The organism is Paenibacillus lentus (assembly GCF_042714055.1).
Lineage (GTDB): Bacteria > Bacillota > Bacilli > Paenibacillales > Paenibacillaceae > Fontibacillus > Fontibacillus lentus_A.
Map to the genome: position 1 here is coordinate 1 of NZ_JBHGVC010000009.1, position 57,671 is coordinate 57,671.

General features: G+C 45.1%; 55 protein-coding genes (1 of these 55 running past the window's edge). 21 read left to right on the forward strand and 34 right to left on the reverse strand.

Going from position 1 to position 57,671, the window contains the following annotated elements:
- Positions 1-175: 175 nt before the first annotated feature.
- From lacZ to ACE3MQ_RS18925, 6 genes are all read right to left on the reverse strand, one after another.
- A complete protein-coding gene (gene lacZ / locus ACE3MQ_RS18900) occupies positions 176-3,550 on the reverse strand; it encodes a beta-galactosidase, LacZ type (protein WP_379395914.1) in 3,375 nt (1,124 codons plus the stop codon).
- A 330-nt stretch (positions 3,551-3,880) separates the two neighbouring features.
- Complete coding sequence (locus ACE3MQ_RS18905) at positions 3,881-4,705, reverse strand: carbohydrate ABC transporter permease (RefSeq protein ID WP_379395508.1); 825 nt, start codon at positions 4,703-4,705, stop codon at positions 3,881-3,883.
- A complete protein-coding gene (locus tag ACE3MQ_RS18910; RefSeq protein ID WP_379395510.1) occupies positions 4,702-5,595 on the reverse strand; it encodes a carbohydrate ABC transporter permease in 894 nt (297 codons plus the stop codon). Before ACE3MQ_RS18910 ends, ACE3MQ_RS18905 begins: the two co-directional genes overlap by 4 nt.
- A gap of 174 nt (positions 5,596-5,769) precedes the next feature.
- Positions 5,770-7,086 carry an ABC transporter substrate-binding protein gene (locus tag ACE3MQ_RS18915; RefSeq protein WP_379395512.1) on the reverse strand — a complete coding sequence of 439 codons (1,317 nt, stop codon included), beginning with the start codon at positions 7,084-7,086 and terminating at the stop codon, positions 5,770-5,772.
- 214 nt (positions 7,087-7,300) lie between these two features.
- Entirely contained in the window at positions 7,301-9,163 is a 1,863-nt protein-coding gene (locus tag ACE3MQ_RS18920) for a cache domain-containing sensor histidine kinase (protein ID WP_379395514.1), read from the reverse strand.
- Positions 9,160-10,719 carry a response regulator gene (locus ACE3MQ_RS18925; protein ID WP_379395516.1) on the reverse strand — a complete coding sequence of 520 codons (1,560 nt, stop codon included), beginning with the start codon at positions 10,717-10,719 and terminating at the stop codon, positions 9,160-9,162. Before ACE3MQ_RS18925 ends, ACE3MQ_RS18920 begins: the two co-directional genes overlap by 4 nt.
- 422 nt (positions 10,720-11,141) lie before the next feature.
- On the opposite strand from ACE3MQ_RS18925, the gene ACE3MQ_RS18930 reads away from it, so the two are divergent.
- Positions 11,142-11,783 carry an NAD(P)-dependent oxidoreductase gene (locus ACE3MQ_RS18930; protein ID WP_379395518.1) on the forward strand — a complete coding sequence of 214 codons (642 nt, stop codon included), beginning with the start codon at positions 11,142-11,144 and terminating at the stop codon, positions 11,781-11,783.
- Positions 11,784-11,847: 64 nt separating this feature from the next.
- On the opposite strand, the gene ACE3MQ_RS18935 is transcribed toward ACE3MQ_RS18930, so the two are convergent.
- Together ACE3MQ_RS18935 and ACE3MQ_RS18940 are read right to left on the reverse strand one after the other, a co-directional pair.
- Positions 11,848-12,417 carry a YdeI/OmpD-associated family protein gene (locus ACE3MQ_RS18935; protein ID WP_379395520.1) on the reverse strand — a complete coding sequence of 190 codons (570 nt, stop codon included), beginning with the start codon at positions 12,415-12,417 and terminating at the stop codon, positions 11,848-11,850.
- A 101-nt stretch (positions 12,418-12,518) separates the two neighbouring features.
- Positions 12,519-13,031: a DinB family protein gene (locus ACE3MQ_RS18940; RefSeq protein WP_379395522.1), complete on the reverse strand. Its 513-nt coding sequence runs from the start codon at positions 13,029-13,031 to the stop codon at positions 12,519-12,521.
- Positions 13,032-13,423: 392 nt separating this feature from the next.
- On the opposite strand from ACE3MQ_RS18940, the gene ACE3MQ_RS18945 reads away from it, so the two are divergent.
- The 14 genes from ACE3MQ_RS18945 (at position 13,424) to ACE3MQ_RS19015 (ending at position 26,407) form a co-directional block, all read left to right on the forward strand.
- Entirely contained in the window at positions 13,424-13,738 is a 315-nt protein-coding gene (locus ACE3MQ_RS18945) for a YdcP family protein (protein WP_379395524.1), read from the forward strand.
- A gap of 18 nt (positions 13,739-13,756) precedes the next feature.
- Positions 13,757-14,140 (forward strand): YdcP family protein, encoded by a 384-nt coding sequence (locus ACE3MQ_RS18950; protein WP_463140349.1) that lies wholly within the window; start codon positions 13,757-13,759, stop codon positions 14,138-14,140.
- 28 nt (positions 14,141-14,168) lie between these two features.
- On the forward strand, positions 14,169-15,554 hold the full coding sequence (locus ACE3MQ_RS18955; protein WP_379395528.1) for an FtsK/SpoIIIE domain-containing protein: 1,386 nt from the start codon (positions 14,169-14,171) through the stop codon (positions 15,552-15,554).
- A gap of 173 nt (positions 15,555-15,727) precedes the next feature.
- Positions 15,728-16,933 carry a MobT family relaxase gene (gene mobT / locus ACE3MQ_RS18965; RefSeq protein WP_379395916.1) on the forward strand — a complete coding sequence of 402 codons (1,206 nt, stop codon included), beginning with the start codon at positions 15,728-15,730 and terminating at the stop codon, positions 16,931-16,933.
- Positions 16,934-16,975: 42 nt separating this feature from the next.
- Complete coding sequence (locus ACE3MQ_RS18970) at positions 16,976-17,197, forward strand: hypothetical protein (protein ID WP_001009056.1); 222 nt, start codon at positions 16,976-16,978, stop codon at positions 17,195-17,197.
- 116 nt (positions 17,198-17,313) lie between these two features.
- Complete coding sequence (locus ACE3MQ_RS18975) at positions 17,314-17,811, forward strand: antirestriction protein ArdA (RefSeq protein WP_379395532.1); 498 nt, start codon at positions 17,314-17,316, stop codon at positions 17,809-17,811.
- An 87-nt stretch (positions 17,812-17,898) separates the two neighbouring features.
- Complete coding sequence (locus tag ACE3MQ_RS18980) at positions 17,899-18,291, forward strand: conjugal transfer protein (RefSeq protein ID WP_379395534.1); 393 nt, start codon at positions 17,899-17,901, stop codon at positions 18,289-18,291.
- On the forward strand, positions 18,275-20,722 hold the full coding sequence (gene tcpF / locus ACE3MQ_RS18985; RefSeq protein WP_379395536.1) for a conjugal transfer ATPase TcpF: 2,448 nt from the start codon (positions 18,275-18,277) through the stop codon (positions 20,720-20,722). The genes ACE3MQ_RS18980 and tcpF overlap by 17 nt, the downstream gene beginning before the upstream one ends.
- Before the next feature lie 2 nt (positions 20,723-20,724).
- Complete coding sequence (locus ACE3MQ_RS18990) at positions 20,725-22,896, forward strand: CD3337/EF1877 family mobilome membrane protein (protein ID WP_379395538.1); 2,172 nt, start codon at positions 20,725-20,727, stop codon at positions 22,894-22,896.
- The gene (locus ACE3MQ_RS18995; protein ID WP_379395540.1) at positions 22,893-23,894 is read left to right on the forward strand and encodes a bifunctional lytic transglycosylase/C40 family peptidase; all 1,002 of its coding nucleotides are present in this window, start codon (positions 22,893-22,895) and stop codon (positions 23,892-23,894) included. The genes ACE3MQ_RS18990 and ACE3MQ_RS18995 overlap by 4 nt, the downstream gene beginning before the upstream one ends.
- Positions 23,891-24,823: a conjugal transfer protein gene (locus ACE3MQ_RS19000; protein WP_379395542.1), complete on the forward strand. Its 933-nt coding sequence runs from the start codon at positions 23,891-23,893 to the stop codon at positions 24,821-24,823. Before ACE3MQ_RS18995 ends, ACE3MQ_RS19000 begins: the two co-directional genes overlap by 4 nt.
- Before the next feature lie 196 nt (positions 24,824-25,019).
- The gene (locus ACE3MQ_RS19005) at positions 25,020-25,616 is read left to right on the forward strand and encodes a TetR/AcrR family transcriptional regulator (RefSeq protein ID WP_379395544.1); all 597 of its coding nucleotides are present in this window, start codon (positions 25,020-25,022) and stop codon (positions 25,614-25,616) included.
- 11 nt (positions 25,617-25,627) lie between these two features.
- Complete coding sequence (locus ACE3MQ_RS19010; RefSeq protein WP_126108834.1) at positions 25,628-26,173, forward strand: GNAT family N-acetyltransferase; 546 nt, start codon at positions 25,628-25,630, stop codon at positions 26,171-26,173.
- Positions 26,174-26,215: 42 nt separating this feature from the next.
- Positions 26,216-26,407, forward strand: a complete 192-nt coding sequence (locus tag ACE3MQ_RS19015; protein ID WP_379395547.1) for a cysteine-rich KTR domain-containing protein — start codon at positions 26,216-26,218, stop codon at positions 26,405-26,407.
- A 56-nt stretch (positions 26,408-26,463) separates the two neighbouring features.
- On the opposite strand, the gene ACE3MQ_RS19020 is transcribed toward ACE3MQ_RS19015, so the two are convergent.
- The gene (locus tag ACE3MQ_RS19020) at positions 26,464-26,817 is read right to left on the reverse strand and encodes a helix-turn-helix domain-containing protein (RefSeq protein ID WP_379395549.1); all 354 of its coding nucleotides are present in this window, start codon (positions 26,815-26,817) and stop codon (positions 26,464-26,466) included.
- A gap of 504 nt (positions 26,818-27,321) precedes the next feature.
- On the opposite strand from ACE3MQ_RS19020, the gene ACE3MQ_RS19025 reads away from it, so the two are divergent.
- The 4 genes from ACE3MQ_RS19025 to ACE3MQ_RS19045 all read left to right on the forward strand — a co-directional run bounded on the left by ACE3MQ_RS19025 (position 27,322) and on the right by ACE3MQ_RS19045 (position 29,925).
- A complete protein-coding gene (locus ACE3MQ_RS19025; protein ID WP_379395551.1) occupies positions 27,322-27,744 on the forward strand; it encodes an RNA polymerase sigma factor in 423 nt (140 codons plus the stop codon).
- Positions 27,741-27,971, forward strand: a complete 231-nt coding sequence (locus ACE3MQ_RS19030) for a helix-turn-helix domain-containing protein (RefSeq protein ID WP_000857133.1) — start codon at positions 27,741-27,743, stop codon at positions 27,969-27,971. The genes ACE3MQ_RS19025 and ACE3MQ_RS19030 overlap by 4 nt, the downstream gene beginning before the upstream one ends.
- Before the next feature lie 451 nt (positions 27,972-28,422).
- A complete protein-coding gene (locus tag ACE3MQ_RS19040) occupies positions 28,423-28,626 on the forward strand; it encodes an excisionase (RefSeq protein ID WP_231310105.1) in 204 nt (67 codons plus the stop codon).
- Between the two features lie 81 nt (positions 28,627-28,707).
- The gene (locus tag ACE3MQ_RS19045; protein ID WP_379395554.1) at positions 28,708-29,925 is read left to right on the forward strand and encodes a tyrosine-type recombinase/integrase; all 1,218 of its coding nucleotides are present in this window, start codon (positions 28,708-28,710) and stop codon (positions 29,923-29,925) included.
- 206 nt (positions 29,926-30,131) lie between these two features.
- Here the strand turns inward: ACE3MQ_RS19045 and ACE3MQ_RS19050 are convergent, their stop codons facing one another.
- The 3 genes from ACE3MQ_RS19050 to ACE3MQ_RS19060 all read right to left on the reverse strand — a co-directional run bounded on the left by ACE3MQ_RS19050 (position 30,132) and on the right by ACE3MQ_RS19060 (position 32,960).
- The gene (locus ACE3MQ_RS19050) at positions 30,132-31,049 is read right to left on the reverse strand and encodes a helix-turn-helix transcriptional regulator (protein WP_379395556.1); all 918 of its coding nucleotides are present in this window, start codon (positions 31,047-31,049) and stop codon (positions 30,132-30,134) included.
- A 250-nt stretch (positions 31,050-31,299) separates the two neighbouring features.
- A complete protein-coding gene (locus ACE3MQ_RS19055) occupies positions 31,300-31,857 on the reverse strand; it encodes a glutathione peroxidase (protein ID WP_379395558.1) in 558 nt (185 codons plus the stop codon).
- Between the two features lie 302 nt (positions 31,858-32,159).
- Complete coding sequence (locus ACE3MQ_RS19060) at positions 32,160-32,960, reverse strand: helix-turn-helix domain-containing protein (RefSeq protein WP_379395560.1); 801 nt, start codon at positions 32,958-32,960, stop codon at positions 32,160-32,162.
- Positions 32,961-33,068: 108 nt separating this feature from the next.
- On the opposite strand from ACE3MQ_RS19060, the gene ACE3MQ_RS19065 reads away from it, so the two are divergent.
- Positions 33,069-33,524, forward strand: coding sequence for an SRPBCC domain-containing protein (locus ACE3MQ_RS19065; RefSeq protein ID WP_379395562.1), 456 nt, complete (start codon positions 33,069-33,071; stop codon positions 33,522-33,524).
- 206 nt (positions 33,525-33,730) lie between these two features.
- On the opposite strand, the gene ACE3MQ_RS19070 is transcribed toward ACE3MQ_RS19065, so the two are convergent.
- The 18 genes from ACE3MQ_RS19070 to ACE3MQ_RS19155 form a co-directional block, all read right to left on the reverse strand.
- Positions 33,731-34,822, reverse strand: a complete 1,092-nt coding sequence (locus ACE3MQ_RS19070; protein ID WP_379395564.1) for a carbohydrate ABC transporter permease — start codon at positions 34,820-34,822, stop codon at positions 33,731-33,733.
- Complete coding sequence (locus ACE3MQ_RS19075) at positions 34,822-35,913, reverse strand: carbohydrate ABC transporter permease (RefSeq protein ID WP_379395567.1); 1,092 nt, start codon at positions 35,911-35,913, stop codon at positions 34,822-34,824. The genes ACE3MQ_RS19070 and ACE3MQ_RS19075 overlap by 1 nt, the downstream gene beginning before the upstream one ends.
- Positions 35,914-36,185: 272 nt before the next feature.
- A complete protein-coding gene (locus tag ACE3MQ_RS19080) occupies positions 36,186-37,592 on the reverse strand; it encodes an ABC transporter substrate-binding protein (RefSeq protein WP_379395569.1) in 1,407 nt (468 codons plus the stop codon).
- 322 nt (positions 37,593-37,914) lie between these two features.
- Positions 37,915-39,282, reverse strand: coding sequence for a GH1 family beta-glucosidase (locus ACE3MQ_RS19085; RefSeq protein ID WP_379395571.1), 1,368 nt, complete (start codon positions 39,280-39,282; stop codon positions 37,915-37,917).
- 322 nt (positions 39,283-39,604) lie between these two features.
- Positions 39,605-40,168, reverse strand: a complete 564-nt coding sequence (gene hxlB / locus ACE3MQ_RS19090) for a 6-phospho-3-hexuloisomerase (protein WP_379395573.1) — start codon at positions 40,166-40,168, stop codon at positions 39,605-39,607.
- 15 nt (positions 40,169-40,183) lie between these two features.
- Complete coding sequence (gene hxlA / locus ACE3MQ_RS19095) at positions 40,184-40,819, reverse strand: 3-hexulose-6-phosphate synthase (RefSeq protein WP_379395575.1); 636 nt, start codon at positions 40,817-40,819, stop codon at positions 40,184-40,186.
- A gap of 29 nt (positions 40,820-40,848) precedes the next feature.
- Positions 40,849-41,841, reverse strand: coding sequence for a dihydroxyacetone kinase subunit DhaK (locus ACE3MQ_RS19100; RefSeq protein WP_379395577.1), 993 nt, complete (start codon positions 41,839-41,841; stop codon positions 40,849-40,851).
- 11 nt (positions 41,842-41,852) lie between these two features.
- A complete protein-coding gene (dhaL, locus tag ACE3MQ_RS19105) occupies positions 41,853-42,497 on the reverse strand; it encodes a dihydroxyacetone kinase subunit DhaL (RefSeq protein WP_379395579.1) in 645 nt (214 codons plus the stop codon).
- Positions 42,498-42,503: 6 nt separating this feature from the next.
- The gene (locus ACE3MQ_RS19110; protein WP_379395918.1) at positions 42,504-43,667 is read right to left on the reverse strand and encodes a mannitol dehydrogenase family protein; all 1,164 of its coding nucleotides are present in this window, start codon (positions 43,665-43,667) and stop codon (positions 42,504-42,506) included.
- 72 nt (positions 43,668-43,739) lie between these two features.
- On the reverse strand, positions 43,740-44,591 hold the full coding sequence (locus ACE3MQ_RS19115) for a PTS system mannose/fructose/sorbose family transporter subunit IID (RefSeq protein WP_379395581.1): 852 nt from the start codon (positions 44,589-44,591) through the stop codon (positions 43,740-43,742).
- A gap of 5 nt (positions 44,592-44,596) precedes the next feature.
- Positions 44,597-45,349, reverse strand: a complete 753-nt coding sequence (locus ACE3MQ_RS19120; protein WP_379395583.1) for a PTS mannose/fructose/sorbose/N-acetylgalactosamine transporter subunit IIC — start codon at positions 45,347-45,349, stop codon at positions 44,597-44,599.
- Positions 45,350-45,352: 3 nt separating this feature from the next.
- Complete coding sequence (locus ACE3MQ_RS19125) at positions 45,353-45,847, reverse strand: PTS sugar transporter subunit IIB (RefSeq protein ID WP_379395585.1); 495 nt, start codon at positions 45,845-45,847, stop codon at positions 45,353-45,355.
- Positions 45,841-46,260, reverse strand: a complete 420-nt coding sequence (locus ACE3MQ_RS19130) for a PTS sugar transporter subunit IIA (protein WP_379395587.1) — start codon at positions 46,258-46,260, stop codon at positions 45,841-45,843. Before ACE3MQ_RS19130 ends, ACE3MQ_RS19125 begins: the two co-directional genes overlap by 7 nt.
- A gap of 15 nt (positions 46,261-46,275) precedes the next feature.
- A complete protein-coding gene (locus ACE3MQ_RS19135; RefSeq protein ID WP_379395589.1) occupies positions 46,276-47,067 on the reverse strand; it encodes an SDR family oxidoreductase in 792 nt (263 codons plus the stop codon).
- Positions 47,068-47,273: 206 nt separating this feature from the next.
- Positions 47,274-48,026: a GntR family transcriptional regulator gene (locus ACE3MQ_RS19140; RefSeq protein ID WP_379395591.1), complete on the reverse strand. Its 753-nt coding sequence runs from the start codon at positions 48,024-48,026 to the stop codon at positions 47,274-47,276.
- A gap of 92 nt (positions 48,027-48,118) precedes the next feature.
- Positions 48,119-49,909, reverse strand: coding sequence for a cellulase family glycosylhydrolase (locus ACE3MQ_RS19145; protein WP_379395593.1), 1,791 nt, complete (start codon positions 49,907-49,909; stop codon positions 48,119-48,121).
- A 331-nt stretch (positions 49,910-50,240) separates the two neighbouring features.
- A complete protein-coding gene (locus ACE3MQ_RS19150) occupies positions 50,241-50,687 on the reverse strand; it encodes a hypothetical protein (protein WP_379395595.1) in 447 nt (148 codons plus the stop codon).
- A gap of 87 nt (positions 50,688-50,774) precedes the next feature.
- The gene (locus tag ACE3MQ_RS19155; RefSeq protein ID WP_379395597.1) at positions 50,775-50,972 is read right to left on the reverse strand and encodes a winged helix-turn-helix transcriptional regulator; all 198 of its coding nucleotides are present in this window, start codon (positions 50,970-50,972) and stop codon (positions 50,775-50,777) included.
- Between the two features lie 59 nt (positions 50,973-51,031).
- Between ACE3MQ_RS19155 and ACE3MQ_RS19160 the strand changes: the two genes are divergently transcribed.
- The gene (locus ACE3MQ_RS19160; RefSeq protein WP_379395599.1) at positions 51,032-51,709 is read left to right on the forward strand and encodes an NAD(P)H-dependent oxidoreductase; all 678 of its coding nucleotides are present in this window, start codon (positions 51,032-51,034) and stop codon (positions 51,707-51,709) included.
- 150 nt (positions 51,710-51,859) lie between these two features.
- Here ACE3MQ_RS19160 and ACE3MQ_RS19165 read toward each other — a convergent pair whose 3' ends face one another.
- The 4 genes from ACE3MQ_RS19165 to ACE3MQ_RS19180 form a co-directional block, all read right to left on the reverse strand.
- Positions 51,860-52,465: a hypothetical protein gene (locus tag ACE3MQ_RS19165; protein WP_379395601.1), complete on the reverse strand. Its 606-nt coding sequence runs from the start codon at positions 52,463-52,465 to the stop codon at positions 51,860-51,862.
- Positions 52,466-52,594: 129 nt separating this feature from the next.
- Entirely contained in the window at positions 52,595-54,145 is a 1,551-nt protein-coding gene (locus ACE3MQ_RS19170) for a hypothetical protein (RefSeq protein ID WP_379395603.1), read from the reverse strand.
- A complete protein-coding gene (locus tag ACE3MQ_RS19175; protein WP_379395605.1) occupies positions 54,142-56,490 on the reverse strand; it encodes a C40 family peptidase in 2,349 nt (782 codons plus the stop codon). Before ACE3MQ_RS19175 ends, ACE3MQ_RS19170 begins: the two co-directional genes overlap by 4 nt.
- Before the next feature lie 185 nt (positions 56,491-56,675).
- On the reverse strand, positions 56,676-57,671 hold the 3' portion of the coding sequence (locus ACE3MQ_RS19180; RefSeq protein WP_379395607.1) for a hypothetical protein. Its footprint extends 75 nt past the window's final position; only the last 996 of its 1,071 coding nucleotides appear in the window; its start codon lies off the right edge, out of view; it ends in the stop codon at positions 56,676-56,678.

Here is a 57,671-nt window from a genome sequence, read left to right on the forward strand (position 1 = left end):
TAAATACAGTTACACTGTTAGCCGCTACGACCCTACAGTAGTGGTCGACCGACCGACGTCATGCAGCGAACACCGAGCGCTGGGAGCTGCGCAAGTCACAGATACCGTGACCATGCCAAACGAAACCGTCTGGATTACCGGACGGTTTCGTTTGTTTTGCAACCACATCTATTTTCTATAGATCTACCCCTGAGATCCAGAACTCAAACTGCATATCCTGGTCTGCCGGGATGCGGTACTCTTCATGCACCGGCGCACCCCAGCTATCGTCACCGCCAACGCCCATCTGTTTGCCCGCCACGGTGATTACCGTATGGTGTACAGGCGGAAGCTCGTAGTGGTGCCGGGCATTCTCCAGCTCAAACGCCGTATACGGGGATATGCCGCATTCCACCGGCTCGCCCTGCGTTGCCGAAATTGCAATGCCTACCCCTTGCTCGTTCTGGACAAGCACCCGCCGCACACCGGTTCGGTTCCCGGATTCCTGCGGGATCGAGTACGGAGATACATTATCCTTCGCCGTGTTCTTAAAGATCCCGAGCCTTGCCCCGTGACAGCGGTCGATGTAGTTCTCTTCCGGCCCCATCGCCAACCATTCCAGCTTGTCGTATTCAGCAGGCACCTTGAAGCTGAGTGCATAGATCGGAAGCTCCGGCAGTCCGGCCGCTCCTTTATACAATGACCGTACACGGATTTTGCCATCCGGGTAAACCGTGTAGCGAACGGTGGCCTGTACATCTGCGCTGATGCTTAGTTGGTAAGTAAAGATAATACTTACACATGCTCCTTCTTCAGGGCATATCTCTCCAGCAGCAGATTCAGCTTGCGCCTGTCTGTGATCCTCCACCTCCACGGCAACGCATTTAGGAGCCAGGCTGGCGGCATACCAGCCCGCTGCATAAAAGCCCATATTCGTCCCGCGGTCATTATCCGTCAGCGCCCGCCAGAATAAAGGCTGCGGCGGATGGGAAATCATCTCGCGTCCGGAGTATTTCAAGGAAATAAGGCTGCCTGCCTGCTTTGAGAACAGGAAGGAGAAATCCTTGCCGTGAACGCCAATGTTCACGTCACCCTGAACGAGTTCAAGGCTTGGGAATGTTTCTGCATTCGTTCCGGAAGAAGCCCCAGACTTTACAGCATTCGCAGTATCTACAGCATTAGCAGTATCTACAGCATTAGCAGCATTTACAGCATTTACAGCATTTACAGCATTTACAGCATTTACAGCATTTACAGCATTCGCAGCATTCGCAGCATTCGCAGCATTCGCAGCTTTCACAGCGTCAACAGCACTGCCTGCCTCGGCCTCAACAATAAATACATGCTGGCCAAATGCGACTTCATGGCCTGCATCCGCCCATAGCATATTCTCCTTCAGCTTCAAGGAAGCATTAATGTAATATTCGCCTGGGAGCAAGCCCTTAAGCTCTAGCTCCAATGGAACGGTCTGCTCGTTGAGCGGAGCAACGTCCACCCGAACAAGGCGACGGCTAATTTCATGCCCCTCATTATTCAAGCTGATCTCCAGATCATACGCCGAAGTATTAGTGAATAAATTTTCGTTGATGATCGTAAGCTCTTGCTGATTCGGGATCAGCTTAACATTTTGATACAGAAATTTCACTTCCTGCACCTTAGGTGAAAGCCTGCGGTCAGCAAATATAATGCCATTGCAGCAGAAATTATAGTCTGTTGGCCGATCACCGAAGTCACCGCCATAGGCTAAATAATCATTGCCAAATCGATCCTTCACCATCAATCCTTGATCCATATAATCCCAAATGAAGCCACCCTGATACATCGGGTACTTCTGCTCCAGCTCGGTATACTTGTGCATGCCGCCGACCGAATTCCCCATGGCATGCATGTATTCGCAGGTGATGTACGGCTTCTCTGGATCGTTCCTCAAGTACTCTTCGACACCGGTCACCTTGGCGTACATCCGGCTCTCCATATCGCTCGTATCATTAAAGCGGCGGTCATGGAAAACCCCCTCGTAATGCACGAGTCGTCCCGGATCGGATTTGCGAAAATATTGCGACACCTCATAGATCACTTCGCCGCCATAGGCCTCATTCCCGCAGGACCAAATCAAGATGGAAGGGTGATTCTTGTCCCGTTCGAACATGGAAATGGCCCGATCCATCACGATATCCTTCCAGTCTGGACGGTCGCCCGGCACGACCCAAGACGGCTCCACCGCCCCCATTTTCTGCCAGGAGCCATGGCTCTCCAGGTTCATTTCATCGATGACATATACTCCGTATTCATCGCATAGCTCATACCACAGCGTCTGGTTCGGATAATGCGAAGTGCGGACGGCATTCATATTGTTCTGCTTGAGCATTCGAATATCGAACAGCATATCTTCTTTTGTAATTGCCCGCCCCGTGTAGCAATTAAATTCATGACGGTTGACGCCTTTGAACACGATCCGCTTGCCGTTCAAATGCATCACCTTGTCGATCATTTCAAATTTGCGGAAGCCGACCTTCTGGGGGACGACTTCAACAAGCTCGCCCTGAGCATCGTATATGGAAATAAAGAGTGTATACAACTGAGGATCTTCCGCACTCCACAAACGCGCCTTCGGCACATCGATCTGCAAGGATAGCTGCTTATCCTTGGTTCCGTCTATCCCAGCCCCGGCTGCAGCTTCAGCTTCCGTTCCGGCTCCGTCGAAAGAACCGAATCTTTTTCCTATATCATTCAGCTCCAGACGAGTTTGTCCCGCTACCTTCCCTTCTGGATCCAACAGCTCGGCCTCGAGGTATCCACCGCCGCGTTCTACCTCGCTATGAATCTGCAAATCCGCTTGTAATCGACCGTCATGGTAAGCCTCATCCAAATCCGTGCGAACAAACAGATCCCATAAATGCAGCTTAGGCACAGTATATAAATATACGTCCCGGAAAATCCCGGAGAAACGCCAGAAATCCTGGTCTTCCAGCCAGCTTCCCGTACTGCGCTGATACACCTCAACCGCCAGTTTGTTTACGCCGTCCTGAACATAAGGTGTCAGATCGAACTCGGCAGGCGTGAAGCTGTCCTCGCTATATCCGACAAACTGTCCATTGAGCCAAACATAGAACGCGGTCTCTACGCCCTGGAAGGATATATAAACAGGCTGCTGCCGGAATGACGAAGGAAGCTCGAATTCCTTCACATAGCTGCCCACCGGATTCTGTTTCTGGGGAATCGCTGGCGGGCGCAAATCCTCATGTCCGTCCCAGGGGTACATCGTGTTTACGTAGTGCGTTTGCCCGAAGCCCTGCAGTTGGATATGCCCTGGCACCTGAATATTCTCCCACCCGCTGCAATTATGCTCCGGCTGGTAGAAATCGACTGGGCGGCTATCCGGGTGAACCGAGTAAGCAAACTTCCAGTTCCCGTTCAGCGAATGCCGCATATCCATTTCCGTATCCTGCGCCGCAGCCTTTCTCGTCCTGTAGTACCTATGATCCGAATGCGCCGGCAGCCGATTCACCGCAAATATACTCACATCGCTTAGCCAATCCAAGCTTGGCGTCCTCAGTACTGTCAACTCTATCGCTCCTATCTAATAATAGTTGTTCTAACCTTATTCTCATACCCGCCTTATGGCCATTGCCACCGTCCTCCACACTATTCAACCCATGGTTATACGGGGGGGAAAAACAAGCGGAATCCGACCTTGTCGGATGCAGCAACAACTTTGATCGAATAATCGTACAAAGGTGCTTCCAATAGCAGCTAAAGCTACAACTTTGTATGAAAAATCGTACAATTTCCAAAGAACATTTCACACGTCTGCTTCTATCATAAAAATCTATAGTCCAACCTTTCTAATCATGATTGTTCTAAATGGTTGTACTATTACTCGCTTGAACTATCTATTCATTTACTTCACCGAACCCATCATCCCGGCCACGAAATGCTTCTGCATCAGGAAGAACACAAGCGCCGTCGGCAGCGTAGCAATGACAATGGCCAGCATAATGAGGCCGTAATCCGGCGAGTAGCCTGATCCCAGGTTCGAAATCAGCAGAGGGATCGTCTTCTGCTCCGGCGATTGAAGTACAATCAGCGGCCATAAATAGTTGTTCCAGCTCGACATGAACGTAATAATGCCGGCGGCCGCATAAGTCGTCTTCATCGTAGGCATGAATATTTTGAAGAAGATACCGAGCTCGCTCAGCCCGTCAATACGTCCGGCTTCTACCATGTCCTTAGGAAACATCTTCGAGTTCTGACGAAAAAAGAAGATCAAGAATGCCGTCGTAATCGTCGGCAGCATGACCGAGGCCATCGTATCAATCCCGATCGCTGGAGCGGTGCTCGAAATGTCAGCGAACATCCGGTACAGCGGGATCATGAGTGCGGCAAATGGAATCATCATCGACAGCAGCAGGATGTTGAATACGATATCCTTCAGCCGGCTGCGAAAAATTTCAAAGCCGTAACCAGCCAAAGAGGCAATGACAATCGCCAGAATGGTCGTTAACATAGATATTTTCGCGGAGTTCCAAAGAGACGTCCACAGATCCGTAGATTCAGCTAGTTTCCTAAAGTTCTCGAGCAGATGGCTGCCAGGAAGCAGTCTGCCCCTCGTCACATCAACCGACTTGTTCGTGGCGCTGACGACCATCCACAAGAAAGGAAAGATCGAAATAAATGCCGCCCCGCCGAGAAATACATACGTGAATACCCGCTTTAGCCTGCTCATTTTTTATCACCTGCCACTTTAAATTGAAGGATAGACAGCAGGACAATGATCAATACGATCGAGTACGATACCGTTGCGGCATACCCAAAGTCCGCCGTGTACTTGAAGGACAGGTTGTAAATATATTGCGAAATCGACAGCGTGGCGTTGCCGGGTCCGCCCTTCGTTATGTTCATCACCTCGTCGAAAAGCTGCAGCGTACCGATCGTTGATGTGATCGATGTGAACAGAATGATCGGCTTGAGCATCGGAATCGTGATTTTCGTAAATTGCCTGAATGATGTGGCCCCATCAATCCTCGCCGCCTCATAAATCGAGCTGTCGATATTTTGAAGCGCAGATAAATAAAAAATCATATTATAGCCGGTCCAGCGCCACGTAATCGCGATAATGATCGTAATCTTGGCCCAAAACGGGTGGGTAATCCACTGAATCGGCTCGCCTATGATGGACAGGCTCAGCAGCAGCGAGTTCACCAGACCGTCTGCCGCAAACAAATACTTGAACACAACGGAGTAAGCGACAAGCGAAGTGACACACGGCAGGAAGATCGCTGTCCGGAAGAAGCCTCGGAGCTTCAGCTTGCTGTCATTCAACAGCACCGAAATAAACAAGGCGAGAATAATCATAATCGGAACCTGAACAATCAGGTAAATAAACGTGTTCGTTAAGGCTGTCAGAAATGTTTTGTCGGATAAAAGCCGTACATAGTTGTCCCACCCTGTAAAGGAGAGATTACTTCCCGTACCGGTCTTGAAAGACAGGATGAGTGCCTGAGCCATCGGATAAAAATAGAACGTCGCAATCATCACCACGGCAATCAGGATAAAGCTCCACCCGGTCAAATTGCTTTTAGCACGGATGCTAAGCCCTGCTTTGTCCGCCTTCATCGTTAGTTAGAGCCCCTTTCTGTCCGGAAAATAAACCCCTGGACGCATCCTTACATATTGATGCAGCAGCGCCCAAGGGTCTGGATACTTTTAGAGGCGGTTCAATAAGTTAACTTTTTAGGTGAAGCTTACTTTTGAACTCACGCCTTTTATGAAAAGAGTAGTCTCCCCGCTCTATCTAACCTGGGCTTCTGCTTGGGACTGAGCATCGCTCAACGCTTGATCGATATCCTTACCGTTCAAATAGCTCTGCATTTCGACGACAAGAATATCCTCGATCGCATAAGTGAAAATGCCGTAGTTCACTCTAGGAATTTCAGCAGTCCATGCGGCAAAGTTATTGACGATCTGCTCTCCTCCAAAGAATTCATCCGGCTGCGAATAAGCCTCGCCGCCAGCCGCTGCTTTCAGCGTACCGATTGCACCGATATCCGTCAGCAGCTTCTGATACATATCTACGTCCGAGCCAAAGGTCTCAGCCAGGAAATCCGCGGCTGTCTCTGAGCCAGGAATATTCATGACATACCAGGAGCTTCCGCCCAGATTCGTCGCATGCACGGAGTTCGGGGTCTTCTGCAGCTTCGGCACAGGCAGAATCGCCCACTGACCGGATTGGGAAGCTTCCGCTTTTACCGATGGAGTAATCCAGTTGCCTGTCGGAACAGTTACGACATCACCATTGTTAATGTTTGCAATGAATTGGCTCCAGTCTGCGTTAAGCTTCACAATATTAGCTTCCATCATTTCTTTGTACAGCTCAAACGCTTCCTTCAAAGCAGCATTGTTCGCCAAATCTGGGGACTTGCCATCCTCGCTCACATACCAGGAGCCCGCTGACTGGATGATCATCCGAATCAGCCCCAAATCATTCGGGTCAAGCGTGATCATGTGCTTGCCGGTCTTTTCTTTGACGGCTTTGCCGATCTCGATATACTGCTTCCAGTCGATATTCACTAGATCATCCATCGTGTAACCCGCTTGCTCGATATAATCTTTACGGACGTACATACCCGTTACGCCAGAGTCGAACGGAACTCCATACTGCTTGCCGTCCAGGCTGGTCGGTCCGATCTTATAATCTGCGAAATCCTCTGCCTTAATCTTGCCGCTCAAATCAACGAAGGAATCAGGATAAGATTGCAGAAAGCTCTGTGCCCGGTAATCTTCAATCAGCACGACATTAGGAAGCCCCTTCGTCGTACCCGAATTCAGGCCCGTGTTCAGCTTCTGAATAATATCGGCCTGCGCAAATTCAACAATGTTGATTTTGGCATCCGGATTTTTCTTGCTGTATGCTTCTTTGGCAATGTTCAACGCGGCAATATTGAACGCCGGATCCCATGCCCAAATCGTAATTTCTTCTGCGTTGCTGCCAGAACCGCTATTACCGCTGTTACCGTTTGACGCAGCCGGCTCTTTGTCTGCTCCCCCGGATGAACAGCCCGCTAGCAGTACCACGCAGGTCAGGAATAAAGCCAGTACCTTCTTCATTGTTTCAGCCCCTTTGAATGATTGTTTATTCTGTCCCCCAATTCGTAGAGCGCTTTCGGAAAACGCTTTCTTCAGGGTCTGAATTTATCTTAGCACCGGGCAAGAAAGCAACGTTAGCAATTCCTTTATAGAGATTTGTGATTTTATTGTCCAATTGAATACGCTTACTTCCTGCGTATGTCTTTTCTTTAGATTTTGGTAATTTTATTGGATTTCAGCTCTTCTCGCTCAGAGGCAGCGTGATTCGTACTTGTGTTCCTTCCCCGAGCTTGCTTGTAATCGTTACGCCATATTCCTCTCCATACAGCAACCGGATGCGGTCATTGACGTTCGCTATACCGATTCCCGAGAACAGCTTGCGCGAGCTTTTGAATTTTTGTTTATCCTGAGTCACGTGGTTTGCGCTTGCTGCCTCACTGCGCTTTATCCCTGTAGACTCACTAGTTTTTAAATGTAAATTCGGCTTGCCCGCACCATGTTCAAGCTCAAGCTTTGCCATATCCATGCCATCGCCGTTATCGACGATTTCGCAGAGCAATTTCTGCCCTTCCTTGGCAATCAGCACGTGGATTACCCCTTCGCTTTTGACATTAAACGCATGAAAAAAAGCATTCTCCATGAAGGGCTGAATCATCAGCTTCGGCACTTGATATTCGGCGCAGTCCGGAGCCACGAAATAGTTGACCCGGATTCGTTCACCATATCGAACATGGTTTATGAACACGTAATCCTTCAAGCTTTTCAGTTCCTGCTCTACGGTAATCGTTTCACTAACGTTGCTGATTGTATTTTGCAGCAAGGAAATAAGCGCATGAATCGTCTCCACTGCCCTATCCTTGTTGCCTTGCTGGACAAGGAATTTAACCGATGTTAGCGTGTTGTACAGGAAATGAGGGTTAATCTGCTGCTGCAAAGCAGCTAATTCCGCCTTTCGCTGCCCCTTCTGCGTCTCTACGAGTTTAGCGACATATTCGTGAATTTCATCGAGCATATAGTTATAAGCCCGGCCAAGCTCTCGAATTTCATAACCGCCCGAAACGTTCACATAGTTATGAAAATTCCGCCGCGTTACCTTGGACATCTGACGAGCCAGCAGCGTAAGCGAACGCGTCATCTTCCGGGAAATAAGAAATACGACAATTAGAGCAACCAGTACGATCCCCAAGCAAATAAGCACGACGCTTCTCGTATTCACCATTTGACCCAGCACCATCTGCTGATCGATCATGTTGAGCAAATAGAAATCGTAAGAAGGCAAGTACTCCGCCAGCATGAGCTGATCCCGGCCCATGACATTCACCCTCTTCACATCCAGTTCCTGCCCCTGGATTTCCTGAGCATAAAATAACAGCTCACGGTTCTTCTGCCCGGTCAAGCTCGAGAGGTTGCTCGTCATCACTGTTCCGCTCTTGTCCATGATAATGACATCGTTGCCTTCGCTCGTAAAGCTGCTGTAGAAGGGCTTGAAGTCATTCTCATCAATGATGATATAGAGCATGCCATACTCCTGGCCAGTCGTTCGCTCCAGCAGCACCTTGGTCGCCACAATGAACTGCCTGCCGCCGGAATCGCGGTACAATTGATACATCAGCTTGCCGGGCTGTGCCTCCGCTCTTTTTGTAATATAACTTTGATGCAGCTCTAATGCCGAAGGCTTGGTCAGATTCACGTTGCCCGAATAGCTCCGCCCATTCTTCCCCACGATCGCTACCCCGACCGAATAAGCGTCTACCATCGACTGAACCCGCTTCATCTGGAGGGTCATGTTGTAATAAGAGTTCATCACCCGGATGGATTCGCTCGACTCTTCCTCCGTCAGGAAGGTCTTCAGCGTCCCGCTCTGCTGCGCTTGATTGGCCGCGAGCACAATCGAATAATGGAACGACTCGAAATTGCTATGAATCTGGTGAATAACTTTAGAATTCGTGATGCTGAAGGTTTCGAGGAACAGCTGCTCCGACATGCGCAGGTTCGTCCATACGACAGACACCGTAATCGTAATAATGCAGATGACCATAACAACAAACAGTTTTATAAATAATCCATGGAATTTCAGCCGTTCAAATCGTGCCCTCATCGCAGTTTTTTCTCCGCTCGCTCATAATATTGTCTTCGATATTGGGTGGGGGACAGCCCGGTGCTCTTCTTGAAAACTTTGCAAAAATAGCTGTGATCCCCATATCCGACTCTGCTGCTAATTTCCGAAATCGGGATATCGCCGTTGCGCAGCAAATCGGCGGCCTTATCGATTCGCACCCGGTTCAGGTGCTCCTTGAAGCCTTCATGATGATGCGCCGCAAAGAAGCTGGACAAATAAGAGGGATTAAAATGAAAATGCCGCGCCATCTCCGTCAGACTGATCGGCTCTGCATAATGCTCCTCAATATAGTCCAGCAGCAGCTTCATGCTCGTATTGCCTGTATGCAGGGCATTCTGCGCCGCTTGCACGCACTCCTCTGCCTGCCGGCGAAACTTCTCCAGCAATGACGTAATATCGCTAACATGCCGCGCCTCATCAATGGCCTTGAAATACGCATACTTGGCTTCATCCAGTACGGCAACGTCCAAATTCAGGCTGCCGAGCATATGAATAACGTTGAATAGAAGATTTCCGACCCATGATTTAAACTCAAATACCTCGGATTTATAGGAATAGGCATGCTGGCTAATAAATCGCTCCAGCTCTTGAAACCCCTCCTGCAATTGAAGTCTGCGAACGTGCTCCATGAAGGATTGGAGCGGGAACTCCTTGGCCTCCTCATTCCTCGGCAGCTCGCCAGGCATAAGGATGGCAGTAGACGAGAGAAAGAATCGGTACTGCAGCAGCTTAAGCCAGCTATCATGATAAATGTTCCCGAGCTGATCCAGCGGGTGAAAAGAGTCGCTGAGCACCCACTTTATTTCGCCTTCCTCTGTCATTGAAGCAGGGTGCAGCACTTTTAGTTTTAAAGGTAATGCCTTCCGTCCCTCCTCATCCACATTCAACACATACGCCGACAGCTCAGGATAGCCAGCGATCGGGCCGCATGGCAGTTCAACCGCAATCATTCGCGGAAACAGCGCTTTCAACTCATCCAAGACAAGCTGGCCTCCGGAGCAGCCCAGCAAATAAAAATAAGGATTGGGAAACCACTCCGTGATGGCCGCTCGATCTATTTCTATTTCATAGCGTGCAAGCAGTTTCTCCAGGATGTGATGCATAGAAGCCGTGTAGTCCTCCATAGGCTCGCCTCTACTGAGAGTCGGCAGCTTTGCAGCTGTTTTACGCAGCACCTCAAGCAGCATCCCTGTCTCCAAATGCGGCTTCAGAATATAATCGGATACTCCGCTCTGAAAGGTCGAGCGTACATAATCAAATTCGCTAAAGCTGCTTAGCACAATAACTTCAATCTCCGGCCAATTATGCTTAATAAACCGGGCCAGCTCCTCCCCGCCCATCACCGGCATCACGATATCGGTCAGCACGATATGAGGACGCAGCTTCTCGATCAGTTCAAGCGCCTCCTTGCCGTTCGAGGCTTCGCCGACAATCTGGAAGCCGTCCTGCTCCCAGTTCAATATATGCTTAATGCCCTGCCGAACCAGTATTTCATCGTCAACAACGAGTATTTTGTATAGTTCACCATTTCCCATATCTACTCTCTCCTTAGGCAACTTCAACCGATGTACTCCTGCTCCCTAATATTACGACTGCCGACCTTCCGCTCTGCCGCCACCTCTTATAAGTCTGATCTCGGGTGTAACAATCCGCTTGCGCAGAGTGCCCCCGCGCTCCGAGTATGACATATTTATCGGTATCTTTAATTGTATCATGGAAACCTTTCACCCTGTCGCCGAAGGCATGGTGCCGGCTGCTCCCCTTCAGCCCAACGACTCCGCTTATCAAATATTTACTGCACGCAGCTCGGGGCACGGGAAGCCCCCATTCCTATATAGATACCGGATCGAGGCCGGCAAATGATTGGGTATCTAAAAAAGCAAAAAATGTAATATAATAACTAATAGGTAAGTTTGCTTTGGGATACATAGCGGATTCGTTACTAGGGGCTGAATTTATGGAAAACGACAATAAAATAGCAATCATTGGCGGAACCGGGAAGGTAGGACGTTATATCGCAGCTGTAGCGCTGCGGCAGGGTTATCAGGTTCGGATGCTCGTTAGAAATCCTAACAAGCTAGTGAACCCGGATGATAGAATCGAAATATTGCAGGGAACCGCGGACGATATCAACGATATCAGGCTGCTGCTTCAGGATTGCCGCATCGTCATCAACGCTTTTGGCCAACCGGCTGGAGATGCGCCGTTATACAGTCTCGTAACAAGCCATGTACTGGAAGTTATGAATGAGTTAGAAATCAGCAGATATGTCGGGGTCACGGGGGGCTCTCTGACTTTGGAAGGGGATCGGAAGCGATTACGGAATAAAATCGGGGCCATGCTGTTCAAAGTCTTCTTCCCGGCCATGATCAAGGATAAACAGAAGGAAGCCGCTATACTAGAACAATACTGCAACATCGAATGGACGCTGATCCGGCTACCGTTTGTTGTAGAGGGCCGGATAAGCGGCGACATCATTAAGGAAAATCTCACAGATCTGCCGGGTATTAAAATTTCGAATCAAGATATAGCTCGCTTTATCATCGGGGAGGCGGAAGATAAAAAATACATTCATAAAGCCCCTTTTATTGCTACATAAAGATTTGGCTTGAGATTACAATGCGATGCATGGGGCTATCCGTTCAGGAGCGTCCGAGTGCATCTTAATAATCTAGTAGGCGTCCATTATCATTCCATTGACCGTACATTTTGCTTTCTCTAGTGTTCGTTATAAATTTGTCTAATCTACTCTTAAATAATTCTGGCTGATTTTTAACGCTTTGTATCGTGTCGATCCGGACTCTTTTATAAAGATCTGGAAATGCCAGAAAATTCTCATATACTTGCCTTTCCTCTTTTAGCCTTTGCTCTATAACCCTATCTATTTTAAAAGAAGCGTAATCCATATCAGGAAGAACCCTTCTTCCTTCTTCTCTCATTAACCCCAACTTTTCGAGGCGGCGGACACGTTCTTTATTCAATTCAGTCCATGAACTTTTTTTGCTTCTAGGAGACAGTCTCTGCGCCAGCCCCGTTTCAGGCATTTTCTTTATTATTCCATCGATCCATCCAAAGCATAAAGATTCTTCAACTGCGTTCAAATATAGCAACGTTTCTGGATTTGGCGTCATACTAACGACTACCCAACAAGATTTTTCAGTCTTACAATTTTCCTGTAGCCAAACTCTCAAATCTTCTCTCGATTTTACTGCAATCAAATTTTCAATTTCCATAGATAAAATACATTCTCCTTTCCAGGTATAAATCTACAAGCAGTAAAAAGGTCGATTGCTCTGTTTTCAGAAAATATCGACCTTTTTAGCAACATCAGAGATTAAATAGATTCCACAGATTCTTGATACCAAAATAGCGAATAGTCGTTCATGGTGGATGCGTGGCCCAACTGACGCAACATGGTAGAAACATTGCCCCTATGATAGGTTCCATGATTGACCAGATGCAGCACGATTTCCGATAAACGTGTTTGGCGGATTCCGGCGAATGGATTATCAAGCAGAATGGATTGCTCCAAATCGGACTGACTTAGGAACCATTCTCTGTATTGTTCCGCTAGCTGGGTAAAGTTGTTGGCGTATTCATCCACAGAATGCAGGATGCTCTCATTAAGCGGTATGCATGCTTGCAGCGCCTCTCGCATATTCATTCCTGTTAATACCAGATACCACATCTTATCAACTGCATAGATATGACTAAGAGCATGGGCGATGGTGGGAAACGAGGTGTTGACTTCTTGACTCAGCACCGAGGACGTAAGCTCTTTGATTCTCCCCAGGACAGTCTGGTTGGCCCAGGTGTGGTAATTAAACATTTGTACTGGATGATTCATTTGTAATGTCTCCTTTTGATTGCAATGGATTTGATTTTGTTCCTGTATTTATAATAAAAATAGTATGAAAATCTAGTTATCTGCATAAACACTGGACTTATCACACTTTATCAAGGTCAAAACCAATCAATTTACTACTAATTTACTACTTATGAATGAGCTTTGATACGACGATTTACCCTTGAAAAGTGAAGAAACAAAGATACTTCCAATAAAAATTGAATATGTAAAAGGTGGACACTTCAAATGAGGTGTCTATTTTTTTACCCAATTTTAAAAGGACGTGATACCACGAAAATAGAAAATCAAGAAATTAAAGGTCGTTCCCCACCGTACACACCATCAATCAAATAAGATTCATTAACCATAAAACAGAAAGGATAGGTAAAAATATGGAACTTAAATTTGTGATTCCCAACATGGAAAGAACATTCGGCAATTTGGAATTTGCTGGCGAGGATAAAGTCGTACAGCGAAGAGTCAACGGACAACTAACCGTTTTATCTCGAAGCTACAATCTCTATTCTGATATTCAAAGAGCAGATGATATTGTGGTCGTGCTTCCTGCTGAAGCTGGCGAAAAGCATTTCGGCTTTGAGGAACGTGTAAAGTTACTCAATCCACGTATTACCGCAGAGGGCTATAAAATTGGCACTCGTGGTTTTACAAAATACCTTTTACATGCTGACGACATGGTAAAAGAATAAAGAAAGAGAGGAAAAATGATGAGATTAGCAAATGGCATTGTATTAGATAAAGACACGACCTTTGGAGAATTGAAATTCTCTGCTCTGCGTCGTGAAGTGAGAATCCAAAATGAGGACGGTACGGTTTCTGATGAAATCAAAGAACGTACCTATGACTTAAAATCCAAAGGACAAGGACGCATGATTCAAGTGAGTATTCCTGCCAGTGTTCCTTTGAAAGAATTTGAGTATAACGCACGAGTAGAACTTATCAATCCTGTAGCTGATACTGTCGCTACTGCTACCTTTCAAGGAGCAGAAGTTGACTGGTATATCAAGGCAGACGATATTGTGCTGACAAAGGATTCTAATTCCTTTAGAAATCAGCCACAACCGAAGAAAGAACCTGTACAAGACAAATAGTCGTTAGGTAGAAAGGAGGATTTTACGCATGAAACAGCGAGGTAAAAAGATTCGTCCATCTGATAAAGATTTAGTCTTTCATTTTACGATAGCGTCACTTCTGCCTGTTTTCCTGCTGGTTGTCGGTTTGTTTCATGTGAAGACAATCCAGCAGATCAACTGGCAGGACTTAGGCCTATCACAAGCAGATAAGATTGACATTCCCTATTTAGTTATAAGTTTCAGTGTCGCAGTCCTTGTCTGCTTGTTGATGGCTTTTCTATTCAGAAGATACAGGTACGATACGTTCAAACAACTACAGCACCGTCAAAAGCTGGCGAAGATGATTTTAGAAAATAAATGGTACGAATCGGAACAAGTGAAAACAGAGGGATTCTTCAAGGATAGTTCCAGTCGGACAAAGGAAAAGATAACTTACTTCCCTAAAATCTTCTACAGACTGAAAAATGGCTTGATACAGATACGAGTGGAAATCACACTGGGGAAATATCAAGACCAGCTCTTACATTTGGAGAAAAAGCTAGAAAGTGGCTTGTATTGTGAGCTGACGGATAAAGAGTTAAAGGATTCTTACGTGGAATATACTTTGCTCTATGACACCATAGCCAGTCGTATTTCTATTGATGAAGTACAGGCGAAAGACGGTAAGTTACGCTTAATGACGAATGTATGGTGGGAGTATGACAAGCTCCCTCACATGCTCATAGCTGGTGGTACAGGTGGCGGTAAGACCTATTTTATTCTCACACTGATTGAAGCCTTGCTTCATACAGATTCTAAGCTATATATTCTTGACCCAAAGAATGCTGACCTTGCCGACTTAGGCTCTGTGATGTCAAATGTCTATTATAGAAAAGAAGATATGCTGGCTTGCATTGACCGTTTCTATGAGGACATGATGAAACGCAGTGAGGATATGAAGCAGATGGAAAACTATAAAACAGGCGAAAACTATGCCTATTTAGGACTTCCTGCACACTTCTTAATCTTTGATGAGTATGTCGCTTTCATGGAAATGCTGGGAACAAAAGAAAATACCGCAGTGCTTAATAAACTCAAACAGATAGTCATGTTAGGTCGTCAAGCTGGATTCTTTCTAATACTGGCTTGTCAACGTCCAGACGCAAAATACTTAGGCGATGGAATCCGTGACCAATTTAATTTCAGAGTGGCTTTAGGTCGTATGTCTGAAATGGGCTATGGCATGATGTTTGGTAGTGATGTACAAAAGGATTTTTTCTTAAAACAAATCAAAGGTCGTGGCTATGTAGATGTAGGAACAAGTGTCATATCGGAATTTTATACTCCCCTTGTACCAAAAGGACATGACTTTTTAGAGGAAATCAAAAGGTTGCCCAACAGCAAACAGGACACGCAGGCGACGTGCGAAGCGAAAGTCGCAGGTGTGGACTGATTGCTGGCTGGTGTGGCGACAGCCACGCCAGCACTTAACCCTCCGTATCTAACAGGGGGGTACAAATCGACAGGCAACAGTCAAAAAAAGTGTAGAAAATCCTTTGGTTACAAGGGATTTACAAAATTTCAAGGTATGTCAAATGAGCTTCAATAGTTGACATACCTTTTTTGATTGGAGGAATTGAGCTGAATGAACAAACCTTGAACCAGCAGTTAAAAGAAAAACGCTTGGCTTACGGATTGTCTCAAAACCGACTGGCTATTGCCACTGGCATTACAAGGCAGTATCTAAGCGAAATTGAAACAGGCAAAGTCAAAACATCAGAGGATTTACAGCAATCTCTTTTTGAAGCTCTGGAACGTTTCAATCCCGACGCTCCCCTTGAAATGCTGTTTGATTATGTAAGGATTCGCTTTCCGACAACAGACGTACAGCATGTGGTCGAAAACATCTTACAACTGAAACTGTCCTATTTTCTTCATGAGGATTATGGTTTCTATTCTTATTCCGAGCATTATGTATTAGGCGATATATTCGTCCTCTGTTCCCATGAACTGGACAAAGGAGTTCTGGTGGAATTGAAAGGTCGTGGGTGTCGGCAATTTGAAAGCTATCTCTTAGCACAACAAAGAAGCTGGTATGAATTCTTTATGGACGCTTTGGTGGCTGACGGTGTGATGAAACGCCTTGACCTTGCCATCAACGATAAAACAGGAATTTTAAATATCCCTGTACTCACTGAAAAATGCAGACAGGAAGAATGTATATCCGTATTTCGCAGTTTCAAAAGCTATCGCAGTGGGAAGCTGGTACGCAAAGATGAAAAGGAATGTATGGGAAATACACTCTATATCGGTTCATTACAAAGCGAAGTCTATTTCTGTATCTATGAAAAGGACTATGAACAGTACAAGAAAAATGATATTCCCATTGAAGACGCAGAAGTAAAAAACCGTTTTGAGATTCGGCTGAAAAATGAGCGTGCCTATTATGCAGTACGTGATTTACTCGTCTATGACAATCCCGAAAAGACTGCTTTTAAGATTATCAATCGGTATATCCGTTTTGTAGATAAAGACGATTCAAAACCTCGTTTTGATTGGAAACTCAATGAAGAATGGGCTTGGTTTATTGGAAACAACCGTGAACGATTAAAACTAACCACAAAACCAGAGCCTTACTCTTTCCAGCGGACGCTGAACTGGCTTTCCCATCAAGTCGCCCCGACTTTAAAGGTTGCGATTAAACTTGATGAACTCAATCAGACGCAGTTTGTGAAAGACATTCTCGACCATGCTAAACTGACAGACCGACATAAGCAGATTTTAAAGCAACAGGCGGTAAAAGAACAGGACGTGATAACAACAAAAAAATAACTCAAATACAAATTCATTGAATACAGAGAGGAGAACATTTTTATGAATTTTGGACAAAACCTTTATAACTGGTTTCTATCAAACGCTCAATCACTGGTGCTTTTAGCAATCGTCGTAATTGGCTTGTATCTTGGCTTCAAGCGTGAGTTTAGCAAACTGATTGGCTTTCTCATCATTGCGATTATTGCGGTGGGCTTAGTCTTCAACGCTGCTGGAGTAAAAGACATTTTACTAGAGCTATTTAATCGCATTATTGGTGCTTAAATTAAACCGTTCTTTTGTGGAATATAAGTGATTTTCTTATGTTCCGCAAAAGAATGGTACACCAAACGAAGTGCGGTAGGGATTTTTGAAGTTCTACAAAGAAAGGACGTGAATACATGGACGATATGCAAGTCTACATTGCGAATCTAGGAAAATACAATGAGGGCGAATTGGTCGGGGCTTGGTTTACCTTTCCCATTGACTTTGAAGAAGTCAAAGAAAAAATAGGCTTAAATGATGAATATGAGGAATACGCCATTCACGATTATGAGTTACCCTTTACGGTTGATGAATACACCTCTATTGGCGAACTCAATCGCCTATGGGAAATGGTGTCAGAGTTGCCAGAAGAACTACAATCGGAGCTATCTGCTCTGCTCACTCATTTCTCAAGTATTGAGGAACTAAGCGAACATCAAGAGGATATTATCATTCATTCAGATTGTGATGATATGTCTGACGTGGCACGCTACTACATTGAAGAAACGGGTGCTTTAGGCGAAGTGCCAGCCAGTCTTCAAAACTATATTGATTATCAAGCCTATGGTCGGGATTTAGAAATTGAGGGAACATTCATTTCTACCAATCACGGGATTTTTGAAATCGTCACTTAAATCTGTTGGTACATGATTACTGGCAGATTTTCTTGTTTATGGGGTAGTCAAAAGACTATCCCTATTTTTTATGAAAGGATTGATTCTATGAAGAAAATACGAAGCTATACCAGTATCTGGTCTGTGGAAAAGGTACTGTATTCTATTAATGATTTTAGACTTCCGTTTCCCATAACCTTTACGCAAATGACATGGTTTGTCGTGTCACTGTTTGCGGTTATGATACTTGGCAACTTGCCACCTCTTTCCATGATTGAGGGAGCATTTCTCAAATACTTTGGGATTCCTGTGGCTTTCACATGGTTTATGTCTACAAAAACCTTTGATGGTAAAAAGCCCTATGGATTTTTGAAGTCTGTCATTGCTTATGCACTGCGACCAAAGCTGACCTATGCAGGAAAAAAAGTAACGCTTGACAGAAACCAGCCACAAGAAGCCATTACAGCAGTTAGGAGTGAATTTTATGGCATATCCAATTAAATACATTGAAAACAATCTCGTCTGGAATAAAGATGGGGAATGTTATGCTTACTATGAGCTTGTTCCCTACAATTACTCATTTCTAAGTCCAGAGCAGAAAATACAAGTGCATGATTCTTTCAGACAGCTTATCGCACAAAATCGTGATGGCAAGATTCATGCCTTACAAATCAGTACAGAATCCAGCATACGTTCTGCACAAGAGTGTTCTAAAAAAGAAGTCACTGGCAAGCTAAAAGTGATTGCCTATGACAAAATCGACCAACAGACAGACGCTTTAATATCCATGATTGGAGAAAATCAAGTGGACTACCGCTTCTTTATCGGCTTTAAGTTGCTTCTCAACGATCAGGAGTTTTCTATGAAAAGTCTTACCGTTGAAGCAAAAAATGCTTTGTCTGATTTTGTCTATGATGTGAACCATAAGCTGATGGGCGATTTTGTTAGCATGAGTAATGATGAAATCCTGCGTTTTCAGAAGATGGAAAAGCTCTTAGAAAATAAAATCTCTCGTCGTTTCAAAATCCGCAGATTAGATAAGGACGACTTCGGCTATCTGATTGAACATCTTTACGGACAGACAGGCACTGCCTATGAAGAGTATGAGTACCATCTATCAAAGAAAAAGCTTGATAATGAAACGCTGATTAAAACCTATGACTTGATTAAGCCTACCCGTTGTTTGGTGGAAGAAAAACAGCGATACTTGAAAATCCAACAAGAAGATGAAACCGTCTATGTAGCTTACTTTACCATTAACAGCATTGTCGGAGAACTGGACTTCCCGTCCTCTGAAATCTTCTACTACCAGCAACAGCAATTCACATTCCCGATTGATACGTCAATGAATGTGGAAATTGTAGCGAATCGTAAAGCCCTATCTACTGTCCGCAATAAAAAGAAAGAACTGAAAGACTTAGATAACCACGCTTGGCAAAGTGATAATGAAACCAGCTCCAATGTGGCGGAAGCTCTGGAAAGTGTGAATGAGCTAGAAACCAATTTAGACCAAAGCAAGGAATCTATGTACAAGCTGTCTTATGTGGTAAGGGTATCAGCAAATGACCTTGACGAACTCAAACGTCGTTGTAATGAGGTCAAAGATTTTTATGACGATTTAAGTGTGAAACTGGTTCGACCTTTTGGGGATATGCTGGGCTTACATGAAGAATTTCTGCCAGCAAGCAAAAGATATATGAATGACTATATTCAATACGTAACTTCTGATTTCCTCGCTGGTTTAGGTTTTGGTGCTACTCAAATGCTGGGAGAAAATGAGGGGATTTATGTTGGCTACAGCTTAGATACTGGACGCAATGTCTACTTGAAACCAGCTCTTGCCAGTCAAGGGGTTAAGGGTTCAGTAACCAATGCTTTAGCGTCGGCTTTTGTTGGTTCGCTGGGTGGTGGTAAATCCTTTGCGAATAACCTTATCGTCTATTATGCGGTGCTTTATGGGGCACAAGCAGTGATTGTAGACCCAAAAGCAGAACGTGGCAACTGGAAAGAAACCTTGCCAGAGATTTCCCATGAAATCAATATCGTCAATCTGACTTCTGATGAGAAAAACAAAGGCTTACTTGACCCTTATGTGATTATGAAAAATCCCAAAGATTCTGAATCACTGGCTATTGATATTCTCACATTCCTTACAGGTATATCCTCACGAGATTCTGACCGTTTCCCTGTGCTACGAAAAGCCATTCGTGCTGTAACTAATAGCGAAGTACGTGGCTTATTAAAAGTTATTGAAGAACTGCGTGTTGAGAGAACTCAAATAAGCACCAGCATAGCCGACCATATCGAAAGTTTTACAGACTATGACTTTGCTCATCTGCTTTTTAGTGATGGTTATGTAGAACAGTCAATCAGCCTTGAAAAACAACTGAATATCATTCAAGTAGCCGACTTGGTATTGCCCGACAAGGAAACTTCCTTTGAGGAATATACCACAATGGAGTTATTATCAGTGGCTATGCTGATTGTCATTAGTACCTTTGCTTTAGACTTTATTCATACAGACCGAAGCATTTTTAAGATTGTAGACTTAGACGAAGCATGGAGTTTTTTACAGGTAGCACAAGGAAAAACACTATCTATGAAGCTGGTTCGTGCTGGTCGTGCTATGAACGCTGGGGTATATTTCGTGACCCAAAATACAGATGACCTATTAGATGAAAAACTGAAAAATAACCTCGGCTTAAAATTTGCTTTCCGTTCCACTGACCTTAACGAGATTAAAAAAACCCTTGCCTTTTTTGGTGTAGACCCAGAAGACGAAAACAATCAGAAGCGATTGCGTGACTTGGAAAACGGGCAATGCCTTATCAGTGATTTATATGGTCGTGTCGGTGTGATACAGTTCCACCCTGTATTTGAAGAACTGCTTCATGCCTTTGATACCAGACCGCCTGTGCGAAAAGAGGTGTAATAATGGTACAGAAATTAAAATCAAAATGGACGTTCAAGCGTCTAGGTAAAGTGGCAATGACAGTGGTTTTCACACTTGTGATTGCCATTTTTCTTTTCGCCATGCTGGGAACAGTGGTTCAAGCTGCGGGCTTGGTAGATGATACGGTCAATGTAGCAAATGAATACAGCCGATACCCACTTGAAAACTATCAACTGGATTTTTATGTTGATAATAGTTGGGGCTGGCTACCGTGGAACTGGTCGGACGGGATTGGAAAACAGGTCATGTATGGACTATATGCCATTACCAATTTTATTTGGACAATCAGTCTTTATGTTTCCAATGCGACAGGTTACTTAGTACAGGAAGCCTATTCTTTAGACTTCATTTCCGCTACAGCCGATTCCATTGGCAAGAATATGCAGACCCTTGCAGGAGTTACACCTAGTGGACTATCAACAGAGGGCTTCTATATCGGATTCCTTTTACTCTTGATTTTGGTTCTTGGGGTGTATGTTGCCTATACAGGATTGATAAAGAGAGAAACCACAAAGGCGATTCATGCCATTGTCAATTTTGTGATGGTCTTTATCCTATCGGCTTCTTTTATTGCCTATGCTCCCGACTATATCGGGAAAATCAATGACTTTTCATCAGACATCAGTAAAGCCAGTCTGTCACTTGGTACAAAAATTGTTATGCCCCATTCCAACAGTCAAGGCAAGGACAGTGTGGACTTAATCAGAGATAGCCTATTTTCCATACAGGTTCAGCAACCGTGGCTACTGCTTCAATACAACAGTTCAGACATTGAAAGTATTGGTATTGACCGTGTGGAAAGCCTGCTCTCAACCAGTCCAGATTCTAACAATGGCGAAGACAGAGAAAACGTCGTGATTGAAGAAATTGAAGACAGAAACAATACCAATCTAACCATCACAAAGACCATTAACCGTTTAGGAACAGTCTTCTTCCTCTTTGTCTTTAACATTGGGATTTCCATATTCGTATTCCTCTTAACAGGAATCATGATTTTCTCGCAGGTACTCTTTATCATCTATGCTATGTTTCTGCCTGTGAGCTTTATTTTAAGTATGATTCCCTCTTTTGATGGCATGTCAAAACGAGCGATTACTAAACTCTTTAATACCATTTTGACACGAGCTGGAATTACATTGATTATTACGACAGCCTTTAGTATTTCAACCATGCTCTATACCTTATCGGCTGGTTATCCGTTTTTCCTCATTGCCTTTCTACAGATTGTTACCTTTGCAGGAATCTACTTCAAACTAGGCGATTTAATGAGTATGTTTTCGCTTCAAAGCAACGATTCTCAAAGTGTGGGTAGTCGTTTGATGAGAAAACCTCGTATGCTTATGCACGCTCACATGCACCGCCTACAGCGTAAACTTGGACGCTCCATGACCGCTTTAGGGGCTGGGTCTGCCATTGCTAGTGCTACAGGTAAAAAAGGACAGTCGGGTACGGGAAGTTCTGCAAGGACACAAGCAGATCACTCCCGACCAGACGGGCAGGAAAAATCAACACTAGGAAAGAGAATCGGTCAAACTATCGGTACGGTGGCAGATACCAAAGACAGAATGGTAGATACTGCTAGTGGTTTGAAAGAACAGGTTAAGGATTTGCCGACCAATGCAAGATACGCAGTATATCAAGGAAAATCCAAAGTAAAAGAGAATGTCCGTGACCTAACCAGCAGTATTTCTCAAACCAAAGCGAATAAAGCCAGTGGACGTAAGGAGCAACAGGAACAAAGACGAAAAATCATTGCGGAGCGTCGCTCTGAAATGGAGCAGGTCAAACAGAAAAAACAGCCAACTTCTTCCGTTCATGAAAGACCAGCCACTAAGCAAGAACAATCTCATGATGGACAGACTTCAAGGCAAACAACTGTACAGGCTTCCCATAGGGAATCTCAACAAGCCAAACAAGAGCGTCCAACAGTTAAGTCCGATTCTTCAAGTTTAAAAACGGAACGTCAAAGTAATACCGTTCACGAAAGAACGGTTCAAAAGACAGTAACTTCAACTGCACCAACAGATAGAGCTTCACAACGTCCAGTCATAAAAGAGCGTCCGTCTACTGTTCAAAGAGTACCACTTCACAACACTAGAAATAGACCACCAATAAAAACCGCCACTATCAAGAAAGGCAGTAAGAAACCATGAAGCTGAAAACTTTAGTGATTGGTGGTTCGGGATTATTCTTAATGGTCTTCTCGCTACTTCTGTTTGTCGCAATTCTTTTTTCAGATGAACAGGATAGCGGTTTTTCTAACATTCACTATGGCGGTGTGAATGTGTCCGCAGAAGTGCTGGCTCATAAGCCTATGGTAGAAAAGTATGCCAAAGAATATGGCATTGAAGAATACGTCAACATACTTCTTGCGATTATACAGGTGGAATCGGGCGGTACTGCCGAAGATGTTATGCAATCCTCGGAATCCCTTGGTCTTCCACCAAACAGCCTTAGTACAGAAGAATCCATCAAGCAAGGTGTGAAGTATTTTAGTGAGTTATTAGCCAGTAGCGATAGGCTCGGTGTGGATTTGGAATCGGTTATCCAGTCCTACAATTATGGCGGTGGCTTCTTAGGTTATGTGGCTAGTCGTGGCAACAAATATACCTTTGAACTGGCTCAAAGCTTTTCTAAGGAGTACTCAGATGGCGAAAAAGTGTCCTATCCCAATCCGATAGCCATACCTATTAATGGTGGCTGGCGGTACAACTATGGCAATATGTTTTATGTTCCACTGGTTAAGCAATACCTTGTCACGACACAATTTGATGATGATACAGTACAAGCCATCATGGACGAAGCACTGAAATATGAGGGGTGGAAGTATGTTTATGGTGGAGCTTCCCCGACTACTTCTTTTGATTGTAGCGGACTGACCCAATGGACGTATGGCAAAGCTGGTATAAACCTACCACGAACTGCAAGCCAGCAATACGAAGCGACCCAACATATCCCACTATCCGAAGCACAAGCTGGCGATTTGGTATTTTTTCATTCTACCTATAACGCTGGCTCTTATATTACTCACGTTGGCATATACCTTGGCGATAACCGTATGTTTCATGCAGGCGACCCAATCGGTTATGCCGACTTAACTAGCTCCTACTGGCAACAACACTTAGTCGGAGCAGGACGAATCAAACAATGAGAAAGGAAGATTCAATGATGAATTTTAGAAAAAATCAAAACAAAGAAAAACAGATACCAAAGGAAAAGAAACCTCGTATCTATAAAGCCAATCCACGTAAAAAGGTTGTGATTGCCTTGTGGGTGCTTTTAGGACTTAGTTTCAGCTTTGCGATATTTAAGCACTTTACAGCCATTGATATCCATACCATTCACGAAACAACCATCATAGAAAAGGAATATGTCGATACGCACAATGTAGAAAACTTTGTAGAGAACTTTGCGAAAGTCTACTACTCATGGGAATTAAACGACAAATCTATTGATAATCGAATGGAAAATCTCAAAGCCTATCTGACAGAGGAGCTTCAAGCTCTCAATGTCGATACGGTTCGTAAAGATATTCCTGTATCGTCTTCTATAAGAGGATTTCAGATATGGACGGTAAAACCAGAGGGAGAAAATCAGTTTGATGTGACTTACAGTGTAGACCAGCTCATAACAGAGGGCGAAGATAAAAAGACCGTTCAATCTGCGTATGAAGTAACCGTTTATGTAGATGGTTCTGGTAATATGGTACTCATAAAGAATCCGACTATTACCAGCATACCTGTGAAATCGGACTATAAACCAAAAGCCATTGAAAGTGATGGGACGGTTGATTCCATTACAACAAGTGAAATCAATGAGTTTCTAACCACGTTTTTCAAGCTCTATCCTACAGCGACAGCCAGTGAACTTTCCTACTATGTGCATGATGGGATATTAAAACCAATCGGTAAAGATTACCTATTTGCGGAACTGATAAATCCTATTTACAATCGAAAGGAAAATCAAGTGACGGTATCGCTGGCAGTGAAGTATCTTGACCAGCAGACCAAAGCAACGCAGGTATCTCAATTTGATTTGGTACTTGAAAAGAGCGGAAGTAACTGGAAGATTATAAAATGAAGTGAGATAGCGTATAGTCCACATATATGTGATCTATACGCTATTTTTTTTGAAATTAAACATTTTTGAGATATTCGCTATCTAGTGCTTTTGCTAAATCACTGGTAGGCAAGAAAAATTCATCATTGACAAAGGTAGAATAAAACTATATACTAAAATAGACAACGGTGTCTATTTTGTTACAGGAGGATTCTCTATGCCACAAGTCAGTGAGAAGTATATAGAAAGTCGAAAAAATATGATAGCAATATCAGCAATAAATGTCTTTGCTAAAAAAGGCTATTCTAACGCTTCAATGAGAGATATTATGAATGAAGCTAAAATTTCAAGAGGGGGGTTATATGCACATTTTGAAAATATTGATTCCGTTTTTATAGAGGTACTCAAATATGAAGATTCACTACAAGCCAACCAGTTACTAAACCCTGACTTGAATAAGCCCTTACTACCTCAACTAAATGATTGGAGTTGTGAGATTGTCCTATCCATTCAAAATACAGAAACTAATTTAATTCGTGCTAAATCAGAATTTTTTCTCTCACATAATATTGAAGATGTTCCATATTTACGTGAAAGACATGAAAAACTTTCGCAAAATATTCAACAATTTATTACTGTAGGGGTTGAGAAAGGCGAATTTAAAAAACAGATTGATGTAATCTCTTTTTCTGAATTATTAATTTCAATGATTGATGGGGTTATGCTACACCAATATTATCAATATTCTTCTGATACTAATCTCGTACAAATAATTAGTTTGATGAATAATATGATTGAGAATATCTTAACTTAGGAGGGTTGTAAATGTTTGAAAATAAAATTATTAAGCTACGGAAGTTATCAACTAATGATTATAGCACTTATCATAACTGGCGTAATGATATAGAGGTCATGAAAACGACCAGTCCTCAACTTGACATATACACGTTGGAGGAAACAGAGCAATTTATTTCAGTAATTGCTTCTCAAGCTAATGCTAAAGGTTATATGATTGAACATAAAGAATCTGGACAAACTGTCGGTATTGTTTCTCTAATAAATATAGATTATAAGAATCGTTCTGCTGAATGTATTCTTGATATTGGTGCAAGAGATATGTGGGGTAAAGGTATCGGAACTTCGGCTATGTCCTTAATACTTGGATTTGCTTTTTATGAGCTAAATTTACATCGAGTATATCTACAAGTATTTTCATTTAATGAAAGAGCAATAAAACTGTATGAAAAAATGGGATTTACACATGATGGAAAGTTTCGAGAAGCAATTTACCGTGACGGAAGATGGCATGATACTGTCATTATGAGTATTCTAAAAAAAGAATACTTAAACAAAGAGCAATCTGACCTGTAAATATGTTCAGATTGCGAATGTGGAACATAAGGGTTGATTAATATGATTGAAAAAAGTAAGTGGATATTCTGTCCGATTTGTAATTCCAAAACTCGTATAAGGATACATTCCAACACGGTATTGACTAATTTCCCCTTATACTGTCCAAAGTGTAAACAAGAAACTTTAATAAATATAATTTCTTTACAAATAACAGTAATTAAAGAGCCAGACGCAAAGACGCAGAGCCGATAATTTGAGGTTAATTCAATCTCATCTTATCGGCTCTTTCTGTTATGTATGAACTTTAACTAGTCTTTGACATTTCTTGATTCATTGATACCATTAGCTAATGCTTCTATAAGTGCTAATTCTTTATCAGTGAAGTCATCCATAAGTTTTTCTACCTGTAATCGTCTGGTGCTTTTTGCCAGATCATTGGCAGGTAAGAAAAATTCATCAACAGACACATGAAGTAATGATACAAGGTCATAAAGAACTTGTATGCTTGGATGTTGCCCTTTATTTTCAATATTAGTTAAGTAACGTGGGTCAATTTCAATCAATGCTCCCACTTGCTCACGAGTTAAACCTCGTTTCAATCGAGCGTCTTTAATCGCTAAACCAAAGGCTCTAAAATCATATTTATCTTCTTTTTTACGCATAGTAGACCACCTCTATACATTCTACTGTTCCTATAGAATTAGAAACAGGTATTAAAAAACGTGTTATATGGTTTATGGATTCATATTTAATAAAAAGCACTACTAAACGCCAATAAAAAAAACCGTTATATGGTAGTGCTATTTACGCTGTCAAAATATTGTATATTACTTCCAAATGGCGGTTCATTGGAGGTTAGAGTCGCCATGAAGTATATCACATACAATCAACTTCCCTATATTGGATATTTATCAAAAAAAGTCGTCTATCTGCAATAGATAAGTACGTCCACCAATGTGGTTTTATAGAATACATAGTTAGAAAAATAGAAGCATGTAAACAGAAGAATCCATCTGTTTATGTGCTTTTTTTGTTATTCAAAGTATTTTTTCAACCTATTTTAATCAATAATGCAACAAATCCCCCTTTCACATTGGGACTAAGAGTGAAAGGAGATAAAAGAGCAAGGCTCACTTCCTTTCCTAGACAGAAAGGGGGTGAGAAACATGAAACCATCTTCTTTTCAGACCACAATAGAAAATCAGTTTGATTATATCTGTAAACGTGCTGTGGAAGACGAACGAAAGAATTATCTGCTTTATCTTTCAAGGCTTGCAAAGCGTGAGGTGTCCTTTTCGGATATAGGCGATTATCTCGTCAATCAGTTTGCGACAACAGATAACTATTCAACTGACTTTCAGATTTTTACACTCAATGGGTTATCAGTAGGCGTTGAAAATGATTTGTTGAGTGAAGCATTACGTGAGTTGCCAGACAAGAAACGTGAAATTCTACTGCTGTTTTACTTTATGAACATGAGCGATTCAGAAATTGCAAACCTGCTGAAATTGAACCGTTCTACTGTCTATCGGCATAGAACCAGCGGACTAGCCTTAATCAAAAAGTTTATGGAGGAATTTGAAGAATGAAAACACAATATCCTATGATTCCCTTTCCTCTCATTGTCAAGGCAACAGATGGCGATACAGAAGCGATTAACCAGATTTTACATCATTACAGAGGGTACATTACAAAACGTTCCCTACGACTTATGAAAGATGAATATGGCAATCAAAGTATGGTCGTTGATGAAGTCTTACGTGGAAGAATGGAAACCAGACTGATTACAAAGATTCTGTCATTTGAAATTAAGTAATATCCTCTCTCCTTTCGTGGAAGCGTGTTGATACGTTCCACGCTTCCCGAACAGGGAGGTTTGTTATTCCATCAAAGCATATTGTTCTTTCAATGTGTTTTGATAGGCTAACGAGCCATTGTTCTTTGAAAACTGAATAATAGCAATCGAATACGTTTCGATAAGAAAAGAGCCAACGAGCTAACACGCCATGACCTATGAAGATAGCGAGCGATTCATGTTAGTGATCCGAGAGCAATCTTTAGCAGGATTGCCAGCCACAACGTTCTTATCGTGATAATGATACTCCCATACAGTCAATAGTCCGAGCGTTAAAAGCGTCGCAGGCAATGAGTATGGCTACATGAGAACCATGCAGGGGTGGAACTCCCGTGAGCTTTGCTAAAGCTGTTCGATTGCTTGTAAAATAACTTTTATGAAATCCAATAAGTGATTTGGAAAGGAGGATTTTATGAAGCAAACTGACATTCCTATTTGGGAGCGTTATACCCTAACCATTGAAGAAGCGTCAAAGTATTTTCGTATTGGCGAAAACAAACTGCGTCGTTTGGTAGAAGAAAATAAAAATGCAAACTGGCTGATTATGAATGGCAATCGTATTCAGATTAAACGAAAACAATTTGAAAAAATTATTGATACATTGGACGCAATCTAGCGTCGCCAAAGGGTCTTGTATATGGTAAAATAGTATTAAGTCGTATCAAGGCTCTTTCCATAAAGGAAAGGAGCAAATGCCATGTCAAAAAAAAGACGTGACAATAAAGGTCGAATTTTAAAGACTGGAGAGAGCCAACGAAAAGACGGAAGATACTTATACAAATATACAGATTCATTTGGAGAACCGCAATTTGTTTACTCGTGGAAACTTGTGGCTACAGACAGAGTACCAGCAGGAAAGCGTGATTGTATCTCACTTAGAGAGAAAATCGCAGAGTTACAGAAAGACATTCATGATGGTATTGATGTTGTAGGAAGGAAAATGACACTCTGCCAGCTTTACGCAAAACAGAACGCTCAAAGACCAAAGGTTAGAAAAAATACTGAAACTGGACGAAAATATCTTATGGATATTTTGAAGAAAGACAAGTTAGGTGTAAGAAGCATTGACAGTATAAAACCATCAGACGCTAAAGAATGGGCGATTAGAATGAGTGAAAATGGTTATGCTTATCAAACCATCAATAACTATAAACGTTCCTTAAAGGCTTCATTCTATATTGCGATACAAGATGATTGTGTTCGGAAGAATCCCTTTGATTTTCAACTGAATGCAGTTCTTGATGATGATACTGCTCCTAAAATTGTACTAACAGAAGAACAGGAAGAAAAACTGTTAGCCTTTGCGAAAGCTGATAAGACCTACAGCAAAAACTATGATGAAATCCTGATACTCTTAAAAACAGGTCTTCGTATTTCAGAGTTTGGTGGTTTGACACTTCCAGATTTAGATTTTGAGAATTGTCTTGTCAATATAGACCATCAGCTATTGAGAGATACTGAAATCGGGTACTACATTGAAACACCAAAGACCAAAAGTGGCGAGCGTCAAGTTCCAATGGTTGAAGAAGCCTATCAAGCATTTAAGCGAGTGTTAGCAAATCGTAAAAATGGTAAGCGTGTTGAGATTGATGGATATAGTGATTTCCTCTTTCTTAATGGTAAGGACTATCCTAAAACATCAAGTGATTATTATTCTATGATGAAAGGTCTTGTTAAGAAATACAACAAGTATAACGAGGACAAGTTACCACACATCACGCCACATAGTTTGCGACATACATTCTGTACAAACTATGCCAATGCAGGAATGAACCCGAAAGCATTACAGTACATTATGGGGCACGCAAATATAACCATGACGCTGAACTATTACGCACATGCGACCTGTGATTCCGCAATGGCAGAGATGAAACGCTTGGAAAAAGAGAAGCAACAGGAGTGTCTTGTTGCTTAGTGGTACAAATGAATTTACTACTTATTTACCACTTCTGACAGCTAAAACATGAGGAAATATCCAAAGAAACGTGAAGTATCTTCCTACAATAAAAATGCTCGAAAGCACATAGAATAAGGCTTTGCGAGCATTCAAGAATATTTAAAAAGATAATTAGAAATTTATACTTTCTTTGTTACTAAAAAAAGATATATGACAACAGTCTGTCATACATCTTCATAAAGTTTGAGCGCATTTTGAAGCTGTTCTTTTAAAATTCCTCGCAGTGCAGAAGGCTCGAGGACTTCGGCGCCACTGCCAAAGCCAAGCAGAATTGTCCAAAGCCATCGTGCTTCCAATGGTTGATAAACAGGAATTCGCATCGTCATGCTCCCATCGGCATGAAATTGCCTATCAACCTGGTGAAACTGATCAAGCGCTTCCGCCAAAGCCTCGGATCCAACTCGGATCACTACATCTTCCACCTGATCTTGCCATCCCCTGTTTGAAGAAGCAGTCTCTTTCGGCACCTCGCGATGCGTCTGAAAGGTTTCTTGTATCAGGATTACATTCATCATCCGGGAAAGTCGGAACTCTCGATAATCCTGCCGTGTTAGGCAGTAACCATATATGTACCAATTGCCATATTTAAAATGAAGCCTTATCGGTTCCATATCACGGGTTGTGCGTTCATTCTTTCCATTAATGTAATCGAAACGGACAATATTTCGCTCCGTAATGGCCTTACGCAAATGGGGAAGCGCCTCAGGATCTGTACGGCGGGTTTCTAAATCCACTGCTAGACTCGGAGTCTGATGCTCCGTTCCAATCGTTTTCAGTCGTTCAATGGTTCCTTTCGCACGCTCGTCTTCAAACACGGTGGAGAGGCTGTGGAGCACAGTGATTAGGGAATCGACATCGTACGAACCAAGCAAACTTTTATCCATTTTGTATCCGTCCATGATGCCATATCCGCCTTTAGTTCCCTGATACGATATGACCGGGATCCCTGCAGCGCAGATCGCATCGATATCCCGGTAGATGGTTCTTTGGGAAACTTGAAACTCTTCGGCCAGCATGGAGGCAGACAAAACTTCGTGATTCAGCAGCTTGTAGATTATGGAGATCAATCGCTCCAATTTCATGTGTATCCCCGCCCGTTAGTCCATTTCGCATTGCAGCTCATTATTATATCACAGATTTTTCCTTGCTAGTCTGGGGATTGGTCTGCTTGTTGTGTCGCAGGCAGATGAATATGTGTTGCCAAGCGGAGGAACTCGCAGTAGAAAGCCATCCTTCTAGCCCGATTAGACCCCAACCTGTCTTGGCAAACGCTGGCCAACTGGATGATGCACGCAACCGGGATGTATTCTAACTTAGGCTTGAAGACACGCTTTAGGCTAATTGCAATAATTCCTGAATGCTGGATTTTATTAGATCGATAGAATCCGTAGGCTCAAATCGACGCACGACGCGGCCTTGCTGATCAACGAGAAATTTGGTGAAGTTCCATTTGACCGCATCGCCAACCAGCCATTCCGGCGCTTTGTCGGCGACCATCATTTTCAAGAGCTTGGCGTTAATATCACTTTCATCAAAGCCCTGAAACGGAGCCGCCTTCTTTAAATAATCAAACAATGGATGTGCTTGCTCCCCGTTCACTTCTACTTTCGCAAAAATCGGGAATTTCACGCCATAATTAACTTGGCAGAAGGACTCGGCTTCTTCATTCGTACCCGGCTCCTGCTCCGCAAATTGGTTGCAGGGAAAGCCGATCACTTCGAGACCCGCGGCGTGAAATTGCTCATAAAGCTTCTGCATATCGTCGAACTGAGGCGTAAATTTACATTTACTAGCCGTATTCACCATCAGAACCGGTCTGCCCTCAAATTCATATAAAGGAAATCGCTCGCCATTCGTTTTAAGCACGTTAAAGTCATAGATTGTCAGCATGGATTTCTAGTCACCTCAGAAGTATGTAATAATTTTCACCATATAATAGTTTCAAGAGAAATGCAATAAAACCGTCCAGGATGAGCGGTAGATATTAGACATCATCCCTCTAGCCGAATCAAAATACCGTGCCAAGACTCAATATAAGCATTATCGTTGCAGTTGTCTTTTCAGAACATGCTGGATTTACACTCGGTATGCATTTAACTGCTCTCGATATTCGTTGATGGCGTGTTGGGTTCCAGGTTAGAGTGATGCAGCAGTCCTGTACCTTGATATGCGGCTTAAGCCAGCATTGAAACTCATGATCGCCTAGACAATTTTGCATAAGCCTTCGGCGATTTACCGATCACTGCCTTGAAGTCTTTGCTAAAATGAGCCTGATCGAAATATCCGAGTTCCAAGGACAATTCGGTGATATCCTCTCCTTTCTCGATTGATTCGCAAGCTTCGTGCATACGGTATCGATTAATCACCCATTTTGGACTGACACCAATGTATTGTTTGAACATGCGCTGTAAGGTGCGTGGGGTCATATTATATTCTCTCACAAGATCATCGACTCTCGTGATGCAGCGATCTTCGATAATTCGATCAATCATCTTGTTCAATAAGTCCACGTTTGGATCGGGTTGGGGCAGGTTACGAGTTAATAACGCTTCCAGACACGCAAGCTTCTGAACTATTCCCCCTTGTGAAAAAATCTCTTTTTCAGCCCATCTCGCATCAAAAGGAAAGAAATCGGATATGCTTGCTGTTCGATCAATAAAGTCAGTCATAGGCAGCCCGCCATAACAATGAAAAGCGCCAGGCCGAAACAATACTCCAATAATTTGCCCTTCCCCTTCTAGCAGGTATGTCGATTTTTTGCTTTCAATACCATGAATATGGGAATGCCCCCGTTGAAATATGATATTGACCCCAGGGTGCTGCAGAACTTCTTGCCGATGCGGAAACTCGCCATTCAAATTCCATTCGACAATCCAGTAATGCCGGATAAGAAAACGCAAGTGTTCAGAGGGTAAGTGACGCGATATGGTAAAATTCTTTTTTGCCTCTTCCAATCGGAGAATCCCTTTATTCAATTGATTCAAATCACTCATCGTGGTCACCCCTCCAGAAAGTGGTCGCATTTTTACAAGAAACCTCGAGATAGAATCATTATATTATAACTAGAGTTTTGTATTAACAATAATTAGGAGGAATGAAGAATGAAATTGGAATACACGTTCTATATCGGGGCTAGTCCTGAACAAGTCTGGGATGTACTCATCGATTCACAAAAATCATTCCATGCTTTTATGGGAGGAGTCATCCGATCAAGTATGCAGGTGGGGGATCCAATAGAGTTTGTCGGCCCTGGGGCAGATGGAGAGCAAACCGTACATATCTACGGTCGGTTGTTAGCTTTCGAGAAGCACAAACTGTTGAGTTACACCGATCACCCGGGACCCACACATCACGATAGACACACGGAACTGGAAAGTACAGTGACCATAAGGCTAGACAAAGTTGGAGGCTGTACCCGATTTCACCTCGTAAACGATCAATGGACAGACAATAATCCGCAATTCGAGAAAGCGGATCCCCTCTGGTGGATGATCCTTAGTAATATTAAAACAATTGCAGAAACCGGTAAGCCGCTTGATTTCGGTTATGGAGTGTAAGTCTGCGGGTTGTCAATAGTTTCAACCTCATGAAGAGGCTTCTTGCTCTCATGTATTCATTCTCGACTTGGCGGTGCCCGATCAGAACCCCACTCCTGATAAGGATACAGCGCCTTTGGATGCACATATGGTTTCATTTTCATCTCTACCCGGCCCCTCCAATTGTGTAATCGTTCTCTTGTTGCTTGTTGTTACAGTGCTTATATTTAGCCCTTGACCGATCCGCCCATAAGCCCTTTGACGAAATATTTCTGCAAGAGGAAGAAAATCGTCAGCGGCATCAGCATCGAAATAAATGCGGCTGAGGTCAGCAAATGCCAGTCGTTGCCTCTAGAGCCGACAAGGTCGGCGATCTTCATGGACATGACCTGTACGTCAGGTTGGTTGCCGATAAAGACCAAGGATACAAGGTAGTCGTTCCACACCCAGAGGAACTGGAAAATCGCGATCGATGCCAAGGCCGGCACGGACAACGGTAGAATCAATCTGCTGAAAATCGTAAAATGGCTCGCGCCGTCCATAAATGCCGACTCGAACAGGTCTTTGGGCAGCTGGCTGATAAAGTTATACATGAAGTACGTCACCAGCGGCAGACCGAACGCGGTATGCGCCAGCCAGATGCCCAAATAGCTGCCGTTCAGGCCAAGCGCTGTGTAATCCTTCAGGATCGGGATAAGCGCGACCTGAAGCGGAATGACGAGCATGGCGATAATGACGACGAATAATGTTTTGCGGCCCGGAAAGCGCAGCCAAGCAAAGGCATAGGCCGCGAACGAGGCAATTAGTACCGGAATAATGGTCGCCGGCACGGCTATCGTCAGCGTGTTCCAGAAGGCCTGGGACAGGCCGGTGCCTTTTTGCACCGTTTCGCTGCCGTCCGTGAGCTTCAGCTTATATTCCTTACCTGACAGAACATTCTTATAGTTGTCCAGCGTCAAATCGGGTGTAATCTCCCAGCCGCGCTCCTGTACATTGATCGTGCGGGCTCTGCGGTTTTCCCAAATGAGACGGTGATCGTTTACGGCAACGCCGGCCTTCAACTGGTCGTCGCTATAGGTTTTGCCGCTCACCTCGATCGGCTCGCGCAGATCAACCTCTTTGGACAACTGCAGCGTCTCCCCTGCCTTCCATTCCTGATGGGGGAACACCTTCCACCAGCCGGTCTGTAAAATATCCGGCGCAGGCCGGAACGAGGAGATGAACAAACCCAGTGTCGGAAGCAGCCAGATGAAGCAAATGAAGCCGAGCACGATATTGACGACGGCCTTACTTCCCCTTTTCTTTTTATGGCCGACCATTAGAATCCCCCCTGCCTGCGGAACTGACGCAAATTGATAATGATGACAGGCAAGACCGCGATCAGCAGCACAATGGCCAGCGTGGAGCCGTAACCGAAGTTGCGGTACATGAAAAACTGCCGGTAGAATTGCGTCGCAACCACCTCTGTATCGTATTGACCTCCCGTCATGACCATGACGACGTCAAATATTTTCAAAGTGAACACAATAACCGTCGTAGTAACCGTCAAAATCGTAGTAGAGATATAAGGAATCATAATGCCAAAAAAAATCTTCGCCTCGCCCGCGCCGTCAACGCGCGCCGCCTCCAGAATATCCTCGGGGACGCCCTTGATCGCTGCAGAGAAAATGACCATCGCAAACCCCGTCTGCATCCAAATCAGGATCATAATCAGGAAAAAGTTATTCCACGGCTGAAGCATACTTGTCCAAGCCTGCGGCTCACCGCCAAAAAAAGTCACCATCGCATTCAAAATCCCAATTTGCTCGTCACCAGGCTGATAATAGTAGACAAATTTCCAAATGACGCCGGCGGCAACGAAAGAAATCGCCATCGGCATGAAGATGATCGATTTGGCGATCCTCTCATAGCTGCTGCGGTCAGCCAGAATCGCAATGAGCAAACCCAAGCTTACGCAGGCCAGCGTTCCGACGAACACCCACAGCAGGTTGTTGCGAAGTGCCGTCGCCATGAGACGGTCGCTGAATATAGCTGCATAGTTGGCAAGACCGACAAATTTGTCCGAAGAGGCATTGAAGAAGCTCAGGTAAAGCGTCCGCAATGCGGGCAGTACAAGCAGCCAGCCTAGAATGAGCGCTGCCGGGCCGATGAAGATGAAGGGCAGCACTTTTTTGCGGATATGCTCGGGATACTGCTCTGCCGCCCAGTTAAACGTATAGTAAATGAGATAAACACCGACGACTCCCCATAGTACGGCAAACACGGCCGTCACTAGCGGATGGAGCGTGGAATCCCTGAAGAACATGAATATGGAACCATGTGCAGCAATGTTAGCCAATAGTACTAGTAAGGATAAGAGCACGGCTTTTATGCGAATGCTTGATTTTGCTTGTGTATTTTGTGCATTCATAATAGCTCCTCCTATAAGTTTTGCGTGGCAAAACTAACTTCGTAAGCATACGCTTGTTTTGCGAAGCAAAACTAACTTCGTAAGCATACGCTGTTTTGCGGAGCAAAACTATCTTCGTAAGCATGACACCCTTGAACGGCTTCGTGATCAAAAGTGGATTAGACAAGAAAAGAGGAGCAGCATGCTATCGTACCTCAGTGCTCCTCTTTCAGGTTAAGCCGCGTTAGTTAGAGATGATTGCCGATCCAGCCGATCGTTCAGACGTTCATACATCAGTTGTCCCAGCCGGACTGTATTTGTTTCAACGCTTCGTCCAGCGTTGCTGTACCGCTCACGTAGTCGGTCATGCCCTTCCAGAACGTACCTGCGCCGACCTTGCCAGGCATCAGGTCAGAGCCGTCAAAGCGAAGAGTGGAAGCGTCCTGTACGAGCTTCGCCATGCGGCGATCGGATTCGGAGCTGTACCAATCCAAAGAGGCGTCATTCATAGGTGCGATCACACCGCCGGATTGAACCCAGGTCTTGATGGATTCACCTGTCGTAAAGAATTCCATTACCGCACGGACTTCCGGACGGTCATTGAACATCGCATAAATGTCGCCTGCTACGAGCACCGGTTTGCCGTATTGCGGGTCGATGGATGGCAGATAGAACCAGTCATAATCTTCATCCACTTTTGCCGTTTCGGGGAAAAAGCTTGTTATAAAGTTGCCTTGGCGGTGGAACCAGGCTTTTGGCGGATCGGTAAACATCGGTGCCGGAGCGTCACCGAAGGCTGTAGTAACGATCGATTTCGTGCCGCCGTATACATAGTCTTTGTTCAACCAGATATCAGACATTTTCTCCACCGCGTGCTTCACTTCTGGAGAAGTAAACGGCAGCTCGCCCGACACCCATTTATCGTAATTTTCCGGGGTCGTGGTGCGAAGCATAATATCTTCCACCCAGTCCGTAGCCGTCCAGCCTGTTGCTGCACCGCTCTCGATGCCGATGGACCATGCAGGGTCGCCATCTTTCGCGATTTGCTCGGTCAATGCCATCAATTCATCCCATGTTTCAGGAATTTCATATCCAGCCGCTTCAAACTGTTTCTTCGGATACCATACGAGGCTCTTCACGTTGCTTCGGTTCCAGATCCCGGCTAAGATACTGCCGTCCTTACCGTCCATCGTCCCCATATCAAGCCAGCTTTGGTTATAGTTCTCTTTCAATTTGTCCGGATCAAGAATGTTGGTCAAGTCAATGACTTTGCCCGTTTGTGCAATAGAGGCCAGCAGTCCTGGCTGCGGGAAGTCAGCAATATCCGGAGCGTTGCCACCATCAACACGGATGTTGATCGTCGCTTCAAATTCCTTCGAGCCTTCATATTGAATATCGATACCGGTCTTCTCCTCAAATTCTTTAATGCTATTCTCGAATTTCACTTGATCCGCATCAACGAACGGCCCGAACATCGTTACTTTTGTCCCTTTATATTCGCCTTTCAGCGCAAGCTCTAGAGGTGACTGGGCAGTTGTACTGCCTTCGTCTGCCGTTCCCTGGTTGTTGTTCTCAGTCTGATTATTCGCTGGCGGCTCATTCTTCGCCGCGTTCCCTCCTCCACAGGCACTGAGCACCATCGTGAATGAAAGCAACAGTACGAGAAGCAATAACCATTTACGTCCTACAGCGTTCTTCATCGTATGAACATCCCCTTTTAGTTTTATGAATCCTGCGCTCTATCAAGGTCTTGCTAGCATCCTTTCTTAGCTTGTGACTTGCCCGCTATCGGATCGTCTTTTCCAGAGTCGCCCCCCTTGAAGAGCTCCAAGATTCGTTCTACTAGCTAAATATATTATGATGTACAAGTATGTATACGTTTACATTTTGCCGATTAACCATTGAATTTTTACGTTCCTCAGCTATTTGAAAAACCGTTAAGAATCGAAAGTGTAGATGGACATGACAAGTAACTTTTAAAGGACTATAAAGAAAAAAAGCACCGCTAGGTGCTTCTAATGGTCAACGGACATGTATGTTTAAATTTTCGCCATTGCTCTCAATGACGTTGCGATACCAATGGCCGGATTCCTTGACCGTGCGCGTGCCGTCCCGGTAATCGACATGTACCAGGCCAAACCGTTCATTATAGCCTTCCGCCCACTCGAAATTATCCATGAATGACCAGCAGAAATAGCCTCGCACATCGACACCATCAGCCGCTGCTCTGCGGTATTCCTGCAAATAGCGGTGAAGGAAATCGATCCGTTGGGTATCGTGGACTTTGCCGTCCAAGCTAACCCAGTCCATACTCGACAGACCGTTCTCGGTGATGACAATCGGTACGCCGTATCTTTCATGGAAGAACTTCGGGCCCCAATACAGCGATTCCGGCGTAACCGTCCAACGCATCATGGTCTGTGGATGCCCTTGTTCATTGCCGATCGCTTCCGGCTTGCTGCTTGCTCCGGCCACGATGGGAGTGCCGTGATAAATATTGAGACCGAGAAAATCGAGCGGCTGGCAAATCGTCTCCATGTCGCCCGGCTTAATGTCCGGCAGCCAAGGCTCGAACAGAGCCAGTCCATCCTCCGGATAACGTCCGAAAAACACAGGATCGATATACCATGTGTTCATCCAAAAGGTCGGCTCGGTAATGCTGAACGTATGCTTTCTCGCGGCTTCAATGTTCTCCGAGCCCGGTGCTGCCGGGAAGGAGGTAATGCCTACCGGCGCATAGCCGACCTGGCAAGGCTGCTTGGAGTACTGACGCAGTGCCTGCACGGCCTTGCCGTGTGCGAGTAAAGAATTATGGGTCACCTGCAGCAATTCGGCCGGTCCAAGCTTCAGGCCCGGGGCATGAGTGCCGCTGCTGTGGCCCAGCCCGATATAGCATTGTGGTTCATTCTGCGTGAACCAATGCTTCACCCGGTCGGATAACCGCTCGGCTACGACACGGGTATATTCCGCGAACCAGTCTGAGCTGTCCGGATTCAGCCAGCCGCCGCGCTTGAACAGCTCATGGGGATAATCCCAGTGGAACAAGGTGATATAAGGTTCAATCCCATTTTCCAGCAGTTCGTCGATCAGGCGATCATAGAAGTCAAGCCCCTTCTCGTTAATCCGGCCCATCCCCTCGGGCAGCACTCGCGGCCAAGATAGCGACAGGCGGTAAGCCTGTAGCCCAATTTGCTTCATCAATTGCACGTCTTCTTCATAACGGTAATAATGATTGCAGGCGATATCCCCCGTGTGACCATCCTTGACGAACCCGGGGATTCGGGAGCACATATCCCAGACGGACAGTCCTTTTCCATCTACTCGCGCTGCTCCTTCAATTTGATAAGCTGCCGTGGCCGCGCCCCAGACAAAATCTTTTGGAAAGCTCATTGTGATCTCCTTATAATTTATATTTGTTATATCCAATTATAATAAATGTGATAACAATTTTTAAGTGGAACTGCCAAAATTTAATTATGAGGAAGATCAATCAGCTCTTGATATGCCGTTCATTTTCCAAAAGATCCATTGACATAAAAGAGTCATCCCCCGCCCCACTCGATAGTTACATTAAAGCACAGGTGGCTATGCCCGTGAAACAAAACCAAACATATTTCAAAATAAAAACCGCCAGGGAAATTACCCCTGACGGTGTGTATGCACGCTTTCTTATTCTCATTCGTTCCAAAGTTCGAAAGTGAGTCTCGTTTGCCTACTCCATATTGGCATGCCGGGCAAACATATCGGCGTCGGTCTGTCCGGTCTCTCGCTTCAAATCAATGATGATGCTGTCATAAATCAACCAGCTCAGCTGTTCAAAGGAAGAGCCCTTTGTCTGGATGGATTTCGCTTTATCCCCTTCTTCCTCCACCTTGGAGGTAATGCCGGGAATTTTAATGCAGGCCGAAGCCATTGAACCGATCGTATTCGAAGGAAAAATCGTCAGCGTAGCCAGCTTCGCGCCCTGTTCGACAGCCTTTTGCGCCATCGCCTTCAAGCTGGCGGTTTCGCCGGAGCCGGAGCCGATAATCAGCAGATCGCCCTGCTGAATGGACGGTGTCGTAGGTTCTCCGACAAAATACGAGCTATAGCCCAAATGCATCAGGCGATTGGCGAATCCTCTGGCCGCGAATCCAGAACGGCCGGCCCCCGCCACGAACACCCGCTTGGCTTCAGTAATCAATTCCTTCACCGCGTCGACCTCTTCGCCATCCACCCGCTTCGCATCCTCTGAAAGCTCTTCCAATATCGCCAGCAAATTATTGCAAGGTTTCATGATCGCTCTCCTCCTTTAAGCTCTCCGTTCCATCGCTTCCTTAATCAATCGGGCTTCCTTGACCGGATCCTCCGCATGGGTAATCCCGGTGCCTACAATAATGATATCGGGCTCCAGCGCAACGTATTGATCGATCGTGCGGCTATTAATGCCCCCGGCAACAGCGATTTTGGCCGACTTGGCATGCGCCTTCATCACCTTCAGATCATCAATCGGCTGTCTGCCGGCTGCCTGCTGGTCAGCCCCCGTATGAACGGCCAGCACATGGACGCCCAACTGCTCCAGCTCATGGATCTTGTCCGGCAAATCGTCCACGCATATCATATCGACAACCAATTGCTTGTCGAACTCGTTCGCGGCCTTCAGGCAGGCTTTGATCGTCAGTATATCGGTAACCCCAAGCGCTGTCACGTATTCGGCTCCAGCGTCAAAAGCAAGCTTCGATTCAAAAAAGCCACCATCCATAATTTTTTCATCAGACAAAATTTCCTTGTCCGGAAAGCGTTCCTTGAATCTTTTAACCGCATTCATGCCCTCGGCGATGACAAAGGGAGTTCCGATCTCGATAATATCGATATAGTCTTTGACCTTCTCAGCAAACTCCAACGCTTCCTCCAGCTTCAGCTCATCCAAAGCCAACTGCAGCTTCATCTTCCTGTCTCCTCTCCATAAATCAATATTTAAAAGGCAGGGCATTGCCCTGGGTAATCCAAAAGCTCCTTCAATTCCTCGTCCAGTCGTACAATCGTTAGCGACAAGCCGTTCATATCCAGGGAAGTCACAAAATTCCCAATCAACGTGCGGTCGATCCGATGGCCTTCCCCCGTCAGGATTTCCGCCACTTTGTCATATACTACATACAATTCCATCAGCGGGGTCGCGCCCAAACCGGACAGCATAACCGCCAGGTTCTCTGATTCGCTAAAACCAAAATCCTGCAGAATCGCGCCGGTCATTTCGGCTGCGATTTCATCCGCCGTCTTCAGCGGCTCCACCCGAATCCCCGGCTCACCATGGTGGCCGATCCCGAACTCCATCATTCCCTCATCAATGGAAAAGTTGGGAGAACCGACTGCCGGAATCGTGCAGGAGCTGAGTCCGACGCAGATGCTTCGGGTATGATCAACGGCTTTCTGCGCGGAAGCGATCACTTCATCCAAGGAGCCGCCCATCGCCGCCCTCGCGCCGCCGGCCTTCCACATGAACAGGCCGCCGGCAATGCCGTGGCGCTTCTCCCTAGTCTCGGGCGGAGAGGAAGCGATATCGTCTGTAGCCGTCACGTATTTAACGGTAATCCCTTCATCTTCGGCGAGCTGTACCGCCATTTTGACATTCATGTTGTCACCCGCGTAATTTCCGAACAGGCAGGCCACCCCTCTGCCGGAATCGGCTTCGACGATTGCATCCAAAAACGACTGGGCCGGCGGTGAAGCAAAAACTTCGCCGATGGCTGCCGCATCCACCAGTCCCTCGCCGACATAACCGAGGAAAGCCGGTTCATGGCCGCTGCCGCCGCCCGTCACGATGCCAACCTTGCCCTCTACCGGGGCCTGAATCGTCTTCACCACACGATCATTGCGCTCCGACAGCTGAATCGTATCCCCATGAGCTTTGACATACCCTTTCAGCATATCGTCTACGATGAAATCGGGGTTGTTTACAAAACGCTGCATTTAAACCCTCCTTAATCGGCTTTGACCAGCCGGATAGAAGCCTCGGCCAAGGCTTCCAGAATGATATAGCAGGAAGTCGCTCCGGCGTCCTGATGCCCAATTGCGCGTTCTCCGAGACGGCTGCCGCGGCCGACTTTGGCTGCCATCTCCTTGGTGGACTCGAGTCCCCGCTTCGCAGCATCAAGCATATGACTCAGGCAGACCTCCATATTTCCGCCTTCAGCGGCAGCTTCCTCATAAGCCTTCACCGCTGGGTTCAGCACATCGATCAAGGTTTTGTCACCCACCTGTGCGCTCGTCAACATGGCGATCCGACCGTAAGCCTTCTGCAGCATATTCAGCATGACCGTAGTATTTATGACGGATTCGTCTTTCGAGGCCACGGCCATCCCTCTGAAAAAGCTGCCGTACAAGGGTCCCATCGAGCCGCCGATTTTGCTGACCAGCACTTTGCTGATCGTCAACAAACCTTCGCTCATATCGGCATCGAGCTTGCCGAGCTCCTCGCCTGCCATGGAGAAGCCCTTGCTCATGTTAATTCCATGATCGCCGTCCCCCACTAAGGCATCGATGCGGCTCAAATAATCCCGGTTAGAGCAAACGGCTTCAATCATGGCTGTCACTACGGCGATGCCCGCCCGGTTCGTAAATTCCATCAGTGCTCATCCCCTCCCTTTTCGTGCTGTCCGGTACAGTTCTTCATAATGCTTCAAAATACCCTCGTGCAAGCGGGTCGCCGCCGGAATCCCGGTATAATGCGTAATCGCTGCGCCGATTCCGTGCTCCTCTACATACAACCGCAATTCTTCGCATTGGCTGTCCGCATCGTTGCGGAAGAGAAACGCGGCGGCGATGCCTTGCTGCAATCGACTGTTCTTAAGCCCGTATTCTTCACATTGCAGGCAGGGCGCCACCAACCGATCGTCAGCTTGCAGCTTGCGAATCGGCGACCTGCACACCCGGTTGATCGTATCGACGATGCCTGGCGTTTGAAAGCGGGCAATCGCAAAGTCTACATATTCAACCAGTTCCTGGTTAGAGAAGCCGTACTTCCGCTCCAGCATGCCCGCCGACTCCAGCATCGTCTCCCGCACTTCCTGTACCAAGGTGTCATGATGAAATACATCCTGGATAATCTCATAGCCGTACACATGGCCGATATAGCCGGCCCAGGCATGGCCGCAATTAACGATGTACAATTTCCGCTCTAGAAATTTTTGCAGATTATCGGTATACACGGCATTACGAATCGGCTTCGTACCGGGTTCGGCCAGCTTGTTTTGTTCGATGACCAGTTCGTAATCTTGCCCGATGTTAATGACCGCCTTGCCTTCCTGCTTACCCTCCAGCACCATGCGGTCGACGGCTGTATTCGGAAATGAAGCAATCTCTTCCAATTCTTTCTCCGATAGACTTCCCTCCAGCTCCAGTATGCTTTTCTTCAAAATATCGGAGTTAAACATGGCGTTCTCGCAGGCAAGGATATTCACCTTGCTTTTCCCTGCCTCCTGCCTGGCTCGTAATCCTTTCAGCAAAATGGGCGCGATTCGCGGCAGATTGTCGGCCCATACCGAGGTTGTAATGATATCCGCATTCGCCAATGCCGCAACGGTCTCTTGCTCCTGGGTAATGGAAGAGACGGCGCTCACATGATCAATCGTTTTTCTGAGATAATTTTGTTCAATCAGATATAAATCGTAAGCCTTGTCCCGGTTAATCTGAGCAATGATCGCGGGATCTACATCGACAAATGTGATTTCGTATCCCGAATCATGCAGCAAATCACCGATAAAACCTCTGCCGATGCTGCCGGCTCCAAAATGCACCGCTTGCAAAGGTATCACCTCTTTTTGTTATGAATTTATTGTTGTATTCATCCTGGCGTCCAAGGGCTTCTCTTAAAAAATACCGGTAAAGGCTCCAATGATGCTTACAGCAATGATGATAAGCATAATGACGGTGAAATTCTGGCTCTTCTTATTAAGCCACCAGTACAGGCCGAGTACGGCCAAAAGAGGCAGCAGGCCGGGGATGATCCCGTCGAGAATGTTTTGCACCACAAACGGCTCGTTGCCGTTGCCGAAATCGAACTGCAGCGGGGTGCTGAGCTTGACATAGGTGGACGACAATGCTCCCATCATGAACAATCCAAGCGTGCTCGCACCCACAATCAATTCCTTGATCCGACCGGAGTGCAGCAATTCCCGGATGGACGCCTTGCCGGTGCGATAACCGTACACCGATAATCTGAGGCCGATCATAATTTGAATTAACGGCAGCAGCAGGAGGACGAACGGCCCGATGATGCTTCCGGTCGCGGACAAAGTCGCCGCAAGCGCGAAAATGATCGGTTTAAGCGTAGCCCAGTCGATGGAATCGCCAATGCCTGCAAGCGGGCCCATCAGCCCCGTTTTCATCCCGGTGATCGATTTATCGGTGATCGGCTCTCCCTTGGCCTTCTGCTCCTCCATGGCGATGACGATGCCATTGACCGGCGAACCGAATACCGCCTCCGTATTATAGAAAACGAGATGCCGCTTTAGAGCTTCCTTCATATCCTCCGGATCGGAATACAGCTTCTTTAGAACCGGGATCATGGCCGTCGTAAAACCGAGAGCCTGAAGCCGTTCATAAGATATGCCCATCTCCGCTACCATGTAATAGGTCAGCCAGTTCCGGCGGATATCTTTCTCCGTAATCAATTTACTGGTTTCTGTGCTGATTTCTGCTGTTTTTTGCGTTTCCGTCATTTTAATCACACCTCCAAATTCTTCTTATTATTGTTGTAATAAGTGATTAAAAGAACCGCGCATAAGCCGAAGATAGCCGCTCCAATAACAGGAATTCCGCTGAACTGAACTAAGAAATAACCGATGATGAACCACGGAAACAGTTCTTTTTTTCCAATGACGAACATGGTCAAAGCGAACCCGAGAGCTGGCAGCAGACCACCCGCCACGCTGAAACCGTGAACCAGCCATTCTGGAATGCTGTTCATGAAGGAGTTGACGGCATCAGCGCCATAGAGAATAGCAAAAAACGGAATCGGAAAACGGAAGAAAAAGCTTAAAGCGGTAGGATAAACGACGGAAGCAAGCACAATCTTTCGGGTATTTCCTTCCTCGGCATAACGATCAGCCATATGGACGAATATGACATTGACCGTCTTGCGTAATTGATCGACGAATACTCCCATGACACCCACGGGGACGGCTATAGCAATTGCCAGCGCAGGCGTAAGCCCAGACTGAATAGCGATCGGAATAGCGATAAGACCGGCAAGGCAGTCATCGGCGGGTAGATTTGAGCCCGCGGCAACCAGACCAATATAGAGAATTTGCACAGCCGCCCCAATGATCATCGCCTGCTTGACATCGCCCATGATCAATCCGATAGGGAGGGCGGCAAACAGAGGCTGCCGAATCGCATGGGTGATCGCATAACCGATATCCGTTTTACAAATCCAATACCATAAACCCGCAAATATACTTACGATCAGCATTTCCATCGCTTATCCCCCCAATTTTTTCAGTGCTTTATCCAGTGAAAGCTTGGTTTCCTCCGGGGTCACCTGGAAAGAAACTTCAACTCCCCGATCCTTCATATAAATCAGATTATCCGCATCGTTCCGGTCAATGGAGATTCCTTTGACCACGGATGTTTTATTCCCGGCTGCGCCAAGGCCGCCAATCTGCACCTCGGCAAAAACAACGCCCTTCTCCACCGTATTCCGTACATCTTCAATGTTCTTGAACAGTACGAGAATATTGCCCCCGTCATACTGCCCGGCGTTGGCCTGCTCGACAAAAGAAGCGATGGATAGTACTTCCACCTTGATGCCGGGAGGGGCCGCCATCACGTAAATATCCGCCATAAACTCGTCTTCGGAAAGCTCGTCGTTAACGACGATGATCGTTTTGGCCGTGACGGTATTGCTCCATTTCGTGACAACCTGTCCGTGAATCAATCTAAAGTCGACTCTCACCAGTTTGATTCCGTTTAACATGCAGATCCCTTCCTTTCTTTAATGATTTTGGTGATATTGCGTATGCCTTCAGCCCCGAATTCAATAATTTTGTCTTCGATGCCTTCCCACTCCCCCAGCGACCTGCGCGTTTGCGCCTCGATCAGCATCGGCAAATTAACTCCGCAAATGACGGAATATCCATCCTTTTTCGCAAAATACGCACCGATATTTGATGGAGTTCCTCCGTACAGATCGGTCAGGAAAATGGAATCCCGCGGGGCATCGGTTAACTGGGCACCAATATGTTCAATCAGCGCTTTGCTTTCCATCCCTGCCAGTAAAGAAAAGCAGTACACATCCTCCATTTCTCCGATAATGAGTTCTGCGCTTCTCTTTAATTCCTCACCGAATGTCCCGTGCGTGATGATAATAATCCACGGTTTGCTGTTCATAGTCATCCTCCTGTCTTAGCCTCTAGACTTACCGCCAGTAACATTCACAATCGTGCCTGAAATATACGATGATCGATCAGACAACAGATACGTAACCAGATCCGAAATTTCTTCCAACTTTCCTCGTCTACCCAAAGGGATCATTTTCATATAGTCTCCGGAAACATCTCCGGACTCTATACCTCTTGTATAAGCCAAAGCCCTTACATGCTCAGGATTGCCCATCGGCGTAGGCTCATTGATCCCGGGAGAGACGCCGACCACTCGAAGATTGAAACGACCGAGCTCCTTCGCCCACGATAGTGTGAAGGAATTCAGAGCCCCCTTGGTTGCGGAATAAATGCTTTGTCCTTTGGAGCCTTCCATACCGGCTTCGGAGCTAATGTTTACAATAACCCCGCTTTTTTGCCTGATCATTATTCTTGCGGCCGCCTGGGCACAGAAAAAGGCGCCTTTGACGTTAACGTTGAACATAAAATCAAAATCTTCCTCGTTAAACTCGTGATCCTTGTCGCCGTAATAATAATCCACTAACAATTTGGGCCGGTTGACTCCGGCATTGTTAACCAAGCCATCAATCCGGGAATATTTCTCCGTCACCTTGTCCATCATTTCTTCTACCTGCAGCTTGTTCGTGATATCGCATTGGATAAAATCAACGTTGTTGTAAGCGAAACCAAAAATATCAGCGATTACAACCTGTGCCCCATTTTCACTGAGACTTTGCACTATTTTAGCCCCAATACCCGAGCTTCCCCCTGTAACGATGATGACCTTCCCCGCCAAATTCAACCAGTCGCCTGCCATTTGTCAATTCCTCCTTATTGTGCAGCTTACAAGACATCGTGACGTCGTGACATCCTACTGTTATGATTACACTGTTTTTTTTCTTTGTCAAGCGCTTTCATAGAAAAAAGGACAAAAATAAACCCGCCGCCCTAATTTCACCGTCTTGACGGGAAAATTAAGCGACAGGTTTATCATTTCCATTATATTCATTCACTAATGGTCGTTCATTCCTTATATCTCAACCGTACCTTGAACCGGTTAAGATCGCCTCTGTCTCTGGAAACAGAATATTCAATCGGCCTATCTTTGTCATCATAGGTGACCGTCTCCACCAATTGAATGGCAAATTCCGGTTCCACCTTCAATATCGCGGCATCCTCGGCGCTAGCATTGATCGCTCGAAAGGTCTTGTTCGCATAACTGATTTTAAGTGAATAATGCTCTCTTAAAGTTGCAAACAAAGATACTTCCGAAAAATTAAAACGTTCCAGTTCAGGTGTTATATCCGCCGGAACATAGGTCGTCACCAGGACGGAGGGCTCGTTCTCAATAAATCGGAGCCTTTCCAGCTTGTAGAACCAAGCCGACTCCTTTCCGAAAATGCCCTTCAAGGCATCATTCGCTATAACGCGTTCGATGCTTAACAGTTCCGTTCTGGCGCTCAGTCCTTGCCGACTGGCTTCCTCATTAAAGCTTCGCAATTCCGCGAGATCCCACTGGTTCAGCTGCTGCTTGGTTACAAAGGTTCCTACCCCTCTTCGCTTTTCCAGATATCCTTCGCTAACCAGCAAATCAATGGCCTGTCTGACCGTAGTTCTGCTGACTCCATACATCTTCATTAATTGTGTTTCGGGAGGCAAGCTGTCATTTACTTTGTATTCTTCGTTCCTGATTTTATGGATCATATCTTCTTTAAGCTGAAAGTATAAAGGAATTGGACTGTTTTTTTCCAGTTCATACTGAGCTAAATTACCCATTGTGTCCTCCTAACTGATTAAGATGTCACGTTGTCCGTACTTCCATTATACAGCAACTATGAATTGTTGTAAAAACAGCTTGTCAAACCCAATTAAGGCTCGATTCCCCAGACCAGAGCCCCGTTGTTATACAGAGTTACTTTACTCCAGTCGGTATATGAAGTCTTTGTAGCATCGAAGGAATAGTCGTTATTCTCGTCAAGGTTCGACCAGTCGGATTTGGACATGCGTAACTGAATGTCCCCGGTTTGCCCGCCTGCAGGGATGGAGCCTGCCGCCGCCGAGAAGCTGAGCTCGACATAGGTGTCGGCATTCGTACCGGATGTGCTGCCGAAGGTCGTTTGAACGTTGCTCGTACCCAATTGCGCCCAGTCAACCCAGGCGTTCATGCTCTGGGCTCCATCTTTCGTAAAATAATAACGAATCTTCAGGCTGCTCAGATCGACTGCGCTTGTTCCGTTATTTTTTATGTTAAAATGCGGTTTAATTTGATTATCGGTCGCGTTCGTATCGCCAGCTCGATATTGCAATACGAGTGAGCCTGACGGCGATGGAATACTCTGCGGAGTCACGCTGGCCTGGGCAGAATCCGTGCTGGATCCCGCACTATTCGCTGCGCTCACCACATAATAATACGTGCTGCCATTCGTCAATCCCGTATCGGTATAGCTCGTTGCTGTAAGGTTACTGGCCACAGTCGTGTAGGGGCCGCCGCTAACTGCTGCTCTTTTCACTGTGTAGCTTGTCGCTCCCGAGGATGCATTCCAGCTTAACACTGCTTGGGCGTCACCTGCTATAGCTGTTAGGCCAATTGGAGCGGCCGGAGCAGTTGGCTCCGGCGGATTTCCGCCACCATTATCCGGAACCGGCTGGTAGCCAGGGGTCGTGTAAATTCCGCTCAATTGTGATGTGGCGAGTGTCCCATATGTGCTGTTAACGACGGTTTTCCCCCAATCTGTCAGGCTTCCCGCCGGACCTGTGGCCAGATCCAAGTACTCAACCCCTCCGCCGTTTCCGTACCAGGACCAAGCCAGCCAGCCGACGCCTTTTTCCTGGGTATAGCTCAGAATCGTCAACTCATCCACATCGCCGCTGGAATGCTTATGACCGAACTCTCCAATGATGACAGGAATATTCAAGGCCAGGGCATTGTCGATGTTGCTCTTCACGGTCGCTGCGTTGCCGCCGGCGTATTCGTACATATGAATGGAAAAAATCATATTGTTCAGCGTGTCGGTACTCGCAACGTCCAAGCCTTTTTCAAAGATAGAATTCGGATATTGTCCCCAGCCTGCGGCATCTACGACGAGCGTATTCTTGATGCCTGCATTGCGAAGCGCCGGGATCGCCGCCTGATATCCGGCTGCCCACCCATCCGAGCTCCAGGAGCCGAACCATTCATTGGCGATGTTGACGATCACCCGATCCTCTTTCCCAATTAACGCATCTTTAATGCTAATCCAATAATCTACGGCACGATTCAGCGTGGAGGCCGAATCCGAGCCTGTCGCATCATGCACTTCGAGCATCGTAATGAGGTTGTATTGATCACATAAGGCGATGATATTCTCGACGGAAGTGACGTCGTCCCTCGTCCACTGTCCCCCATCCGACAAGACAATTCTAACGGTGTTGGAGCCCGTTGCGGCAATGGCCGGTATTGCGGCAGCCAAATCATTTTTATACCAGGTATGAGCATGGTTGACTCCCCTCATGACAAATGGCTTGTCCGTCGCATCATACAGCGTGGTACCGCTTACATAAAATCCCTTGACAGGCGTAGCTGCTGCGGATGCTTTTCCACCGGGAACAATAGCCGAGGCTGCGATAACGATCACAGCAAGAAGCATCGTGGCAAAAGATTTCAACAGTTTTCTACTCATAAATAAAACCCTCCAATTCATAGTTTGGATGACGAGCAAGTTGAAACCAGGTGATCAAGATTATTTGTTTCAAGCATGACTGACCAGCTCACTAGGGTAAGCGCTTACTTAATAGCGTTACTCCGATCCTCCTTTCCTAAGGAAAATAGATATATATGGAAACACCTTCATCATACATTATTTGTAAAAATAATTCTATAGTTTATTAGCTTTTGTTAGCATTAATACAATAACAAACATCCCTTGTAGCAATGGCAAAAAAGAGATGCCCCGTCACTATTAATAGCTGATAGGGCACCTCTCACTAAAGTATGTATGTATTTCTTGCTGCCTACTCTGCTGGTACAGCTTCCTCTGCCTCACCGCGTCTGCTTGCTAACCTTACGGGCAGCTGCCATGCCGTGACTATCGCTAATAATACAAAGATGATATCCATCCCACTAAACAGTGTTGAGAAGAACTGTGGAAACAATCGGATGACTTCCATTTGGAACATGGACATGATCCCTTCCGTTTCACCGACCAAGAAGTAGCCGTACACAAAGTATTTACCAAGCAAAATGCCTAGCAAACTCGCAACAACAGATAACAGCTGGTGAACCCGAGTTACCCTCTGCGCAAAGAAAGATACTGCAAAAGCGGCCAGTCCTCCAATCGCCCATGCTACGATCCCTACCTCGTACTCCGTTACCACCACGATCAGTGCCCAAACGACACCGCCAATGATTGCAGCAAGCAGAGCTGCTAACATCGGCATAACATTTTTACTCCCGTTCATTCTTCTTCTCCCATCAAAATAATATTAGCTACACCAATAATTATGTATGCCAATACATATTATTCTACAATGAGTCATATTTTCCCTTTATTCGACAATATCTTGTATCTCCTCTGAATAATTCTCTGCTGAGAGCTGTTTTGTTATATACGCCTCTCCCCAATCCTTTATCAGCTTAATACTAGGAATAAGCGTTTTGCCAAATTCGGTTAAGGAGTATACTACATCACATTTATGTGCGTACTTCAAAATTGCTGTGTTATGCACTAATATAATCTTATGCACAAAATATAGTCAAATCGTGTAATTCAAACCAATACTTAGATAAAAAGGAGAGTGCTCTATTGGATACTTTAACAAATATTAAGAAGGAAATTCTATCTGCTTATCAATTCAGACATGCTACGAAAGAATTCGACAGCAGCAAAAAAATCAATGCAGAAGATTTTCAGTTCATTCTGGAAACGGGACGCCTGTCACCCAGTTCATTTGGATTCGAGCCTTGGCGATTTGTTGTCGTACAAAGCATGGAGATCCGTGAGAAGCTTCTCCCTTTTACCTGGGGAGCACAGAAGCAGCTGCCAACCGCCAGTCATTTCGTCCTAATTCTGTCCAGACAACCTAAAAATATGGCTGCTGACTCCAATTATATTCAAGAGATGATGAAGAACGTGCAACTGCTGCCTCCCCATGTGATAGAAATGAAAACCAAGCTCTACGATAAGTTCTTAAAAGCCGATTTCAAATTACAGGAAAATGAACGGGCTATGTTCGAGTGGGGTGCCCGGCAGACTTATCTAGCTCTCGGCAATATGATGACAGCCGCTGCCCAAATCGGAATCGACTCCTGCCCTATTGAAGGCTTCGACAAAGCAGAGATCGAGCGTATCCTTGTCGAGGAAGGCATCCTGGATATTGAACATTTCGGAATCGCCTGCATGGTCGCCTTCGGCTACCGTCTCACCGATCCCCGGGAGAAAACACGACAAACCACGGAACAAGTGGTTCGGTGGGTAGAGTAGGTTTGATATACTAAAGTATCGTTAACGACAATAGGGCAGGTTTCCGGAATCGGAAACTAGCCCTATCTATCAATTGATTAATGGATCATTTAATAAAGACGACCATCTTGCCAATTATAGCCGCTATAATAAAAGGACATTAAACGGCGTTTACTCCATGACCTTCACTAAATCCGCGCTTATCATAATTTGTCTATAACCAATGGAATAATTAGCTAGCACAAACGTTGCTTTGCCGCTTGACGAAGATAGTAATTCCGCAGCTTCTTCTGTATTACCAAGGATCAAAGTTCTTTCATCGGCAAAATCCTCGAACAAGGGAATTCTCTCCATCATTTCTTCATCAAGTGTAATGATATAGCCAAATCCATCCCCTGTATCGTCCCATTCGTACGCCCCTGTCAGCGTTAGTTCTCCTGAAAAAGTAATATCATTGACTTGCAGGTCTGTTCCTGTTCCTGAAGTATCTAACTCTAAAACAGTTAATCCCCCAATGCTTTGACCTATTTCCACTGCAGCAGGGTTAATGATAGTTCTTCTATTTAGACTATGATCGATGACTTGATTCATATCTTCATGAATTTCTTTATCTTGTTCCGTTGCATTGTTTGCTGTAACTGTAGTAGCCCCTTCCACATTTTGGTTTCCAGTTACAGAGTTATCTTTACAACCACTAATCGTTATGAGGATTATTAGGAAGATAATAAGCTTATTAATGTGGAAAAGATCTGATTGTATCCCGTATGTATTCGGCATATTCCCTCCTATTCCATCATTCGCTCTCTTAAAATTTTAACTCAATATTAATGAGATTAAGGTGCTTCAATATCGTTCTGCTTGATGTCCATATAGAAGCCCCTAATATCCTTATTAGGGAGCACTTATTTATTCACCAGTATCGTAACTGCTCAAATACTCCAACAAATCTACTGCTGCACGATTAGGAGTCATTGTATTCAGAACAACGATCAGCGCATCATAGGAGTTGACCAATTGCTCTACAGCTTCATCTACTAGAGCCTGATCCTCTTCGTTCAATGCCTCAACGGGGTTCTGGTCGTAATAGTCACGGTATTCGGATAGCTGCTGTAATCGCTTGTTAAATTCCGCCTTATTGGAGAGCTGGCCTTCCTCTGACTCCTGCTGCCTTAGATAACCGTAAATAGCCGCATCAATCGTGCTGCCTTGTCTGCCCGACAGATGCGACCACATGGTTCCTCCTCCATCTGCATAATAATGCAGCTCGAACCAATAGGAATTGACGTCTGAAATGCTCGTTCTCAATTCGTTTGCTAGATCCTTCAATGAGTTGTTTTCCGTTAAGAAGCCGTCCAGCTTATCCGTATAACATTGCCCTAATTCAGCATAAGCTTCGTCGATTCCCGCCTCGGAGTTATCTTCTTCACGCTCTAACAAATAAGCTTCAAAAACAGCACTAATTTCCCCTACTTCCGTAATATCTGTGACTTGGCATGCCGTGGGCGGCGTACTTTCTACATCAGCAGCTTGTAATTCCCATTTAAAAGTATTCAGCATCTTATCCACCTCAGACCTCATAACACGATATTGTTCTGCTTCTTTCTTATCAGCCGGTTCGTTAGACCATAGTTTGGCAGTAATCAGCACATCCTCGTTTTCCAAAACAACCTGTACATCGTCTAGCCGGCTATCCCCATCGCTTGGGTGGGAATATTCGATTTGAACCAGGGGATAAGCCCCCTTCTGACCCAAAAATGAAATAAGCTGCGTATCCACACTATTCTCTAATGAGATACGTCCTACCCAGTTTTCCGGAAGCTTAAACGATCCGTAATAGGATCGAATCTCCCTTGCACTAAATAATGTAGGCTCTTCGTCATAATACCCCCAGGAGCTCACCATCATCTTGGCTGATTTCTCAAAGACCTGTTCGGATGAAAAAACCACACTTGCCCCTTTCACTGGATAGATTAGGCTGAATTCCTTTTCTTCCTCTTCGCCGGAAGGTGAGGCCATGATCATCGTTTCTCCAGCTCGTTTCATAATCTCCGCAAATGACATTCCAACCTTAGTCTCGCCGAAGTGAACTGGGCTGATTTCAGCAATATCCACATGACTAACAGGAACCCCCTCCTCCTCCGTCAAATGAAATACCAGTCCGGCCTTCTCCAGCTTGAGCCATGCTCCCCCTGCATCCGTTCCCTCTACAGGAGCTTCTTGAAAATCCTGCTGCAGCGTATCGATCAGAGATGTTTTATCCAATTCCATATAATGAATAAAGCGCTCGTAGAAGCCCTGGTTTTTCAGGTCATATGCAGCATCGAATTTGATTGCAGTATCATGATTGGCTGTTGACGTCCCCTCATTCCCGCCTGACTTTGGTGCTTTCCCTCCGCAAGCCGTTAACATAATGACAAGTACTGAAGTCAGCGCCCAAAATAATATTTTTCTTTTCACTTGATACTTCCCACCTTTTTACCATTTTGACTGTAGACATTTCCGTCATCACCAATAATCCGGCGTACCGAAATTGGTTTTTGGGTTTTCAGCCAATATCCTTTGAGATCAGAGATCTTCACATTGCCTCCTTTAGCGTTCGAACCGCTTTCGTGAATAAACTTACCATCCCCTAAATATATTCCTACATGTCCTACTTGGGAGGAATTAGGCGAAGTAAACAGAATTAAATCTCCCTTTTTCAAGTTAGCCGTATCGAAGCTTCCGGCGTCTTTTTTTCCAGCCGTCCACACTTCCAGGCCCGAATGAATTTGAGTACGTGTATTGGCGCCAATATCAATGTTATCTCCTACACCCAGATCTCGCAGGATCGTCCGGTAAATCGCTGACGTGAAATCCGAGCAATCCATGGCTTTAGGAGGTGACTCAGGATCCATATATTTTGGTCGGTTTCCGTCCATATAGTAGGGGACTTTCCCCTCAAATTGTTTGGCCAGTTCGAGCACCGTTTCTCTTGCCCCTTCTGTTCCCTTTTTTGATACATTCGTTGATCCCGAATTCGCAGGGGGAACGGAAGGAATCGTTTGGGGACTCTCTTGTTTAGGTAAATCTAGGATAGACTGCAACATGACCGCAACCCCAGGATTTTTATCCACTACCGGTCCATAGGTAAAAACACCGTCTTTGTAATACTTTCCTTCCAACGGAATATTCGAACCGCTAAAAACATATACGCTGTTAACTTTATGATTAATGTAGCCCAGACCATTATAATACTCAGCAAATGTCATCATTTTGGCGATATCCTTAGAGGTGCTGTCTATGCCTACCCCATCACGAATGGATTTCTTTTGATTCAGCGCATGAATCGCTGCCTCCTCCCAATCTGTAAAAAAGATACCTTTCGGGACATTCACGGTTTTTTTGCCGAGCGGATCCCCGTTATGCAGGTACCTACTAAAGTCACCCGAGCTTTCTCTCCAGTGTATAGCCGCAATCAGCTCTGGAGGAACACCTGTTTTTTTGGAAACTCTCTCGTATTTTTCTTTGTTTTTGGTATAGTGCTTTTGAAACATCTCTAGTGAGCTCATAACGGGTTTATTGGAGGTATCCCGGGTTATATACGGAACAAGCCATTGATTACGTTCGTATATAGCCTTGATCTTTTGGTTATTTCCCTTTATATCTTTGATTTTTGCATTGGTCTCTTTTAATTTAGATAGATTCAGATTTCCTGGTGGCTTAGTTGCTACGTTCTCTTTCTCTTTCTCTTTCTCTTTCTCTTTCACATTCAAATAATTCCCTGCAGGCCCCGTTCCTGTCCACAAATGCTTATAAATTACACCATCAACCATCGCCGAAGACAAGGCATACTTGTCCTTCAATATCCCGCGGATTTTCTCCGCATAGGCGTGAGCCCCGTCCATTTCTTTCGTCATGCCCTTCGCCTTGTACTCATGCCACGCGACTTGGGCGCGGCCAATTTCACCTAGCTGCTTATGTATTTCATCCAATTGCTTTTGAGCCCATGCGCCTTGAGCTCCACCCTTCATGACCAAGCCAAGTAAGTATTGGTACTGGTTATCTTCCGGCATAAGAACCTGCACGAACTTTCCATCCTTCACGATCTGCATCGAAGGATCGTACGAGCACGCCTCAAGCGGGCTTCCCTTAAAATACTCACTTATATTAACTTTTTCCCCGTAAAGCTCTTCACTAATGCCGTACCCCTTCAAAATCCCTCGCTGCTTCATCGCTTCTTTATGTGCTTGTTCCATCAAATATGTATTGCCAAACGCCTTGTATACGGAATAGGCCACCTGGGCACGAGCAATCGTGTTTCTCGCCTTGAAGATCGCATCAAGCTTCTCCTTGGCCTCCTTCTTCTCTTTCTCCGTACCATGAAGGGCTAACTGATGCAGCTTCTGAACCACCGGATCCTGAAATAATGCATCCTGTAAATAGCTGGTGAGGCCTTTGCCGAAAAGCCCGCCATTTGCAGAATAATAACTGGATGGAGGGACAGGTTCATACTTCTTCTTCGCACTAGTTTTGGCCGTTTCCTCATCCTTACGATAACGCGCAGCCGCCTCTGTGAGTACTTTCGCCTTATCGCGAAGCCCTCCCGTGATGCCTTCCGCTTGCTTTCGAATCTCCTTTAAGAGGCGCTCTATCTCATTCAGCTCACTCCTACCGTACAGCTCCGGATATTGGCTCTGCGTCTCTCGAACGAGTTGAGAAATGGATTGGTAGACATTCCGCTCCTCCCTTTCAACGAAGTCCCCGAATCGTTTCGTTTGTGCAGATAACTCATCTACTTTTTTAGGATCAACCTTAATGCTCATCAACGGCTTCCTTTCTATAAAACGCTTTTCCCATTAGGAGATTTCATTCAAGCGTAATATGATACTTTAATTTGATCTATTTCCTCTAGCATACGCATAACCTCTTCCGTCTCTTCACTAGTTCCTTCAGAATAAGGTTGTTCGGTAATTTCATCACTAACAATTACCTCATTTCAACCCTGAGTTTACATATTACTTAGTTTTCTGATATCTTGGTTTTTCAACTCTACATAGACTTCTGCTAAGTCATCATACTGACTAAACAAATCGGAAGTGACCTCTGCATCATACAGTGTCCAATACTCCGTATTCATGGACTCATTATGCAAATACTTTGATTCTTTAAGTTCAATTTCTTTACCATTTAAGTTCATCCACACACGTGTTACTTCGAGATCTTTACTGTACACATGCGCTGCAATATTCATCAATTTGGAATGATCTGTATGATAGGAGAGAACGTAGGTTTCATAAAAATAAAGATATTCATCCTTAAACCCACTAAATAAACTCATGACATTCCTGAATGGATATACCGCATCATCCCACTCAACATCTACTTCATCGCCAGGATGGATTGCAAGCGGAAATAGAAGACTTGCATCCAGCTCTACAAGAGGTTTACACGAATCAGCAATAACATCAGAAGGCGCTGGGCCCCCTGCTGTTCCTTCTGGCTCCGGTAGAAACTTGTCAATAAGCGAACCTCTGCTAGGGTAATAACTATCTTCATCAATTATCATTAGCTCCACTGGGTCTTCAATGTGTCCCGATTCTTTATAGAACAAACGTCGGCTTTCATCTGAGAAAACAGGAATAATAGCTGCTAAATCCATCGTATCCGAAGTCCAAATGGGATTGGTTCTAAATGAAGCTAACTTCTCAAAATCTTTATCTAACTTTTCATTTGTCCAATAGCGATATAAAACATATTCGAGAGGAGCTCTTACTACTTGACCGCTTTCATCCAATTTATCTGGTTGCAGCGAAATATATGGAAAATATGGAATTGGCGCATCTGAGACTTCAGCATCTAAAGCTTTAAAACAATTTGTAGCTAAACTAATGAACTTGTCTTCATCATATTGAGATTCTTCTTTCTGTTTTAACGTTCCCGTTTGTTTTATGGATTGTTTTTCTGCGATGTCACCTGTATTACTGTCCAGATTATTTTTTTCTGA

Coding starts and splice junctions, on each gene's coding strand:
- ACE3MQ_RS19055 (WP_379395558.1), bottom strand. CDS start 31,857: ATGCTGACAATCTATGACTTTAACGTGCTTAAAACGAATGGCGAGCGA.
- ACE3MQ_RS19025 (WP_379395551.1), top strand. CDS start 27,322: ATGAAACCATCTTCTTTTCAGACCACAATAGAAAATCAGTTTGATTAT.
- ACE3MQ_RS18930 (WP_379395518.1), top strand. CDS start 11,142: ATGGAAAACGACAATAAAATAGCAATCATTGGCGGAACCGGGAAGGTA.
- ACE3MQ_RS19050 (WP_379395556.1), bottom strand. CDS start 31,049: ATGAAATTGGAGCGATTGATCTCCATAATCTACAAGCTGCTGAATCAC.
- ACE3MQ_RS19100 (WP_379395577.1), bottom strand. CDS start 41,841: ATGCAGCGTTTTGTAAACAACCCCGATTTCATCGTAGACGATATGCTG.
- ACE3MQ_RS19020 (WP_379395549.1), bottom strand. CDS start 26,817: ATGCGTAAAAAAGAAGATAAATATGATTTTAGAGCCTTTGGTTTAGCG.
- ACE3MQ_RS19120 (WP_379395583.1), bottom strand. CDS start 45,349: ATGGAAATGCTGATCGTAAGTATATTTGCGGGTTTATGGTATTGGATT.
- ACE3MQ_RS19080 (WP_379395569.1), bottom strand. CDS start 37,592: ATGAAGAACGCTGTAGGACGTAAATGGTTATTGCTTCTCGTACTGTTG.
- ACE3MQ_RS19040 (WP_231310105.1), top strand. CDS start 28,423: ATGAAGCAAACTGACATTCCTATTTGGGAGCGTTATACCCTAACCATT.
- ACE3MQ_RS19075 (WP_379395567.1), bottom strand. CDS start 35,913: ATGAATGCACAAAATACACAAGCAAAATCAAGCATTCGCATAAAAGCC.
- ACE3MQ_RS18970 (WP_001009056.1), top strand. CDS start 16,976: ATGAATTTTGGACAAAACCTTTATAACTGGTTTCTATCAAACGCTCAA.
- ACE3MQ_RS18990 (WP_379395538.1), top strand. CDS start 20,725: ATGGTACAGAAATTAAAATCAAAATGGACGTTCAAGCGTCTAGGTAAA.
- ACE3MQ_RS19065 (WP_379395562.1), top strand. CDS start 33,069: ATGAAATTGGAATACACGTTCTATATCGGGGCTAGTCCTGAACAAGTC.
- ACE3MQ_RS18950 (WP_463140349.1), top strand. CDS start 13,757: ATGAGATTAGCAAATGGCATTGTATTAGATAAAGACACGACCTTTGGA.
- ACE3MQ_RS18940 (WP_379395522.1), bottom strand. CDS start 13,031: ATGAATCATCCAGTACAAATGTTTAATTACCACACCTGGGCCAACCAG.
- ACE3MQ_RS18975 (WP_379395532.1), top strand. CDS start 17,314: ATGGACGATATGCAAGTCTACATTGCGAATCTAGGAAAATACAATGAG.
- ACE3MQ_RS19030 (WP_000857133.1), top strand. CDS start 27,741: ATGAAAACACAATATCCTATGATTCCCTTTCCTCTCATTGTCAAGGCA.
- ACE3MQ_RS18910 (WP_379395510.1), bottom strand. CDS start 5,595: ATGAAGGCGGACAAAGCAGGGCTTAGCATCCGTGCTAAAAGCAATTTG.
- ACE3MQ_RS19150 (WP_379395595.1), bottom strand. CDS start 50,687: ATGAACGGGAGTAAAAATGTTATGCCGATGTTAGCAGCTCTGCTTGCT.
- ACE3MQ_RS18955 (WP_379395528.1), top strand. CDS start 14,169: ATGAAACAGCGAGGTAAAAAGATTCGTCCATCTGATAAAGATTTAGTC.
- ACE3MQ_RS18995 (WP_379395540.1), top strand. CDS start 22,893: ATGAAGCTGAAAACTTTAGTGATTGGTGGTTCGGGATTATTCTTAATG.
- ACE3MQ_RS18945 (WP_379395524.1), top strand. CDS start 13,424: ATGGAACTTAAATTTGTGATTCCCAACATGGAAAGAACATTCGGCAAT.
- ACE3MQ_RS18905 (WP_379395508.1), bottom strand. CDS start 4,705: ATGAGCAGGCTAAAGCGGGTATTCACGTATGTATTTCTCGGCGGGGCG.
- tcpF (WP_379395536.1), top strand. CDS start 18,275: ATGGCATATCCAATTAAATACATTGAAAACAATCTCGTCTGGAATAAA.
- ACE3MQ_RS18980 (WP_379395534.1), top strand. CDS start 17,899: ATGAAGAAAATACGAAGCTATACCAGTATCTGGTCTGTGGAAAAGGTA.
- ACE3MQ_RS19060 (WP_379395560.1), bottom strand. CDS start 32,960: ATGAGTGATTTGAATCAATTGAATAAAGGGATTCTCCGATTGGAAGAG.
- ACE3MQ_RS19010 (WP_126108834.1), top strand. CDS start 25,628: ATGTTTGAAAATAAAATTATTAAGCTACGGAAGTTATCAACTAATGAT.
- ACE3MQ_RS18925 (WP_379395516.1), bottom strand. CDS start 10,719: ATGGGAAATGGTGAACTATACAAAATACTCGTTGTTGACGATGAAATA.
- ACE3MQ_RS19085 (WP_379395571.1), bottom strand. CDS start 39,282: ATGAGCTTTCCAAAAGATTTTGTCTGGGGCGCGGCCACGGCAGCTTAT.
- ACE3MQ_RS19130 (WP_379395587.1), bottom strand. CDS start 46,260: ATGAACAGCAAACCGTGGATTATTATCATCACGCACGGGACATTCGGT.
- ACE3MQ_RS19070 (WP_379395564.1), bottom strand. CDS start 34,822: ATGGTCGGCCATAAAAAGAAAAGGGGAAGTAAGGCCGTCGTCAATATC.
- dhaL (WP_379395579.1), bottom strand. CDS start 42,497: ATGGAATTTACGAACCGGGCGGGCATCGCCGTAGTGACAGCCATGATT.
- ACE3MQ_RS19135 (WP_379395589.1), bottom strand. CDS start 47,067: ATGGCAGGCGACTGGTTGAATTTGGCGGGGAAGGTCATCATCGTTACA.
- ACE3MQ_RS19115 (WP_379395581.1), bottom strand. CDS start 44,591: ATGACGGAAACGCAAAAAACAGCAGAAATCAGCACAGAAACCAGTAAA.
- ACE3MQ_RS19015 (WP_379395547.1), top strand. CDS start 26,216: ATGATTGAAAAAAGTAAGTGGATATTCTGTCCGATTTGTAATTCCAAA.
- ACE3MQ_RS19145 (WP_379395593.1), bottom strand. CDS start 49,909: ATGAGTAGAAAACTGTTGAAATCTTTTGCCACGATGCTTCTTGCTGTG.
- ACE3MQ_RS18915 (WP_379395512.1), bottom strand. CDS start 7,086: ATGAAGAAGGTACTGGCTTTATTCCTGACCTGCGTGGTACTGCTAGCG.
- ACE3MQ_RS19140 (WP_379395591.1), bottom strand. CDS start 48,026: ATGGGTAATTTAGCTCAGTATGAACTGGAAAAAAACAGTCCAATTCCT.
- ACE3MQ_RS19165 (WP_379395601.1), bottom strand. CDS start 52,465: ATGCCGAATACATACGGGATACAATCAGATCTTTTCCACATTAATAAG.
- hxlB (WP_379395573.1), bottom strand. CDS start 40,168: ATGAAACCTTGCAATAATTTGCTGGCGATATTGGAAGAGCTTTCAGAG.
- ACE3MQ_RS19045 (WP_379395554.1), top strand. CDS start 28,708: ATGTCAAAAAAAAGACGTGACAATAAAGGTCGAATTTTAAAGACTGGA.
- ACE3MQ_RS19005 (WP_379395544.1), top strand. CDS start 25,020: ATGCCACAAGTCAGTGAGAAGTATATAGAAAGTCGAAAAAATATGATA.
- ACE3MQ_RS18920 (WP_379395514.1), bottom strand. CDS start 9,163: ATGAGGGCACGATTTGAACGGCTGAAATTCCATGGATTATTTATAAAA.
- ACE3MQ_RS19125 (WP_379395585.1), bottom strand. CDS start 45,847: ATGTTAAACGGAATCAAACTGGTGAGAGTCGACTTTAGATTGATTCAC.
- ACE3MQ_RS18935 (WP_379395520.1), bottom strand. CDS start 12,417: ATGGAAATTGAAAATTTGATTGCAGTAAAATCGAGAGAAGATTTGAGA.
- hxlA (WP_379395575.1), bottom strand. CDS start 40,819: ATGAAGCTGCAGTTGGCTTTGGATGAGCTGAAGCTGGAGGAAGCGTTG.
- ACE3MQ_RS19000 (WP_379395542.1), top strand. CDS start 23,891: ATGAGAAAGGAAGATTCAATGATGAATTTTAGAAAAAATCAAAACAAA.
- ACE3MQ_RS19175 (WP_379395605.1), bottom strand. CDS start 56,490: ATGAGCATTAAGGTTGATCCTAAAAAAGTAGATGAGTTATCTGCACAA.